Below are 57,671 nucleotides of genomic sequence, written 5' to 3'. Positions count from 1 at the left end.
GAAGATTTTCCTGATATAATAAGATCAAGTTCTTCACGCACGGCATCGTACGAAATGTTGAATTGCTGTAAGATTTGTGCAGCAATATTTTCATCGTCCCGTAATAGCGAGAGCAACAAATGTTCCGTGCCGATAGTATCACTTTTATAAAGTTTAGCCTCCAAATAGGTAATACGGAGTACTTTTTCAGCTTGTTTGGTAAGTGGAATATTACCCACTTTTACTGAACCACCTGTTCCGCGAACAGTATCTTCAACGGTCTTTTTTAGTTTGAAAAGATCACAGTTCAAATTCTTAAGTATTTTAACGGCAACACCTTCTCCAAGACGTACGATTCCGAGAATGAGGTGTTCTGTTCCGATATAGTCGTGCCCGAGACGCAATGCTTCTTCGCGACTAAATTGAATTACATCTCGAACTTTGCTAGAGAAATTACCCTCCATATAAAACGAACCTTCTTGTAGTTTTTGGGTTAGGTTTCAATCGGTAAAACGAGTGAGCGAATTATTTAGTTCATATTCTTTTAACGAAAGTAGTAGTGGCAGCATGCAAAAGCAAACTGAAACAATAAATACCATCAATAGAAAGTCAGATGATTTTTATCAGGAATTTGATAAATCATGTATAATGGTATCTTCCTATAAGCAAGGGATAAACCGATTTATATATGAACTTCCTTTTTCAATCCTCCTTTTTAAGATAGTAAAATTTCACCAAAAAAATAGGTGAAATCAGGTGAGGACTTTAACAAAAGATTGGTTTGGTAAAGCTGTACTCCAAAGAAATGAAGATTATGTGCTTATACTATTTTTCTCAAGTAGATAAAGAAGAATAGGAGTGTCCAACAGCTAAAGCCCACTATAGCTATATGGTAGTTGATTGGAGTCAATTAAATATACAGATTATACAATACTCAGGAAATACTTAGGACTTGACCTATTTTCTGTGGATACAGGAAATAGCTAAAAGAGAGGGGTGCCGGTCATCTCTACAGGTTGTTCAATGTTCAGAAATTTTAATAATGTAGGAGCTACATCAGCTAAAATCCCATCTTTCATCTCAGTAGCTCGCGGTTCATTTATGATAAGGGCAGGTACATTCGCCGAGGTATGTGCAGTATGGGGTGATCCATCTTCGTTAATCAAGCAGTCAGCATTTCCATGGTCTGCAATAACTAAGATTTTATAGTCATGGGCAGTGGCGGTTTTAACAACCTTTTCGAGCAGTTTATCTATAGTTTCAACGGCTTCTATTGTTGCTTCCATATCACCGGTGTGTCCCACCATATCAGGATTAGCATAGTTAAGGATGCATAAACCGTTATTTTCGGTTTGTAACTGCTCGCACAAAGCGTCGGTTACTTTGGGAGCACTCATTTCGGGTTGCAGGTCATATGTTGCTACCTGTGGGCTGGGAATCATTATGCGGTGTTCGCCTTCGACAGGGTCTTCCTCTCCGCCGTTAAAGAAGTATGTTACATGGGGATATTTTTCTGTTTCGGCAATACGGAGCTGCTGCAAGCCGTGCTTACTTACTACTTCTCCCAGTGTGTTTTTGAGTTGCAGGGGAGGGTAGGCTACTTCCACATGTTGGAAGGTATCATCATAAGAGGTGAACGTAGTATAATGGAGGTTGAGGCTGTCTTCTACGTCAAATTCATCAAAGTTGTCTTCAGTGAGGGCGCGAGTGATTTGTCGGGCCCGGTCCCCTCGGATGTTATAAAAGATGATCACATCTCCTTCTTGTATGCGAGAGTCTGGAGATTGATCAATAAGTTTGGGTTTTACAAACTCATCGGTAATATCTTCATCATAAGATGATTGCAGGGCTTCTTCAGGGTCGTCAAATTCTTGACCTTCACCATGTACAAGAAGATCGTAGGCTAATTTGGTTCGCTCCCACCGATTATCCCGATCCATAGCATAATATCGCCCGACAATAGAAGCAATTTTACCAGTCCCAATTTGCTCGGCCTGTTCATTAAATTCTTTTGTATATGCTAATCCACCATGGGGAGAAGTGTCACGACCATCAGTAAAGGCATGCACGTAGGTATTGTCAATACCTTGAGAATGGGCAAACCTAAGTAGGGCAAATAAATGGTCGTTATGGCTGTGAACACCGCCATCAGAGAATAATCCCATAATATGGATACGACCATTCTCTTTAGCTTTTTTAAAAGCAGATGAGAGCGCTTGATTCTCAAAAAAGCTCCCATCTTCAATAGCTTTATTGAGTCGAGTTAATTCCTGTGGCACAATACGGCCAGCACCTATATTAAGGTGTCCAACCTCGGAATTGCCAAACTGCCCATTAGGGAGCCCAACATCTCTGCCGCTGGCAGAGAGCTCAGAATGGGGATTATCCCGAAAAAGGGACTCAATGAATGGTTTTTGCGCTTTATCAATAGCGCTTACTTCGGGATTTTCGGCTAACCCGAAACCATCCAGTATAATAAGAAGTGCTTTTTCGTTCGGGTCAGCCAAAGTGCTTCAGTGCTTACAGGTTATTAACGTGCTTAGCAATTTTTGATTTCCTTCGTGCGGCAAAGTTCTCGTGAACGAGATCTTTGGCAGCCATTTTGTCGAGGTAAGAGCTAGCTTTTTTAAATGCTTTCTCTGCCTCTTCTTTTTCAGTCGTTTCTAACGCTTTTTTGATCAAGGTCTTCATCTTAGAAAGTTGACCTTGGTTACGTTGACGACGTTTTTCGTTTTGACGGACTCGCTTTACTGCAGACTTATGTTGTGGCATATTTTTATAAAATGTTCTTATCAGTTCTTCAAATTAATTCGTATCATCTTCCTCGCCATGATCAGAAAGACGTCAAAGTTAAAATTTCTGGTAATGTTATACAAGAAATCATTGAAAATTTAATAAAAGAAGGGTAATTTAGGAGACTTTCGGTTATGATCATAGTGATCGATGGGCCAGCAGGCTCAGGAAAAAGTTCTACAGCACGAGCCATAGCAAACAGGTTAAATATTGAATACCTGGATTCAGGGGCCTTATACCGAGCAGCAACGCTCATTTATTTAGAAGCGGACTGTGATAAGGAAGCGTTCTTTAATTTATTAGATAAGAAAGATATCTCATTTTATTATCGTAATCAGCTGTTTCACATAGCGATAGATGGTAAATCAGTTACCGATGATATACGAACAGAAGCTGTTGCTGAGAATGTGAGTGAAGTAGCAGCGATGCCTGATGTAAGGGCATTTGTTAATGAGCTAATGCGCGAAGTAGTAAAAGATGGTGCGTATATAGCAGAAGGACGAGACTTGGGAACAGCAGTTTTCCCAAATGCAGAATTGAAATTTTATATGTGGGCAGATCTGGATGAACGTGCTCGACGGCGTTTTGATGAGCGAAAAGATAAAAACCCTGATCTAACGTTTAGGCAGGTGAAAGAAAGTATTGCTCGGCGCGATCAGAAAGATGAAAAACGTGAGACTGATCCACTGAAAAAGGCGGAAGATGCCATTGAAATTGACACGACGGGTTTGACATTTGAACAACAGGTCGATCAAATTTGTTTGGAAGTGAAACAAAGGATTGAATTTTGAATACAACTGTAAATTATAATACTAACACTAATCCCATCCCGAATTATTCGGGCTGCGGTAATTTTAACTAAAACACATAATGACAGACGAACCTAAACAAGAACAAACTAACGAAGAAGAGCAGGCAACAGTAGCCGAAGAAGAGGTTACGGAAGAAACTGCTATAGACCCTACCACCGAAGAAGAAGTACGCGTGGAACCGGAATCAGAAGAAATTGCTTCATTCTCCGGCGATGTTGAAGAGGGCGAAAAAACCTATACTTATGATCAATTGCAGGCTGCATCGGAAGATTACAGCGATGAAGAGTTTCATCAGCTTGCAGACATGTATGAAGACACGCTCAATGAGATTGAAGAAAAAGAGATTGTTACGGGTCGTGTCGTTTCTGTAGATGAAGATTATGTAATTGTTGATATCGGATTTAAATCCGAAGGAATTGTACAGGCAAATGAATTTCCTGATGAACTGGTTGAAGAACTTGAACCAGGTGATGAAGTTGATGTATTCCTTGATAAGGTAGAAGATCAGGAAGGGCAACTCATCCTTTCTCGTCGTAAGGCTGATATTCTGCATGCTTGGGAAACAATTGAACGAGCTGCTGAGACCGGCGAAGTTATTGAAGGACACATTAAACGTCGTATTAAAGGCGGTATGGTTGCCGATATCATGGGTATCGATGCGTTCTTGCCCGGATCACAAATTGATGTACGTCCGGTAAGAGATTTTGATGCTTATGTGGGTAAAACGATGGAGTTCCAGGTTGTTAAACTCAACATGTCGGCAGAAAATGTTGTGGTATCTCACCGTGCACTTATCGAGTCTGATCTCGAAGAGCAGCGTGAAGAGATCCTTTCTACTATCGAAGAAGGTCAGGTACTCGAAGGTATCGTCAAAAATATTACCGATTTCGGTGTCTTTATCGATCTTGGTGGTGTCGACGGCCTCTTGCATATTACCGATCTTTCGTGGGGACGTGTTGAGCATCCCGAAGAAATTGTTTCTCTGGACCAACGACTTAATGTTGCTGTTATCGACTTTGATGAAGACTCTAAGCGAGTATCGCTTGGACTTAAGCAGTTGCAGCCGCATCCATGGAACGAGATTGATCTTAAGTACCCTGAAAACATTCAAGTACAGGGTCGTGTTGTTTCTATCGCTGATTACGGTGCGTTTATTGAGCTTGAGAAAGGTGTTGAGGGGCTTATCCACATTAGTGAAATGTCGTGGACACAGCATATTAAACATCCATCACAGCTGGTAAGCAAGGACGATATCATCGATTGTGTGGTACTTAATGTAAATGAGCCGGAGAAGAAAATTTCTCTTGGTGTTAAACAGCTCGAGAAAGATCCTTGGGAAGATATCGACAAGCGTTATCCTGTTGGATCCAAGCATACAGGAACTGTTCGAAACCTCACCAACTTTGGTGTGTTTGTTGAACTCGAACCAGGTATCGATGGACTTATCCATATTTCTGACTTGAGTTGGACTGAGAAGATCAACCATCCGAACGAGGTTATTGACAAGGATGAAGAGATCGAAGTTATTATTCTGGCGATAGACTTTGAAAATCGTCGAATTACGCTTGGTCACAAGCAGATTGAAGAGAACCCTTGGGAGCAGTTCGCAGAAGAATACAGCGGAACTAACAAGGTTGAAGGCGAAGTTGTTAAGACAACAGATAAAGGCGCCTTTGTTTCTCTACCTTACGGACTTGAAGGCTTCTTGCCCGCTAGCAAAACAGAAGAAGATGGGGAACCATCAGAAATCTTTGAAGATGGCGACAGCGTAGAAGCATTTGTAATTGAGTTGGATGAATCCAACAAGAATATTACGCTTAGTCAGCGAGAGCAAGATGTTGAGAAAGCTGACTCTTCCAAAGAGAAGAAAGAGCGTAGCAAGCCTGAAGGTAGCAGTCAAAAGAAATCCTCAACCGAGACAGGCACACCAACACTTGGTGAAATGTCTGGTCTTGCTGATCTTAAGCAGCAGATGGTTGATAAGCAGAAGGAAGAAGCTGCACGGAAGTTCCGTGAGCAAGCAAAAGCCGAAGAAGCTGAAAAAGAGGCTGATGACCAAGAGGAGTAATTCTGAAGTTACTCTTTGACATAAATTAAGAAAGGCCCAGCGTGCAATTACGCTGGGCCTTTTCTTTTACTGAAAGTTTTAAGACTACTTATCTTCTAAAAAGAAAAAAACCACTTTTTTGTCAGGGTGTTTACTGCTTTTAACGTTGTCATTTTGTTGTCTATTATGACTATAGATGACATTGCGCATTGAGCTTAGTTCTGCTTTTTCATCATAAGAAACCTGTATTGCTTTTCCCCCTGGTTCTAACTTCCTAATAGCATCAAGTAGAGGTTTATATTTGGAGGAACTCTTCTTGGAAATATTGATGTCTTTGCGAGAGACAAAATTGATATCCATAAAAAGTGGATTGAATTAACTAGTAATACTAAATAATAAAGCGATTGGAATACTAGCAAATTAAAAATAGAAAATCCGTAAGGCTTAGTTTTACACAACCATACACAGCAGATGTCTATGGTTATGTAATAAACCTTACGGACTTTAAATGCTAAAAGGAAGGAAATTACTATGGAACCTGTACCGAAGACATGATTTTATCTATAAGGTCTTCGGATGTGATGTTTTCTGCTTCGGCTTCGAAGGTTGGAATGATGCGGTGGCGAAGAACATCCATAGCTATGGTTCGTACATCTTCGGGCGTTACATAGGCACGATGTTCCATGAAGGCATGAGCACGGGCTGCCAAATTTAAGTTTATAGATGCACGGGGAGAAGCACCAAAGTTAATGAGGTCAGCTAGGTCATCCATATTATATTTCTCGGGATTTCTTGTTGAAAAAACCAGGTCTATAATATACTGTTCAACTTTCTCATCAATGTATATTTCATTAATAACTTCTCGGGCTTCCAAAACTTTATCGACCGTTATAACCGGTTTTAATTCTTCTTGAGCACCGGTTTTAGCCATCCGACGCATAATTTCAAGTTCTTCACTTTCATTAGGATAATCGATCTTAATTTTCATCATAAAACGATCAACCTGGGCTTCGGGAAGGGGATAGGTTCCCTCTTGCTCTACAGGGTTTTGGGTAGCTAAAGCCAAGAAGGGGTCATCAAGTTTAAACGTTTCTTCCCCAATTGTTACTTGTTGTTCCTGCATGGCCTCGAGGAGCGCGCTTTGCACTTTCGCGGGAGATCGGTTTATCTCATCCGCCAGAATAATATTTGCAAAAATAGGTCCTTTTTTTACCGTAAATTCGGCCTCTTTTTGGTTGTAAATAAGCGTACCTATAAGGTCGGCAGGTAACAGGTCGGGGGTGAATTGCAGTCGCTGAAATTTAGTGTTTATTACTTGTGCCAGCGATGATACAGTTAGAGTTTTGGCAAGGCCTGGTACCCCTTCGAGCAGCACGTGACCATCAGATAGTAACCCAATAAGCAGCCGGTCTATCATATAGCGCTGACCGACAATAACTTTATCTAATTCTCTGTAAATATTTTCAATGAAGGCACTGGACTTTTCTATTTTTTTACCCAGTTCTTGCATATCTACTGATGTTGAGGGGTTCTCCATAGCAGAAGTTCAATTGTTAATTTAGAATTCAAATGAGTTATAACTATTTTCTTTCGCTTTAATATAAATGGCTAAAGGTAATAAATGGAAATCATAGATTCTTTTTTATTAGGACTTATTCAGGGATTAACAGAATTTCTGCCTATCAGCAGTTCGGGACACCTGGTGTTAGGGGAGGCCTTACTTGGTGGAGAGCTGGATAAAAGTATTACATTTGAAGTTGTTGTACACTTTGGCACCTTGTGTAGTATTCTTATTTATTATCATGAAAAAATAGGAAATATACTTGGCTCAATATGGTCGTTACTGCTAAGTCCTTCAGAATTCTCTAATAAAGTATCTACTGATAGTAACATCAAACTTACAGGGTTTATTTTATTGAGTATGATTCCTGCATTAATTGTAGGGCTGACACTGAAAGATACTATTGAGAATGTGTTTTTAAATCCATTTATGGTTTCAATTATGCTCTTGGTAACAGGAGTGATTTTGTATGCTACCAAGTATCGCACAAAGTTTACGAACCATTTAAGTGCCGGTAGCGCTTTTGGGATTGGCCTCGCTCAGGCTTGTGCAATTTTACCGGGTATAAGTCGGTCGGGTTCAACGATTTCGTTGGGGCTCTACTTAGGGATACAAAGGGAAAAGGTAGCAAACTTTTCGTTCTTAATGGTTATCCCTGTTATTGCCGGTGCTATGCTCCTGGAACTCAAGACAATGATTGAGATGGGAATTCCAATGGCCGCTTTTTGGGATCTGATTATCGGTTTTGTCACCTCATTTGTATCAGGATATATTGCTTTAAAATATCTGATTATCTTACTACGCACTAAAGGAATCCATCCTTTTGCATGGTATTGTTGGATTGTGGGAATCTGCGGGCTTATTTATTTCTGGTAATGAGCAAGGGGGAGTGTTCTTTGGAAAGGTCTTATAAAGAATGGAAACAAATTCGCTTTTTTGTTGATGAGGTTTTTAATTTTATCTACCTTTGAAGCCACCAAAATAAATAGATAAATATGATTACGTATTTCTTCATTTTTCTGGCTGTCTTAGCCGTTGCTTCAGCGCTGATGATGGTAATCAGCAAAAATACCGTCAATAGCGCACTTTTCCTGGTACTGAATATGATTTCTCTGGCAGGATTATTTTTATTGCTACAGGCACAATTCCTAGCAATAATTCAGGTGCTGGTATATGCCGGTGCCATAATGGTACTGTTTTTATTCGTAATTATGCTCTTGAATGTTGATGAGGAAACGAGTCTCTTCAGCAAGTTACGGTTAAAGTATTTTGTGGCTTTCTTACTTGGAGTAGGTGTTTTTGCACAGATACTATTTAGCATAGGCAGTTTTTCTGATACATTGCCTACTGTTTCTTCTGAAATGGCCACTGCCGGAACGGTAGAAGCTATAGGGGATGTGCTCTTTTCAAAGTATATACTTCCTTTTCATATAATTGCTATGCTCCTTACAGCGGCCATGAATGGAGCGATAATGATAGCACAACACAAAGTTAGAACTGAGGGTAATAAATGATAGGTATTGATTGGTTTTTGGCGCTCAGTGCGCTACTGTTTTGCATTGGTGTTATTGGCGTCTTGATTCGTAAAAACGCCATCGTAATTTTTATGTGCGTAGAATTGATGTTAAATGCGGTAAACTTATCGTTGATTTCATTTAGCAGTCACTATGGAAATGTTGATGGGCAAATATTGGTGTTTTTTTCGCTTGCTATTGCAGCAGCAGAGGCCGTAGTGGGACTTGCAATAATCATTGCTATCTTTCGAAACAATCTTTCAGTGGATATCAGTAAGATTAATCTACTGCGTTGGTAATATGATTTTAAAATTTTTATTTAACGAAAAGACGGCCTTATTCAGGGTCGTCTTTTTTTATTTAGACAGGTCTTACTGGGGAATCCCGGGAAAGAGAATTCCTTGTTTATAAAATGGGTCTAAACAGCAATAAAACCCTTTACCTTCACTCACTTTTTTGTATCTTTGCCACTTGTGAATTTACCCTTGGGAAAATTTAGGGTATTGGCTACATTTGGGCCGAAAATTGTATGAGGATACAAATCTGAAAGATCATAGTTAATGGATTCTGCAACTACGCTTACAACGCTTATTATTCTCTTCCCGCTTTTGGGATTTCTGATCAATGGCCTTTTGGGGCTATATTCCGATTCTTTTCGTAATAAGAAGGGGCTTATAGGGGCCATTTCCAATCTCGCAGTCTTTATTCCTTTTGCCATAGCCGTTTATTTCTTCGTAAATATGGGGCAGGGGTCGGAACCGATATTCGCTGAACTTTTTACCTGGATTGAGGTTGGATCTTTTAGTGTAGATATCGCCTATCAATTGGATCAGCTTTCGGTCATGATGGCTTTGGTAGTAACGGGGGTAGGGTTTTTAATCCACCTTTATTCTATCGGTTATATGTGGCACGATGAGGGGTATTGGAAATTCTTTGCCTATTTGAATCTCTTTATTTTCGCCATGCTCAACCTCGTGCTGGCAGATAATATGCTGCTGCTTTTCTTAGGTTGGGAGGGGGTAGGTCTCTGTTCATACCTGTTGATCGGGTTCTGGTATACCGATATGGCAAACTCCGCAGCAGGAAGCAAAGCCTTTTGGTATAACAGGGTAGGAGATTTCGCTTTCCTCATTGCTATGTTTCTGACGTTCCAACATGTCGGGAGTCTCGATTTTGATGTAGTACTCGCAAATCTTGAGTCCATACCAGCAGATGATACGTTTTGGATTGGATTATTAATGCTCATAGGGGCTACCGGTAAAAGTGCACAGATACCTCTTTTTGTTTGGTTGCCTGATGCGATGGCAGGGCCGACCTCTGTTTCTGCTCTTATTCACGCAGCTACAATGGTGACTTCTGGAATATATCTGATCTCCAGAATGTCAGAGATGTTTGTAATGTCACCGGAAATAATGATGATTATTGCTGTTGTAGGAGCCTTGACCGCAATTGTTGCTGCTACTATTGCCATTACACAGAACGATATTAAAAGGGTACTGGCCTATTCTACTGTTTCTCAGCTGGGGTATATGTTCCTGGCATTGGGATCCGGTGCTTTTACTGCTGCTATGTTCCACGTTGTGACACATGCCTTTTTTAAAGCTTGTCTCTTTTTGGGTTCAGGTTCTGTTATTCATGCTATGGAACATGTAGAGCATGGTTTACATGATGAAGGTAAAGATGTGCATTTCGACCCGCAGGATATGCGCTTTATGGGTGGGCTTAAAGAGTATATGCCCTCTACGTATAAAACATTTTTGATTGCAACTATTGCGATTTCAGGTATACCGCCACTGGCTGGTTTTTTCTCAAAAGATGAAATTTTAGCATTCACTTTCAATGCTGGTTTCGGTGAATTTGCCGGTACATTGTACCTGCTTCTTTGGGGGGTAGGCATTGTGACCGCATTTTTGACCGCCTTCTACATGTTCCGTCTTACGTTTGGTACATTTAACGGATCGTTTAAATTGCCGGAGAAAATTAGTGAAGCAGCCGGGGCAGAGAAGTATCTGCATGAAAGTCCCAAGACCATGACGATACCGCTTTGGACACTTGGCGGACTATCAGTTTTCGGTGGGTTCCTAGGGGTACCGAACTTCTTGCTTGCTACATTTACGCACCAAGAAGAGCATATTAATCTTCTGCACAATTGGCTGTACAATGTAACGGCTGATTATGGACTTACCCTTTCACACTCAGCAGAATGGATACTGATGTTTATATCAATTGGTATTGCTGTTGCCGGTGTATTTATTGCTTATCGAATGTATGGGAGCGGAGATACTGAAGAATCGGATGCCAAGCTCGCAAATCGCTTTGGTACCCTGTATCAAACCTGGAAAGAAAAATACAGTATTGATGAGTTTTATGAAGGCGTTGTTGTTGATCCTGTTGTTCGAATGTCGGAGAAAGGTCTTGCAAAGTTTGATATGAAGATTGTTGATGGTATTGTGAATACGGTCGGGGGTGTTGTCCGACTTTTCGGAAGTGTCTTCCGATATATCCAAACCGGTGTTACCAGCAGTTATGCGCTGGCTCTTGTTCTTGGAGTTATTATTGTACTAAGTATGTTGATCCTGTAAAAAAGAATTGATAATGGAGTTACTCTTAAATATTTGTATTTATTTACCACTAGTAGGGATCGCCGCAATTTTGGCTGCCCGCAGTGACAAAGCTACTAAATGGATAAGCTTGATCGTCACAACGGCGACTTTTGCATTATCGCTGCCACTACTGTTTAACTTCGATATTGCAAATTCAGCTACGGCGCAATATTTAACAGAGGGTAATCCCTTATTGACTGGGCTCGATATAAAGTATCTGCTGGGGCTTGACGGATTGAGCCTGCTTTTGTTTATGTTAACTACCCTTATGGGGCCCATAGTAATTCTATCTTCTTGGGATTCTGTTAAAAAGCATTTGGCGGGTTATTATTCAATGTTACTGTTGCTGCAAACGGCCTCAATGGGAGTCTTCGCTTCGCTCGACCTGATTGTTTTTTATGTATTCTTCGAACTCTCACTGATACCAATGTATTTCCTGATCGGTATCTGGGGCGGCAAAAACCGAATTCATGCTACTGTTAAATTTTTCATTTATACCCTGGTAGGTTCACTGATCATGCTTGTAGGCTTGATTTATGTGGGCTACGATGCAGGTACCTTTATTGATGGATATCAATTTACTACTGACTGGAGATTCCTTTCCGGAGATACCTACCAAATTGGATTGGTCGAACAAACCTATCTCTTCTTAGCTTTTTCCTTAGCCTTTTGTATTAAGGTTCCGCTATTCCCCTTCCATACCTGGTTGCCATATGCGCATACAGAAGCGCCAACAGCCGGTTCGGTAGTGTTAGCAGCTATTATGTTGAAGATGGGAACATATGGACTGTTGCGCATTTGTTTGCCATTGTTCCCCAATGCGTTCGTAGAATTTGCTCCATATATGGCAACATTGGCAGTGATCGGAATTATTTATGGTGCCTTGGTTGCAATGGTACAGAAAGATGTAAAAAAACTGGTAGCCTATTCCTCAGTTAGTCACCTTGGGTTTGTAGTGTTGGGACTCTTTGCCTTTAATACTATTGCTGTTCAGGGAGCACTTATTCAAATGATTAATCACGGTCTTTCAACAGGAGCGTTATTCCTGATTGTAGGAATGATTTATGACCGCACCCATACACGGCAAATCAAAGACTACGGTGGCATAGCTAAGGTTGTTCCCGTCTTTGCGGTTATGTTTATGATCGCAACCCTTGCATCTATTGGGTTACCCGGATTAAACGGATTTATTGGTGAGTTCTTGATTCTTAATGGAACCTTTAGCTCTGAAGTACTTCCGCAAAATGCTTTTGTAGTATTCGCCGCTTTGGGAGTGATTTTAGCAGCGGTTTATATGCTTTGGATGTATCAACGCGTAATGTTTGGTCCGTTGAAGCATGAGAAAAATGAAAAACTGGTAGATCTGAATGCACGAGAAATCGGACTCTTGGTGCCATTAGTGATTTTTATGGTTTGGATTGGTATCAGGCCTCTTGATTTCACCCAGTACTCTGAAGCACAAGTTCAGGAGCTGCTTGAATCATCCAATGAAAAAAGAATGGCAATTAAACGTTCCGCAAACTCTCAGGAACTACCGCAATGGGCTTCAACATTGTATGATGTTACAGATGAATTAGCATCTAAAACTAAAAACAGATAGTACAATGGCTGAACCACTTTCTGACGACAAGATTGCAGATGAACTTGGAGGTCTCTCTGATTGGGAACATGCGAATGATAAGATCAGCAAGGAGTTTGGTTTTGATAATTTTCGTGATGCGATAGCTTTTATTAATCGTATCGCCTTTGAAGCTGAAGAACAGGTTCATCACCCAGAAATCTTTAATGTTTATAATACGGTTAACATCTCGCTGAGTACACATGATGCCGGCGGAAAAGTTACCGAAAAAGATATTACGCTCGCAAAAACCATCGAGTCACTGTATAACTAATTAGCTGCATGGATTACTTACACGATATAAACGCTTTTTTACCCGGCATCATTGTTGGTGTTGCCGGACTTATCGGAATTGTCATTGATTCTTATAAAGATGATCATGATGCCATTTACGGTCTTTCCGTAGTGTCATTATTGGCCGCACTGGTATTGTCAGTAATTGATATGTTCGAACCTGCTGGTATCGCTTTTTCCGGCATGATAACGTATGGCGGTGTTACTGCTTTTGGTAATGCTGTTATTCTTTTTGGTTCTCTGTTTTGTGTATTGATATCCAGAGAATACTTAAGTGCCATAGACCACGATTTTGGTGAAGTGTATGCGATGGTACTTTTTGCTACAACGGGAATGGTCGCTTTGGCCAGTGCCAACGATCTTGTCATGATCTTTATAGGGGTAGAAACAATGTCTATTTGCCTGTATGTGCTTGCAGGAATATTTAAGCAGCGAAAAACCGGAGCCGAGGCGTCACTAAAATATTTTCTACTGGGAGCATTTTCTACGGGTTTCTTACTTTATGGAATGGCTCTTTTGTATGGTGCTACAGGCTCACTATCGCTACCTGCTATCGCTGAAGCAGCCAGTACCGATCTTTTATTTGTAGCCGGGGCGGCGTTACTGCTAACTGGATTTTTCTTTAAGATTTCTGCTGTACCTTTCCATATGTGGACGCCCGATGTTTATCAGGGGACACCGACTACACTCACGGCTTATATGGCCACAGCTTCAAAGTCAGCCTCTTTTATTGCACTCATGATCATCCTTTCCAAGATGATTCCGGCAGAAACAGCAGAGTGGGGAGAAGTAATTGAAGTTATTGCTATTCTTACGATGATATTAGGCAATCTTATTGCCCTTGTCCAAGACAATATCAAAAGAATGCTCGCTTATTCCAGTATAGCTCATGCCGGTTACTTATTGGTAGGATTGGCTGCAGGTACTACCGCAGGTTATAGTGCGGTGCTCTTTTACTTGTTAGCTTATACCATCATGAACGTTGGTGCTTTTGGTGTAGTAGCATATTATGAACGTCAACAAGGACTCGACTTTACTGATGTAAACAACTATGCCGGACTTGGTTTTAAACGCCCGCTTATGGGAGTGTTGCTTTCCTTTTTCCTATTCTCATTAGCCGGCATACCGCCATTTGTAGGGTTTATTGGAAAATACATGGTTTTTGCTGCGGCTATTGACGCAGGATATATAGCACTGGCTATTATTGGTGTACTTGCAAGTGCTGCAAGTGTGTACTACTATCTGCGTCCTATGGTTTATATGTATTTCCGTGAGCCTCATAAAGATGTACCTCTTGTACAGTCAGGATTATTATTCCGTTCTACATTGATTGTGCTCGCCGTTTTAACGGTGTATTTTGGCATTGCATTTGGTGATTTGCATAATCTTATTACTTCCTATTATACCAACGATTGGGTTGCATTAATTGGTGGCTAAGTATTTTTATGATTAATAATCGGGTAGCTCAACCTTTTGATTTGCTTTCCCCATATTTATAGCTGGGAGGTAAACTCCAAAACGATAATTCATAAGTTAACCTGTGTGAAATAGGCAAATTTAACCTTCCCCATCAGGCGCTTTACTGTAAAGAAAATGCAGAGTCTTACGCCTGCCCAAGGGCTATCAATTGGGATTGAGCCTGTTGCGTTCTGGGGCTTTCCTCACCGAAGCAATCGCGAAATATAGTATAGGCTTTGCTAAAATGATTGCTTGCTTGTTTTTAGTGACCGCTTTCTAATTTTAATCTACCGTATCGCAAATGAAATTCACCCATGCGGTAGTGATTAGCTGCCACCTCTTTTTTCAGTATTGATTTAGCTTGGTCAAAATAATTTTCTGCCTGATCCTATTTATCCAGCTCCCGGTAAATGGCGGCTAATTTAATCATATCTACGGCTACAACCCGACTCTGATGATCCAAATACTTCTCATTCACGTTGATACTTTCCTCAAGCAAGGTAATCGCCTCATTTAAGCGATCGGTGTGCTGATAGACTAATGCTAAGTTCGGCTTAACTCCGGCTTTATGCATGGCTTGGTTACTCTGTTTGATGATATCCTTGTGTGACCGTTCGGCTGCGGAATAATTTCCGAGATGGTATTTTGCAGTTCCTATATAATTTTTGGCTTGCAAAATATATTGATTACCCGGCTCTAGGTTTTTCTGATATATTTGCAAGACTTGCTTGGCCAAACGTTCCGACTTTTCGTACTCTCCGGAGAGTGTATAGTTCCGAGCAAGGTGATACATCGGAATGGCGGTTTGTAGTGTTTCCTCACCAGTTAATTTTTGTTTTAATGCAATCGATTTCCTGAAATACCGGTTTGATTGTTCAAAATTACCTAACTTTCGATTTGTCCACCCCAAGAATTTGTAATTTTCCGCTACCGTGAGGGTGGGACGATCCAAGGTCTTTCGATGTATTCGATTTGACTTTAACAGTACTTGCTCTGACTTTGTGAAATTGAAGACATAGAGAAGTGTTCGGCCATAACCGGTGAGCATGTTCATATATTCATAGGATTGATCTAAACCTGCCTTTTTATAAATGCTATCCGCTTTTTCGAAATATAGATTACCTTTTTCGTAATCTTTCAATTCTGAAGAGATTACATGAGCCCGGAGACCTATAACGGAAGCTTTCAAAGCAGGCGGTGGGGATTCCATGTTTTTCAGTTGGTTATGAGCCCTTTGAGCAAATTCCACAGTCTCCTGCTGGCCTTTATTCCAATCTGTGTACAAATCCCCAAGGAGCACATTGGTTTTTACTTTATTTTCAATTGGATGAGTTGTTTCAGAACTCCACTCTAACGCTTTACGATAGTTAGATTCCGCTTCTTGGTATGCATCAATGCCTTTTAAAACTTCCCCTTTGGCTAAGAGTACTTTCACATAAACATCAGGTCGATCTTGAAGATCATCGGTGATGGTATTACTGGAATTAGTGAGCAGTTCTTTCGCCGACAAATTCTTGCCTTCATAATCAGTGGAACGAGGATTGGATGTCCTGAATATTTCGACCTAATACTTCCGTAACAGTTTGGGCTTTTTGCGCCTCCATTTCAGCAATCTGACGCTCTTCTTCAATTGTGTTGATATGATATATCCCCAATCCAACTATTGTAACAATAGCTAGCATTGAAGCTACAATAATACGACTGTTTCGACTAACAAATTTTTTGATCCTGTATTGAAATGTATCACGTTGAGCGATAAGAGGAATTGATTGTACCTGTTGAGGTCTTCAAGCAGTTGTTCAACCGAAGGATACCGATCCTTGAATTCTTTGCGCCATGCTTTCCATTACCAAGGCGTCAAGATCTCCTGTAAGCGTTTGAATCAAAGATAAAGGTGTCGTATCTCTGAGTGATGCAATCTCTGTTCGTTCATCTTTGCTTAGTTTTTGAATATTTTTTGATGGGGTTTCAGGAGATTTTCTGAGAATTAAATTCTCAATCCGCGATGGCTTTTTATCTTTGATATTGAAAGGATGCTTGTCGGTTAGCAGCTCATATAGAAGTATCCCCAGAGTATAAGTATCAGTTACTGTAGTAATTGCTTCATTACTAAACTGTTCCGGGGCACCATAACCCAGGGTAAGCATATGGTCACTAGTGCGCGTTCTTAATAAAAGTGCATCTCCGGAATCTTTGTACTAGAAGTTTAGCAATACCGAAATCAAGTATTTTTACGGTGCCGCTGTCGGTGACATAAATATTAGAGGGTTTTAAATCACGATGGATTATGGCATTTCTATGTGCATGTTTTACAGCCTGACATACTGTTTGAAACAACTGTAGCCGCTTGTCCAAAAGGGAGTTGATGCTTTTGGCAATACTCCAGGAGTGGAATACCTTCAATGTATTCCATGACGAGATAAGGTAGTCCGTTATCAGTAACGCCTCCGTCAAGAAGTTTTTACAATATTAGGATGGTTAAGGCTGGCTAGTATATTTCGTTCACGTTTAAATCGAGCAATATTAGACGGGGTGCTCATACCACGTTGTAGTAGTTTTAACGCTACTTTCTTATTGTAGGCTCCAACAACCCGTTCTGTCAAAAAAACTGATCCCATTCCCCCATGGTCGATCAGTTCGATAATCTTGTAATTTCCTATTATATCTCTAATTAAGGAAGGTTTTTGATCTTTTTTTATTGTGTTTTGAAAAATCAGCAGCTAAATGATTGGGAAAGGCTTGAGGTTCCTCTAAAAACTCTTCAGTGCCAGATTTATCAATTGATTCTAGAAGAGCGGTTACCTTTTTTTTTGAGTTTTGGTACTCCCTGGCATCGCTTTTGGATGTAGGTAAGTCTTTTATTTTTATCTAAGTCTAAGGCCGTGTCAAGAATCTCATAGATCTCTTTCCACTCTTATTTATTCATGGAAATGATTTTTGTTATAACCCCGATTTTAATTCTTTATATAACCATCCGCGTGCTTTAGCCCAGTCTCGTTTTACCGTCCATTCCGATATATCCAATGCTTTGGCTGTGGAATAGACCGTCATCTGTCCCAAAAAACGAAGTGTGACAATCTGGGCCATTCGTTCATCTATTTCCCCAAGTTCTTTGAGTTTTTTGTCCAACTCAACTATATGCTCAGATTCTTCTTGTACTTTTAACAGCTCATCGATGAACGTAATATCCCGGTTGTCGGCTCCCCTTTTTTCTGCCTGTTTTTACGGGCATGGTCAACAAGTATTTGTCGCATGCAACGCGCGGCGATAGCCAAAAAGTGATTTTTATTGGCTACTTTCAGCTCTCCTTGCTGTACTAGTTTTAGATATACTTCATTTCATGAACAAGAGCAGTCTTGGTATAAGTAATATCGTCTCTTTCATCTTGTAAGTTAGAATAAGCCAGCTGCTTGAGCTTCTGGTAGACTAGGGGAAAAAGTTCGTTATATGTTTCTTCAGAACCTTCTTCAATGTCATTTAAAAGCTGAGTTATTTGAGAGGAGTCTGCCATTGAAAATATTTTGTGTTTGGAAATTCTCTTATATCTATTTTTAAGGACGTAGATTTAACTTTGGTGAGACCTCCAATAATATCCAGCGAAAATAGAGTAGCACCCTGTTCAAACAGGGAATGGCTGCCCATGATACTTAAAAGTTTTTAAATCCCATTACAGGGATTGTAAAAATAGTTAGCCAACGTATTATTTATGATGCTTTGATCCTACCTGTGAATCAAAATAATCGGGGTATAAAGAGCAAGTTCTAGAAAAAAACTTTCAATAACATCATACTAATTAAACTGGAAATGAAGTTTAAAGTCAAAAAATGCTTTTTTCTAAAAAGTACCCTGCAGGCGATACTGACATTACGACCCTTAGAATAGCGATGGTTATTGAATTTTAGGGATTGGAATTAGCATTAAAAAAGCTTATTTTTGCGTGCCTGCTGACGAGTGAAAGTCACCACGTCGGCTGTTTCAATTAAGGAACAACCAAAGGAAAACATATCCTATGAGTAGAAACTATTACGAATTAACATATATAATAAGTCCCGTTCTAGAAGACGATGAGTATGAAGGTATCGTCGAAAAATTCACCAAGTTTATCAGAGATAATGATGGTGAGATTGATGAAGTTGATGAATGGGGAATCCGCAAGTTTGAGTTTGAAATGGATAATAAGTCCAGCGGCTATTACGTAAACGCTTATTTTACTGCGCCCGGAGAACTTATTGAGAAGTTAGAACGAGCACTTCGCATTGATGATCATATTATGCGTTATCTAACGTTGAAGTATGATGCTAAAATGTTGCGTCATCGTGAAATGCAGCGTAAAAATGAAGTACCTCCGGTCTTTGTCGAAGAGCAAGATGAAGAAGAAAACGACGAAGATTAATTTATCTCAATAAATACAACAATTTTCTATTATGATTAAGAATCCATCACACCCAAAGAAAGGGCATATTAAGACCCGTGAGTGCAAGTTTTCGAAAGCGGGCATTGAATATATCGACTATAAAAACACTGATTTGCTACAGCGTTTTATGAATGATCAGGGAAAGATTCTTCCCCGTCGTGTAACCGGAACGAGTGCTAAATATCAGCGCCAGTTGTCGCGAGCTATTAAGCGAGCACGATTCCTCGGTTTGATTCCATATGTAGCAGATAACCTTCGATAACAAAGATTTTCTATTCCCATGGCTAATAAATACATGAAGTTAATTTTAAGAGAAGATGTTAATAAGCTCGGTGATGCCGGCGACATCGTAGAAGTAAAAGCCGGATACGGCCGCAACTACTTGATACCCCAAGGAAAGGCAATTATGGCCACCGACGGTGCTCTCAAGCAGGTTGAAACAATGAAAGAACAAGCAGAACGTCGTGCTGAAGTTACAGTAGAAAATGCTCAGGAATTGGCAGAGCGTCTGGAAACTACTTCGGTAACAATTCCTGTTGCTGTAGGAGAAGATGAACGGATTCACGGTTCAGTAACCAATCAAGACGTTGCAGATGCACTGGAAGAACGAGATATTAACGTCGATAAGCGTAAGATTGAACTAGACCAAGACATCAAAACATTAGGTGAATACACCGCCACTGTTACTTTAATTAGTGAGATTAAAGCACAGATTAAAGTTTGGGTGGTTAAAAAATAAAGCGCTTTGCGTTCAATTTAACCTCTTGGTAATGAAAAATTCGATTAGTAAGATAATGGGGATCATCGTAATGGTGTTATCCCCATTTTTTGTTCAAGGACAGATGTTAGATCCTGTCTCATATTCGGTAACAGATGCTCCTGAAACAGTGAAGGCGGGGGAGGTGTTTGACCTGACCATTAAAGCTTCTATTGATGGAAAGTGGCACCTCTACTCTGTAGCCAATGACCCTGACGCAGGGCCCTATCCCACCCAGTTTTCTTCCGCCAACAAAAAGATGGCTGTAGCCGGGACTGTTACAGAATCGGAACCAGTAATAGAAATGGACCCGAACTTTAATACCGAGCTGGGATGGCACACAAGTAAGGCTACCTTTACTGTTCCAGTAGCATTTCGAGAAGATGTTTCCGGTTCGGCAATGATCGATCTTGAAGTTCTTTATCAGGTTTGTGATGATAAGGTCTGCCTGCCTCCTAAAACAAAATCTATTACCCATTCAATAACTATTGAAGGGGTTTCTGATAAACCATACCAGGATTTTGAACAAGCAGGAACGGAAGATCAAGGCGAAGAATCTTTAACAGCTACAGGTTCTTCCTCCAAAAGCGATGGATCAATAGGTAGTAGTACTGCTTCAAGCAGTGGGTTAGGAAGTAGTGGTGTGTTTTCATTTCTTTGGATCGCATTAACAGCCGGTTTTGCAGCACTTTTAACTCCTTGTGTGTTTCCAATGATCCCATTAACGGTTTCTTTCTTTTCGAAACAGAAAGAAGGAGAGGGGGGGAGTGGGAAGGCAGTATGGCAGGCTCTTGGCTTTGGACTAGCTATTGTTCTGACCTTTACTATTTTGGGGGCTTTATTAGCTTTGATTTTAGGGGCTTCAGGGGCTAACCAGTTTGCTGCAAACCCGTGGGTTAATCTCTTTATTGCATTCGTATTGGTAGTTTTTGCTGTCAGTTTGTTGGGAGCCTTTGAATTACGCCTTCCTCACCAATTGACCAATTGGCTAAACCAAAAAAGTAATGAAAGTTCAGGGCTTATTGGAATTCTCTTTATGGCATTAACTATTAGTGCCGTGTCATTTTCATGTACAGCACCTTTTGTAGGGGGAGTATTAGCTGCTACTACGGGAGGAGAGTGGTTTTATCCCATTATAGGTATGGCGGGCTTCTCGGCGGCATTTGCGAGTCCCTTCGTTATTTTTGCACTCTTTCCCCGATGGCTGGAATCGTTACCCCAGAGTGGATCGTGGATGAATATTGTAAAAGTTCTTTTAGGTTTCATAGAGTTAGCTGCAGCAATTAAGTTTTTATCCAATGCTGACTTAGTTTGGGAGTGGGGGTTGGTTTCACGACCATTTGCTATTGCAGCATGGATTGCTATTTTCCTATTAGCAGGATTATATGTTCTCGGAATGTATTCTATTAATCACGATACCAAACCGAAACAGATCGGAACCGGGCGCCTGATGTTGGCTATGCCTTTTATATTATTCAGCTTTTATTTGATCCCCGGATTGATGGGGGCATCCCTGGGTATCTGGGATGCTTGGTTACCTCCAAAACAAGCAACAGATGTGAGTGTAGTACGTTCTTTCGCACAGGTTGGAGGCGGTTCTGCCAATTCTTCGGAATCTGAAATGTGGTCGAGTAACTATGAAGAATCACGTGAAAAGGCAGTTAAAGAAAATAAACCTTTATTCATTGACTTTACAGGCTATACTTGCACCAATTGCCGGGCAATGGAAACCAATGTGTTTCCTCGAGAATCAATAAAAAAACGATTTGCAAAAATGCAGCAGGTGCGTTTATATACGGATGATGGATCTGAAGGACCAGCGAATCAACGATTTCAGTTTGAACTTACAGGTACAGTTGCATTACCTACGTATGTGGTTTTGGACCCAGAAAATGAAACAATTCTGGAACAGCTAATAGGTTATGCTGATAAAGATGAGTTTCAGCAATTTCTAGATGCTGGACTGCAACAGTACGGGAAAAGAAATAGTGGGTTTCAAACCGGAATTAATTAAGTTCTGAATACACCTAATTTGTTAAAGTTTTTAATACAAAAAGTTTATTTTAAAAAAGGATCTCCCTTCTTTGACATTTTAGCGAAAATGATCTATCATTTTGCATCTTTGTGAGCCCTTATTAACAGATAACTAATATAATTTAATCGGAGTAATCGTATGACAACGTCTATAACTCTCTTCTTCCTTCAAGCAGGAGTGGACCAAGGATTTTTTAATTTACTAGTTGAAAAATTTAATGAAGGTAATGAGGGTGGTTTTATGTGGCCGGTCCTTGTCGCCTTGATTTTAGGTTTGGCCATTTTCCTGGAGCGTATTATCACCTTAAATCTAGCTGATATTGATACACGAAAGTTTATTGTTGATGTGCAAGAAGCTCTCCAAGAAGGTGGAGTTTCTGCTGCAAAAGAACTTTGTGCTGAAACACGAGGGCCTGTTGCTTCTGTATTCCAAGCGGGGTTGATGCGTGTTGACGAAGGTATCGAAGCTGCTGAAAAAGCAATATCCGCTTATGGCTCTATCGAAATGAGTTTCCTTGAGCGAGGTCTTGTTTGGCTATCTCTCTTTATTGCCATTGCACCGCTGCTTGGATTCCTCGGTACTGTAGTAGGAATGATTCAGGCTTTTGATGCAATTGAAGAAGCTGGTGATATTTCACCTACTCTTGTTGCCGGTGGTATTAAGGTAGCACTTTTGACAACTGCAGGTGGACTTCTCGCAGGTATTATTCTCCAGATTGGTTATAATTACTGTGTTTCTAAAATTGATCGTCTGATTTCTGAGATGGAAGAAAGTTCTATCACGCTTATTGACTCTATTGTTATGCTCAAAGAAGGTGAGCAGATTGTAGATACTTCTGGAGAAGCAGAAGAATAAAATAAGTCTGACAATTACTACCTTTTTAACGAATTCTTACCTAATATTATGATTGTATCTATAGCACTAGGTTTAGGCTTGGGATTGATTGCGCTTGGCGTGATAGGAATGGTTGTTTCCGGGATCCAAAGCATGATTAAAGGCAAGCAGGACCGGAAAAAGATAATTTCTATGCTTGTTCCTTTTGTCGTTTTCGGTGCCGCTTTTGGAATCGCTGGAACCGTCACTGAAGCAGCAGTTGGTACCATGTTATTTATGATGGCTGTAATGTTTTTGTTTATGCTACTTACCGGCCTTCGCGGTACTTTTAATCTATAACCATTTAGGACTTAACCATGTTTGGAAGAGATAGAGAACGAGAAGACCCGGAAGTCGGTGGTGCGGGAATGGCAGATATTGCCTTCCTGTTACTTATCTTCTTCCTGCTTGTAACAACTATTGATGTTGATACGGGTATTGGTTTACAGTTACCTCCGGCTCCTGAAGAAGAACAGGAACCCCCACCAATTAAAAAGAGAAACATGATGAAAATCCTTGTGAACGAGCAAGGGCAAGTATTGATGGGGACAGAGGAAACAGAACCAACGCCTGTTACACAGGTCAAGCAGAAATTGAAGGATTTTGTAACCAACAGGGGACAAGATCCTAGTTTATCGGATTCACCCGATAAAGCAATTGTATCGATTAAAACACAACGGGCAACGCCCTACAATGTTTATATCAATATGCTTGATGAAGTGATGGGCGCTTATGCCGAGCTTCGAAACCAAGCTTCACAGTCTAATTATGGGGTTCCATATAAAAGGCTGGATGAAGGCAGTGAGAAGCAGAAAAAGATACAAGACATGTATCCTAAGAAAATTTCAATCGCAGAGCCCAATCAATAAGAGTATTTAATTATGGGACATTTTGAGAAAAAGTCTGCCAAAACAAGTCAGGATGTACCTACATCCGCAATGCCTGATGTAGTATTTATGTTGCTCATCTTCTTTATGGTGACAACGGTACTTCGTGAGGTTACATTACAGGTAAAGGTAGACTTTACTGAAGCAGAAAACATTGAAAAAATTGAACAGAAACGACTTGTTAGCTACATCTATGTAGGACCGCAGAAGTTATCTGGAAATAAACTGGGACCAGTTAAAATCCAGATCGATGATTCGATTATCGATGACGTTTCTGCTGTTCGTAACATAATGTACGATAAGTTGAAAGAAGAACCGAGACTTATTGTGTCGCTACGTGTACACGATGAGGCTGAATTCGGTAAAGTAACCGATATTCAGGAAGAGCTCCGTGAAGCAGGTACCCTTCGGGTAAATTATTCTACGAAGCAGGAACAACCTGGCGGTGGCTAATTTTTAATTTTTGTTCACTTAAATTTTTAAAAGGCAAGCACAGTTACTGTGCCTGCCTTTTTTATTATTAAAAAGTATTATGAAAGACGACTCATTTAGAACAATACAATCATTAGGACGAACCGAACTCATTGATGAACTGATGGAGTATGCTGACTTTGAACATCCGTCGGTAAAAATGGGATATGGCGATGATGCTGCCGTATTGCACGGGGAATCTGAATATAAACTTACTACTTCTGAGACTTTTTTGGAGGGCGTTAATTTTGACTTAACCTATGTGCCTCTTCATCACTTAGGGTATAAGATTGCTACAGCAGCAGTAAGTGATATCTATGCTATGAATGGTACTCCTGAAGTAGTTCTTGTAGATCTGGCTGTACCAAATAAGCTATCTGTTGATATGCTTAAAGAGATCTATCGAGGTATTGGTGCGGCATCAAAAGAATACGAATTTCAAATAGTGGGTGGAGACCTTACAGCATCACATAACATACTGTCTACAAGTGTTAGCTGTTATGGCTCTGTATCGAAAGAAAATATTATTTATCGCAAAGGCGCACAGGTAGGCGATGCGATCTGTGTTACCGGAGATCTTGGCGGTGCAATTGCCGGCCTGCGCATATTGATGCGGGAAAAAAAGTTTTGGCAAGAACAGGAAGAACAAACATCTTTTCAGCCTGATCTGGATGACTATGAATACGTTGTTAAACGACAGCTTGTACCGGCTGCCCGAAACGACTTCATAGAAAAGATTAATGAATTGGATATGAAACCTACTTCCATGATTGATATTACGCAAGGATTGGTGAATGAATTACAGCATCTTACTGCTGCTTCCGATATCGGTGCATATGTTTATCAGGCCGCTTTTCCTATTGCATTAGATACTAGAACTGTTGCCGATGAAATGCGAGAAGAGGTTGATCGTTATGCTTTGTATGGTGGAGAAGACTATGAGCTGATGTTTACCCTTCCTGAAGAAAAAGTAGAGGATTTAGCTGAGGAGTTTCAGGACTTTGTTGTTATTGGTAAAATTACTGAAAAAGAAGAAGGGCTGTGTATGCAACAGGCTGAAGGCGGCGTAGTAACATTTGGAGAAGAGAATGAGTCAGACTCATAACTCTTATACTATTAAATGATAGGAGATGGGAATGATTTTCTGTAAGCCGGTATGCCTATCAAATATTGATTTAGGAAAGTGGCAGATTGGCTACGCAGAATTATTAAATTTGCCGTATCTTTACTGAGATAAGATTTAATTGTTAATAAGTGACTCAATGTCGAACAAAAAAAAGCCATCAGATAACAACGATAGTGGGCAAAGGAAGTCTAAAGAAGACAATAACTTAATCCCTAAATTTCCTATATGGATTTATGTCATTCTTTTGCTGGTTTTGTTGGGAATACAATTTTATTTCTTCAATACAACTGATGGCAGCCGGATAAAATATAGCACCTTCCTGGAATATGTAGAAAAAGGCTATGTGGACAATATTGTTATTACCAACGGTTCAAGGATTACCGGTGAGTATAATAATAAAGCCGTAGAGGAAGGTATCGTGAAAGGTTCTAAAGAAAAGGAAGAACCACTTCCCTTAATAGGTGCAGAGGTACCCAATAGATTCAGTACCACTATGCTGGATGGAGATGAAATCCGGCCTGTTCTAGATAAAAATAATGTTACGTACGATGTCAAAATTGAAGAGGACTGGTTTAGTAGTCTCTTTGTTTGGATAATCTTTATTGCAATAGCGGTAGCCTTTTGGGTCTTTATTTTCCGCCGGATGAATCCAGGACAGCAGGTTTTGAATATTGGTAAAAATAAAGCCTCACTATATGACAAACAGAAAGAAAATAAGGTATCGTTTAAAGATGTGGCAGGATTGGAGGAAGCAAAAGCTGAGGTTGAAGAAATTGTGGAGTTCCTCAAGAATCCTAAAAAATTTACAAAACTGGGTGGTACACTCCCCAAAGGGGCTCTATTGGTAGGCCCTCCGGGTACCGGTAAAACGTTGATGGCTAAGGCGACTGCAGGTGAAGCCGATGTCCCTTTTTATAGTTTGAGCGGATCTGATTTCGTGGAAATGTTTGTTGGGGTAGGGGCTGCACGTGTTCGTGACCTGTTCAAAAAAGCCAAAGAAACGGCCCCATGTATAATTTTTATCGATGAAATTGATGCTATTGGGCGTACACGGGGTAAAGGGATGTCAATGGGCTCAAATGATGAGCGAGAGAATACCTTGAATCAGTTATTAAGTGAAATGGATGGTTTTAATAGTGACAACGGGGTCATTATTATGGCTGCAACCAATCGCCCTGATGTGTTGGACTCAGCATTATTACGCCCCGGTCGCTTCGATAGGCAGATTGTGATTGATAAACCGGATCTGAGGGGACGAGTTGAAGTGCTTAAAGTTCATACTCGAAATCTAATTTTGTCTGATGATATCGAGCTCAAGCTATTGGCTTCGCAAACTCCAGGTTTTGCCGGAGCGGAATTGGCCAACCTTTGTAATGAGGCAGCACTGATGGCTGCTCGACGTGGTAAAGAAGCGGTAGAGATGGAAGATTTCCAGGATTCTATCGAGCGCGTTATTGCCGGCCTTGAGAAAAAGAATAAGCTTATTAGTCCCAAAGAACGTGAAATTGTTGCTTACCATGAGGCCGGACACGCAATTGTGGGATGGTATCTGCAGCATACCGATCCGGTGTTGAAAGTAAGTATTGTTCCACGCGGACTGGCAGCTTTGGGGTATACCCTGCAAACACCGCTGGAAGATCGCTTCCTAATGACAACGGAAGAGCTTAATGATAAGATTTGTGCACTACTTGGGGGCCGGATAGCAGAAGAGATTATTTTTGATCGTATTTCAACCGGGGCGCAAAATGATCTGGAGCGCATTACCAATATGGCCTTTGCTATGGTTGCTGAATATGGAATGAGTGAAGAGCTGGGATATATCTCTTTAAAAGATTCTCAGAATCCGGATAACAGTTATGGATTCAATAAGAAATATTCTGAAAAGACATCTGAGAATATAGATAAAGCAGTAAAAGAGATTATTCGCCAAAATTATGAACGGACCAAAAAACTGCTTACCAAACATAAAAATCAACTTGAAAAAATGGCTGAGACATTGCTTGATAAAGAAGTTATTGATCACAATGACTTAAAGGCGTTGCTTGGTGACCATCCCGAAGGTAAATACCCAGAAGGAATTTTTGATTCCGAACTTAATAATGGGATCGCTGTAGCAGATGAAAGCGAAGAAGAGACTACAGATGAGGAGGAATAACAGGTAAAGCGTACTTATTTAGTTACTTTTTGTTAGTGCACAATACTTTAAAAGTGTTGTGCATTATTTTTTGGACCTGTCTTACAACACTGTTACTGCCCTTCTTAACATTGCCTTAAAGTTAGAATAATAGAGTCATAACCCCAACGTAATACTGATACAATCTGAGTGTGCTATCATAGGCATGTAATGCTAAGGAACAACTAGGCATGCAAAAAATAAGCACACTTAGAATGGAATGTACTGTTTATATAAGATCAACGGCATATTCTTTACCGTGGGTTCTTTTCCTCCCTTCTAAGTCGATTTCAAATCAGCATAATAATGATTTGGTAATACTGATTTAAATCGATGCTAATATTCAAACTATAAGTTTGCGATCTCAATCTAATCCACAAACTAATCCATAGATAATATATCATGAAGATACTAACTAATATTGTTGGCGTGCTACTCATGCTAGCACTCTTTGTTTCATGTGATAACGATTCAACCTCTTCCAATCCATCTGCACCTTCGGTAGATGCTCCGGGAAAACAAACTGCCTTGGTAGGTAGCTCAGTAGATCTTACTTTTAGTTTTTCTTCTGATGCTGGATACTCTTCGGCAACTGTTTCTGCATCTAATGGTGATGCCACCATTTCTTCAGAACCTAAAAAAGAAGCAACTAACGGAGATATTGTAGTTAGCTTTTCTGCTACTAATGCAGGGGCAGGTTCGGTTGATCTTTCTGTTTCTGATACAGAAGGACTGAGTAGTAAAGCAACAGCTGTAGTGGAAGTGAATGATGAAGAAAAAGAAATTATCGTAACAGATAACATTACGGATGATATCACTTGGGAAGACGGTAAAACGTATATACTGGCAGGACGTATTGCCGTAGAAGCCGGCGCTACACTTACTATTGAGGGCGGAGCTGTAGTAAAAGGAGAAGCTGGTTCTGGTACCAATTCGACTGCTCTTCTTGTTGCCCGTGATGCTACTTTAAATGCTAATGGTACTGCAAGTGCGCCCATTATTTTTACGTCTGTAGCAGATGAAATTACTCCCGAGATGGTAGACAAAGGTAACTTTGCCAGCCCAAATCTCAATTCTGAGCAACGAGGTCTCTGGGGCGGTGTTATAGTCCTTGGAAATGCTCCCATCTCAGCATCCAACGATCCTGCATCAATTGAAGGTATACCAAGCACCGATGATAATGGACTCTATGGCGGTGATGATGCCGGGGATAGTTCTGGTTCTATAAGCTACATTACAATTCGACACGGTGGAACAAACATCGGTTCAGGGAACGAAATTAATGGACTCTCACTCGGTGGCGTTGGTTCTGGAACTACCATCGAAAATGTTGAAATTGTTGCTAACCAGGATGACGGTGTTGAATTCTTCGGTGGTACAGTAAATGTTACGAATGTATTAGTCTGGAACAACGGCGATGATGCTATAGATACCGATCAGGCTTGGGCAGGCACAATCGACAATGTGGTTACTATCAGTCCTTCAGGCTCTACTATGGAGCTTGACGGTCCCGAAGGTTCATATACAGGCAGTGGGCATACTATTAAAAATGTAACAGCCTATGTTGAAACCAACGGTTCGGAGCTGATTGATGTGGATGCCAATACTGATTCTAACGTTCAGAATGTACTGTTCTTCGGTTTGGCTACGGATGATAATGGGGCCGCTGATAACATGTTCTCCAGTGATTACGATGACTATGCTGCTAACCAAAATGGTTATGCTATCACCTCTATTCAAGCGGTACTCCCTTCTAATACAACACTGAAAGGATACTTCCCCGATGCTCTAGTTGATAATAACGAAGTATCAGAAGTTGCAGATCTTAATAGTGCAACGGTTGGAGCCGATGTTAGCAAGTTTGGATTTACTTGGGCCAGCCAGTCTGGTACGCTCAGTGATCTCGGACTTGAATAAAACCATCTATTAAGTAAGCTATTCTATGAGTTTGCCTTTAGCGAACCTAAAGGCAAACTCCTTTTAAAAGTCAGCACACATTTTTAAACAGCACACAATTTTATTTTTAGGCTTAGTGATCAGTCCAATGAATAATCTATTTAAACTTACATTACTCATTTTCTTTTTTGGGATTATCAATGTCTCTTATGCCCAGGAAGAAGGTACCATTAGAGGTACAGTTATCGAGAACACCAATGGAGAACCGGTATATGGAGTAACAGTAGTAGTAAAAGGTACATCGAAAGGTGCAGCAACTGATTTTGATGGAGAATTTGATATTAAGCTGCCCGCCGGAATGTATGATGTTCGTATTTCATATGTTTCTTATAAGCCTATTACCATAGAGTCAGTAAAAGTATCACCGGGTGACGTTACCTTGCTTGATAATATTCGAATTCAGAAATCGGTGGAAGAGATGGAAGAGGTGGTAGTAACAGCAGAGTCTATTAATATCTCTGAAGCGGCCTTAATGACAAAAAAGAAAACTTCTGCTCACGTTCTTGACGGTATATCTGCAGAAAAAATCACCCGAACAGGTGCTTCCGATGCAGCCTCGGCACTAAAAAAAGTAACAGGAGTTTCTATACAAGAGGGCAAGTATGTTTACGTGCGTGGGTTGGGGGATCGATATACAAATACGATGTTAAATTCAGTTGAAATTCCCAGTCTCGATCCTACGCGGAATAGTTTGCAGATAGATATTTTCCCAACCAATCTTATCGAGAATATGGTAATCAATAAAACAGCTATTGCAGAACTTCCGGCTGATTTCACGGGGGGGATCGTGAATATTGAAACTATAGATTTCCCGGAAAAGCCCATTTTTGATATATCTATAAGTACTTCGTTTAAGCCGCAGATGCATTTTAATAATCAATTCTTGAACTACCAAGGCAGTAATTCCGATTATCTTGGTTTTGACGGAGGAGCACGTGACCTGCCAGAAGGGGCGGGAAAAGGTGACATTCCAACTCCTTTTAACGGTAGTGAAAATGAAGTTTATAATTTTGTAAATAAGTTTAGCTCAACCCTTGGTCCCCAAAAAGAATCAAATTTGATGGACTATAGTTTCAGTGTATCACTGGGGGATCAGTTTGGTGTAGGAACGGGAAATAAGTTGGGGTACATCTTTTCCGGTACTTATAAAAACGCTACGACTCATTTTAATAACAGAGAGTATGGAGAGTATCAAATTTCTGCTGACCCTGCTACTTATGAACTGGTACGTGCCAATACGCAGTCAGGTGTTGTTTCAGAACGAAATATCCTGGCAGGGGGGCTGGCAGGACTATCATTTAAAACGAGCCGCTCTAAATTCAAGTTAACGGCAATGCATTTGCAGAATGGAGTAAATAAAGCAGCGGTAATGGATGTTGATAACAGTCAAACAGCCCCCGGGCAATCAGGTTATCTGGGCGAATCTTATAATTTGGAATACAGTGAACGAAGTATTTCGAATGCGTTACTCAATGGGACACATTATTTTAGTAATAGCAACTGGACTTTAGATTGGCGACTCTCACCAACCTTTTCAAAAATGTCGGCTCCTGACATTAGAAAAACCACCTATACCATGCGTGGTGATAACCATATTTTTAATGCCGGAGCCGGAGGATTTCCAAGTCGATTATGGCGAGATATGGATGAGGTTAACTTGGTTGGACGGTTTAATATTACCAAAGATTATGAACTCTTTGGGGAGCCTGCAAAACTTAAATTCGGAGGAAGCCAGATCTATAAACAACGCGACTATGAAATTTTATCATTTGATATGCAGTTTTTTGGTGCCCAGCCTGATTGGACAGGTGACCCTGCAGAAATTTTAAGAGATGATAATATATATGGCCGTGAAAATGGAGTCATCTACTATCAAAGCGGTAACTCTGATCCGAATCCCAATGCGTATAGTTCTAATGTACATAAAACATCATTTTTCGTGTCCAATGAGTTTAGTTTGTTTCCCGGTTTAAAAACAACCTTTGGATTACGGATTGAAAACTATATACAACGCCACACTGGACGTTCTGTTCGTTTTGCGCAAGGGGATAACAGTGCCCAGAATCTGGCAGATGAAAAAGTGTTGGATGCACTTGATTTCTTTCCTTCAGCAAATATTACGTACCAGTTAGCTGAGGACATGAATTTGCGATTCTCATACTCGAAGACAATTGCTCGCCCATCTTTTCGGGAGTTATCTTTTGCCCAGATATTGGATCCTGTTTCAAGTCGAAGGTTCAATGGTGGGTTATTTCCTTTTGGGTGCGACAAGGATGGAGGTAACTGCAGTTGGGATGGTAACTTAGGGGAAACACGAATCCATAATTTTGACTTAAGGTGGGAGAAATTTTATAAACGTGATCAATTGTTATCACTCAGTTTGTTCTATAAGTCTTTTGATGATCCAATTGAGTTAGTGCGCCTTCGAAACTCTACCACAACCAGTGAATACCAGCCACGAAACGTAGGAAAAGGACAAGTGTTGGGGGCTGAGTTAGAAATTCGAAAATCACTCAATTTTATATCGTCATCCTTAAGCAATGTCGGATTTAGCAGTAATGTGACCATCGTTGAATCGATCATCGATATGACCCCAAATGAATATGAGGCTCGTAAAAACTATAAAAGAGAGGGGCAGAATATTAATGACCAGCGACAAATGGCAGGACAAGCACCATATATCATTAATGCCGGATTCACTTATAAAAATCCCAATATCAGTTTAGATGCAGGGCTATTCTATAATGTGAAGGGCAAGACCTTGGTGTTGGTTGGTGGAGGTATATTCCTGGATGTATACTCTGATCCCTTTCACAGCCTTAAATTCAATTTAAATAAGTCATTCGGGCAAAACGATCGGTATTCTTTAAGCCTGAATGTATCTAATATTCTAAATGAAGCGCGACAAGAGTTATATCAAGGTTATCAATCAATAGATCAAATCTACAGTCGGTATGAACCTCATCGCTCGGTAAGCCTTAGCTTAAAATATTCTTTTTAGCCTTAACCACTCTTTTTGATTATCTCACATGTAATGTGTGAGGTGTGCTGATCACAAGGGGGTTCCGTTGATCCGGGACCTCCTTCTTTATTTTGGGTTTTATTTGATATAGATGCCCTTTAGTGATAATTTTATCTGATAATTATAAAAAAAGCGGGAACCCTATATTTTAGAGAATCGTTGTAAGTGTTTGATATTTTAAATTCAGAAAAATAGATACAGCTTTGGTTTTTGTTACAAGAAAGGCACATTTTAATGCCGCTCATCGATTACATAACCCTGAAAAATCTAAAAAGTGGAATAAAGAAACATTTGGGAAATGTAATCATGAAAATTGGCATGGACATAATTATACCATACGGGTAACCGTTGCAGGAACACCAGATGATGAAACAGGATATGTAATTGATCTCTCAGTCTTGAAATCAATAATTGAGAAAACGATTGTTGAAAAGTGTGATCACAAAAATTTAAATATTGATGTAGACTTTTTAGATGGTGTATTACCATCTACAGAAAATTTGGTAAAAGTTTTTTATCATCAACTAGAAGATCCTATAAAAGAAGGAACTAACGGAAACGGCTTTCTGTATGAAGTTGAACTGGAAGAAACCGAACGAAATTCAGCAAAATATTGTCCATACCTTTTGAATAAAGAGGTTCCTGTTCTTTGATTAACAACTATAGAATTGCAGTATAAACGAATGATTTCTACAAAATTGAAACGTTACTACGATCCAACTTTTACAGTATCTGACGACTATAAAAAAAGCTTGCCCGATTTACAGAACGGACCGGCCTCACTTATTGAAGGTGCCGATGTTCCCATTCAGCAGGTCGGTATTTCGGATTTTAAGCTACCGCTAAAGTATCCAAGACCCGATGGTGAGCTTATTACTCTTGAAACCTCTGTAGATGGCTATGTGGGGTTAGAGGCCGGCAAAAAGGGCATAAATATGAGTCGCATCATACGCTCATTTTATGAGTTTAAAGATGATGTTTTTCATCCCGACAAATTAGAGGAGGTACTGGAAAAGTATCGCGAAGATCTTGATTCTCAGTCGGCCTACTTGCGGTTATCCTTTAACTATCCTGTTTCGCAGGAAAGTTTACGTTCCGGCTTAGAAGGGTACCAGTATTATACTGTGGCTATTGAAGGAACAATGAATACGAATGGTGATTTTCGCAGTTTTATCCATCTTGATTTTGAATATAGCAGTGCTTGCCCCTGCTCATACGAGCTTTCTGAACATGCTCGTGAAGAGCGTGAAGTGGTGAGTATTCCACACAGTCAACGTAGTGTAGCCAACCTCACGGTGGAACTTAATGAAGAGATATTTATTGAAAATTTGGTACAGCATTGCCAGGATGCCCTGATGACGGAAACACAGGTTATGGTAAAACGAGAAGATGAGCAAGCTTTTGCTGAGATGAATGGAGCGTACCAAAAATTTGTGGAAGATGCTGCACGCCTTCTCTACGAAGAGCTAAATGAGGAGCAGCAGATTAAGGATTTCGTAATTCGTTGTGTGCATATGGAAAGTCTACATAGCCATGATGCAGTAAGCCGTATCTGTAAAGGAGTTAAGAACGGCTTGCGTTAAAAGTACTTAGTTATACTCCTACTTTTTTAAGTAAAGGAAATTTTCTGAAACTCCGATGTTGTTATAAATGGTCTAAAGGGACACAATATATAGTGTCCCTTTTTTTGTTATAACCTATTTATTTAGAAATAAAAAAGGCATCGTAGCAAGACTACGATGCCAATTCTATATTTTAAGAAAAGAACCAATCAACCATAGCAAATTTTGGAAACTTGCTATGGTTATATGATCACATATTTAATGTAGAGCTTCGCTGACCAGTTTTTCTTGTTCAGCTTTATGGACTTTCTTATGTCCTGCTGCCGGGGATGCCGAAGCTTGTCGACCAGCGTAACGCAGGTTCTGGCCCTTTTGCAACTCTTGTGAAATACGCGGAGCTACAAAGGTCCAAGCCCCCATATTCTTGGGTTCTTCCTGGCACCAGACAATATCATCAACATGATCATACTCAGAGAGAATATCATTAATATCTGCATCAGGGAATGGATAATATTGCTCTAAGCGTACAATAGCGACATTATCGATCTCATCCTCTTGACGCTGTTTATAGAGGTCGTAATAGACTTTACCAGAGCAGATGACCAAGCGATCAATGTCGTTTTTATCTTCTACTTCCTGATCAGCGATAAAAGGTTGAAATACACCTTCCGCAAGATCAGAAGCCTTAGAGGTTGCCAATGGATGACGTAATAAGCTTTTTGGTGACATGATAATAAGAGGTTTCTTATCATCTTGCTTTGCTTGTTTACGCAGTATGTGGAAATACTGAGCCGGAGTAGTAAGGTTGGCAACCTGCATATTATCTTCAGCACAAAGCTGCAGGTACCGTTCTAATCGGGCCGAAGAGTGTTCCGGGCCCTGACCCTCGTAACCATGGGGAAGCGTCATTACCAGCGCTGATTTTTGTCCCCATTTGGCTTCACTTGCAGAAATGAATTGATCAATTTGTACTTGGGCTCCGTTGGCAAAATCACCAAACTGTGCTTCCCAGATAACCAGGGCATCTAGTTTGGCAGCACTGTATCCAAATTCAAAACCTACACAGGCAAATTCACTGAGCAGACTGTTATAGGGGAAGAAGGGTGCTTGATCTTCTTCAAGATTATTAAGCGGAATAAATTCTTGGTCGGTTTCAGTACCATGTAAAATGGCATGGCGGTGAGAGAAAGTACCGCGTTCAGCATCCTGTCCGGTTAAACGAACAGTGGTTCCTTTCTTTAGCAGAGAGCCAAATGCCAGGGCTTCTGCAAATCCCCAGTCAATTTTCTTTTCATTTTTATCAACAATTTCAGCCCGCTTAGCCAGCTGCTTTAACAGCTTGGGATTCGCGTCAAAGTCTTTTGGTACTGTATTTAACTTAACGGCAATATCTTTAAGCTCTTCTTCAGGGAAGGTAGTATCAGGATATTCCGGCCGCTCCTCTTGTTCCGTCTCGTGACGATCAATCATATCCTCAGTGACTTTAAGGGGAGAAGCATTTTTTGCATCTTCAAATGCATCACGCAGAAGTTCATCAAACTCATCAAAGATCTCCTGCATCTCATCTTCGGTAAATTCGCCTTTTTCAAGCAGTCGCTCGGTATAGATATCGCGAACCGTTGGATGATTTTCTATTTCTTTATACATACCGGGTTGTGTAAAGGCGGGTTCATCACCTTCATTATGTCCGTGCTTACGGAAGCCGATAAGATCAATAACAACATCTTTACCAAACTTCTGGCGATATTCAAAAGCCATCTGTATAGCATGTACCGCTTCTTCCGGGTTATCACCGTTGACATGAAAGATGGGTGCCAGAATCATTTTTGCCAAGTCAGAGGCATATTCCGTAGAACGGCCATCTTTAGGTAAGGTAGTAAAGCCAATTTGGTTGTTAATAATAATATGAACAGTACCGCCCGTTTTGTAGGCATCTAACTGCGACATATTCAGCGTTTCAGCTACTACACCTTGTCCGGCAAAAGCAGCATCACCGTGAATGAGCACCGGTACATTTTTCTTCTCGGCCTCTTCTCCATCATGATCCTGAGTAGCACGAGTTGCTCCTTCTACTACGGGATTTACCGATTCCAGGTGACTGGGATTAGGCATAAGTTCAATTTCAACCTCTTCGCCCGTTGTTGTCTCATACGTTCCTTTCGAACCAAGGTGATATTTTACATCTCCCGATCCTTGTATACTGTCGGGATCAAGGTTGCCTTCAAAATCCGCAAAAACCTTTCGGTATGGTTTGTTCATAATATTTACGAGGATATTCAATCGTCCCCGGTGAGCCATGCCCATAAATATTTTTTCAACCTTATCTTCACCCGCTTTTTCCAACATGTGATGCATCATCGGAATTAGGGTATCGGCCCCTTCTAGAGAGAAACGCTTATGGCCAATATATTTTTTATGCAGAAACTGCTCAAAGGCCATCGCCTGATTGAGCTTGTGTAGAATATCTTCTTTCTGATCTTTGTTGAGCTCTGGTGTATTAGTGGTAGACTCCATACGCTCACGTAACCACTTTCGCTCTTCCAGGTCAAGAAGGTGCATATATTCTGCTCCCATCTTTCCACAGTAGGTTTGGCGAAGCAAGTTGATGATCTCGCGGAGCGTTGCTTTCTCATTACCGCCCAAGCCGCCGCAATAAAACTCTCGGTCCAGGTCCCAAAGGGTAAGATCATAGTATTCCAGATCCAGCTCGGGATTGTGCCCGGGCTCATCACTAAGTGGATCCAGATCAGCAAGTACATGACCGCGTGTTCGATACATATTAATTAAACGCATTACAGCAATAGCACGCTTGTTTTGTTCAAGCGTAGCTCCTTGTCCATCAAGTTGGCCTACGTAGTTATCTTCACCATAGGGGAGGGGATCATATGGAATTTCCAGATCCTCAAAGATATTACTGTAAAAATCTTCTTCTCCATTTAATAGACTGTGCACTTTCTTTAGGAAAGATCCGGATTCGGCTCCCTGTATAACCCGGTGGTCATAAGTAGAAGTAATGTTCATCACCTTGCTAATGCCCAGCTTGTTCAGTACTTCCTGAGACATAGACTGGTACTCGGCAGGGTAGTCAATAGCACCGGTCGCAATAATTGTTCCCTGAGTTTTCATCAGTCGGGGTACCGATTGAACAGTCCCGATCATCCCGGGATTGGTAAGCGTAAGCGTAGTACCCTGAAAATCAGAGATCTCAAGGTTTCCATTTCGCGCCTTATCAACAAGGTCAGCATAGGCGTAGAGAAACTCTTTAAAGTTCATCTTGTCTACGCCCTTGATGTTGGGAACCAGCAAGTTACGTGATCCGTCCTTATTTTGGACATCAATTGCAAGCCCCAAATTAACTTGGTCGGGAATTACTTTATAAGGTTCCCCATCTTTATACATAAAAGAGTTGTTCATGTTGGGGAATTCTTCCAGGGCTTTTATAATAGCCCAAGCAATATAGTGGGTAAATGACGACTTCGGTTCATTGCGTTGCTTCAGATGCCGGTTAATAATAGCACGGTCTTCGATAAGCATCTTCATGGGGAGGGCACGAACAGAAGTAGCTGTAGGCACTTCCAGACTCTCATCCATATTTTCTACAATCTTACTGGAAACCCCTTTAATCTTTTCTAGCTTTGCACCGGAAGGGAGCTGTTTATCCTCCTTCTTTTTTTTCTTAGTGTCTTTTTTAGTAGTAGGTTTTTCCTTAACAGGAGCCGAGGGTGATGCAGGTGCACCATTACCAGCCTGTTGAGGCTCAGATTTTATCTCCTCAGCACTTTCAACCCCTTCAATTTCATCAAAATATTGTCTCCAGTGATTTGGTACCGAAGAGGGATCAGATTTGTATTGGTTAAACAGTTCTTCAACGAGTGCGGAATTGGGTCCGAATATAGATTCGAGCGACTTCAAAATGTGGTCTTATTGACTAATTTAAATTTTTGGCTAACAAAAGCCTATACGAGTTATATTTGCTTATTTTGTAGGGCTTCAAAATCCCTAAAACAATTAAGCCTAAAGTTAAGTATTGTAATATTAAATTGGAACTTTTCATTTTTTAAATATCATACCAAATAAACCCAAGGGTATAGTTATTTTCGGGTGATAATTTCCGACAATATTCCATAGATATTTTAAGAGAGTTTCGAAGGAAGCCATCGTACTGCCAAAGGAAGGCGATAACTATGTCTTCGACGGGAATCGAGAAAGAAATACTCCATTATAGCATTCTAATGTAATAGAAGGGGGTTTGGGTACTCTTGTTAATAAGATAAATGGTTATCGTAATAATAACAGTTGCTTTTTGAGCTTTGTATGTTCAGCTCTGTTATACTATAATTATCGTACTAAATTATAACTTCATCATAGACTATTGCTACTAAAACGTCCGATAGCAGCATTCATGCTAATATTAGCGACGTTTATTTTTGGGACGATCGCACTCACCGAACTCTCTGTTAACCTGCTGCCTGAGGTTGATTCGCCTACTTTATTAGTACAGACCGATTGGAGCGGAGCTGCTCCCCGGGAAATAGAACAGCAGATTAATGAACCGATGGAAGAAGTATTGAGCACGGTCCAAGGGCTTGATAGCATCCTCGGATTTGCCCGACAGGGGCAAAGTATTATTTCCCTGAGGTTTAAATGGGGACAAAATATGGATCTTTCTTTTCTTAATGTGCGAGAAAAACTTGATCAGATTCGTTTTGCTTTGTCCGAGCAAGCCAAACGCCCACAGCTGGTCCAGAATACCGCTTCTGATAAACCCATAGCCATACTGGGGATCACAAGTGCAGATAACTCGAATCCCGATTTTAACACACGCCTTAATCTGAAACGGTGGGCCGAACAGGTACTATCCAGAAGATTAGAGCAAGCCGAGGGTATTGCCCAAACTGTGTTAGTGGGTGAAGTAAAACCTGAGGTTAAAATACGATACCGGCCCAAAGCCTTAAATCGATATGATATTTCTCTTGGTAAAGTTGAAAGCCTGGTGTCTGGGGCAAACCTGTTTACGTCTACCGGTGAAATGCGAGATGGCTGGTATCGATACTCATTAAAATACAGAGTCGTATTCAGTCTATTGAAGATGTCAAGGAGGTACCGCTTAAAACCTTGGGCACGGGGCGGGTGTTTAGGCTCAGTGATGTTGCGGATATAACCCTGGGAGAAGCAGATCCCACCTCATTTTCATTGGTTGATGGCAAAGAAGTACTCAGTATACTGGTAAAAAAAGAGTACGGGGCCAACACCGTTGAGGCCTACGATACCATGCTGCCCCTGCTCGACGAATTAAGAGCCAAAAACAAAGATATTGGTATTACTGTTCTTCAGGAAAATGCGACTTTTATTCGCAATGCCATAAATAACATATTACAGACCTTGTTGTATGGAGCCTTGTTAGCATTCATTATACTATTCCTGTTTCTGGATAATTGGCGGACTCCTTTTACTATAGGGATAGCTATTCCCGTAAGTATTTTCCTCACCTTTTTTGTGATGTTCATTTCCGATATCCAATTGAATATCGTATCACTCAGTGGTCTGACCCTTGCCATCGGGCTCTTGGTAGATAATGCCATTATTGTGCTCGAGAATATCAACAGGCACCGGGCCACAACTGGTTCCATTATGGAAGCAGCCTACAAAGGAACAAGCGAAATTTCACTGGCCGTAACTGCATCTACCTTTACCACTATTTCGGTATTTCTGCCACTTGTTTTTATAGGGGGATTTGAAGGAGCCTTTTTCCAGGATCAGGCCTGGACTCTCTCTATTAGCCTATTGGCCTCACTGGGAGTAGCCCTGCTTATTTTACCGGTGTTGGTCACACAATTCCGAAAAAAAGAAGGGGATTACTCAACGGTATTAGGCTTTAACCAATTTTTTAACCGGTTGCGGAACCGATATGAAGATAGCCTACAGTGGGCATTGCGCCGTAAAGGGTTGTTTTTTAGTGGAATGATGCTACTTCTGATAGGAGCCGGATTTTTGTTTACATCTGTAACCAAGCGAGTGTTGCCCGAGACCGAGCCCCGGGAAGTACGCTACCAAGTACGGCTGCCGGGGAATACTTCGTTGCACACAACCCGCGAAGTTGCAGAAAGTCTGATTAGAAAAGTAGCAGCTAAAAAAGCAGAGGGCAGATCTACACGGATCTTAGGGGGATATACCGATCAGACGAATCTCTCAAACCTTTCCGAGGAGGGACCCAATAAATTTACTATCAGTATTCCCGTACAAGGCTATGATATGGCTGATGAAATCGATAAGGAAGTAACACAATTTCTGGCTGATCAGCCTGGGTGGACCGGCCAGCAGCTGGCAGCCCAAAATGCATTAAACGTATTACCTTCGGCTAATGAGCCGCCTATTCTATTTCGGCTGGTGAATGAGGACCGGCATAAAAGTGAGCAGTTAGCGGCCAGACTGGAGAAAGACCTACAAGAGCTGGGGAGTAACATTACAAAAGATACGTCAAATGTAAATGCTTCAGTGGTATCACTGGTCGGTACACAAAAAGTATTTGCAGGTCCATGTTCACGAAGAGGTTGTAGTGGTTCTAGTGGGGATTGCGGGGAATCTCATACTGTCTATGATCAATAAACTCTATTGACGTAATTCGTAACAGGAGGGATGCCATGTTCTCTTTGTAAATAGAGAGGCAATGATTTTAAAGAATCAGGAGGTCGATCATGCAGCCTAATCAATATAAGCAGGTCAAAAATAAGTTACAGGCATTCCAAGAAAAATTGCTTAAAAAGCCATACGTCCCACAATCTGTTGTCATTGAAAATAATTTATGCTCATGGATTAGAAAATGGCCAGCTGCCGGCAATTGTTGAACGATCACTGATATGTATTTATCGGAATGTATTTAACCATCACCTAACAGTGGCATTTGTAAAAAAGAAGTGTGATATAAATGGCAACAACTGGGCCGGAAAGTTTAAGTTTTATTGGGGGTACCGCCAAAGAAGTTTATCAATTTATTACGGGCTGAGGCCTCTGTAAAACTATTACAAGATAGTGATTTGGAAGGACTGACGATTCAATGTATTGCCATGCATGTAGGGTATAGAAGCCCTTCAACGGTAGCACCCGGACGGAGCTGCTGAACACTTACATATTTGAAATGCTGGGTGAAGTGGGCCAGAGAGTTACCTAATGGAAATACGACTATAACCATAACTAGCCCCACAAATCACTGGGGTACAGAATATCAATGGAACTGTTAACTCAATAACGTCAGACTCTCTACTTTTGGCTGGTACATAAATGGGGAGGGGCTCAAGATCATGTTTATTCTAATGGGACAATCAAATGTAGGCCTTGAATATTATATCGGAATGTAATGAAATTTATTTTTTTTATTTCTTTTTTTAGCTTTTTGTTGCAACAAACCCTTTCGGAGAGGTTCTAATATGTAAAGAGTAAGATAAAAAATACTATGAAAGAGAAGGTAAGGCAAAATGGTGAATAGCGATTATGCGCAGGCATTACTGCAATTAACTAAATGGTATTTGTGGGCAGGTACGTTTTGAGGATGATTGTGACAACTGCTTTGAAAGCGGTATTTCTGTGTGGGTGGGCAAGGAAGGAGAAGTTATACCACTACCAGCAGATATTGATGAAATAAAACCTCTCATTCCGTGTGTGGAGTAGCAGAAAAAATTATTCTTCTTAGTGTTCTTTCTTGTGCTTTTGTGGTCGTCATACCAGTAGAGGATCTTCAGTGCCCAATGGCCCACGAGGTGAGTTGATTACTACATTGGGGGGGGTAATAACGATTTTTATAATGATTTGCTGCTTATGTAGTTCAATAGGTTATTGCTTATTCATTAACAACTTCTAATGTAACAAACCCCTTCCATACTACTCTTGTAATATTACGTGAGTCTTTTAAAAGAGTAAGATCGTACTTGGCCCTGGCTATTTATCCATTGCAAAGAGAGTAATAAAAACGATTTGTTTAACGACCATATTGACATATCGTTGTAGCTATTTAAATAGCATGTTTGTCTCACCAAAGACATAACATATACCTATTAGAACATGCTTTCGGGATTTTCCGAAAGCTTTAGAGAAGTTATTTCAGGTGGTAACTAAGGTATTACCTGAATAACCTTTTTTAATGTGGGGTGAAATGATTTCGGGAAGGTTGGATGGAAGTAATTTGACTTTAGAAATAATATAAATGTGTACTAACTTGGGTTGGTCGCCTTTAATCTGTTTTTTGATATTTTGATACAGCCCAATTTTTTACTGACATGGTATCAAGACTATTCCATAGACGTTACTTTATTTCTCTTAGCTATTTATTGGTAGTAGTAATAGGCATAATCGCTTGGCAGAATATTGCCTTGGAGATGTCGCCTGACTTAAGCTTGCCTTCAATTACCGTTAACTATAGCTGGGGCAGCACTTCCCCTGAAGTAATGGAGAAGGAGGTTTCCAGGCCGGTAGAGCAAGCTGCAAACAGGTTGCGTGATGTAAAGCGGATAGAATCAATTTCTCGGGAAGGGCGTGCTAATATAACAATAACATTTAACCGTAATGCCCCCATTAAGTATCGCAAAGTAGAGCTGCAGGAATACCTGTTTGCCTTGCAAGAAAAACTCCCCCCAATGTGCGGCAGCCATCTATTAGTCGACGGGTACCCGAAGAGTTGCAAGATATGCAGACTTTTGTTGTGTATTCGCTGAGTGGAGATCGCCCGGTGCGTCAACTCCTTGACTTCGTTCGGAAAAAAATACGTCTCCCGTTACTCGGGATCGAAGGTATCGCAGATATCGAGATTAACGGTGCTCGTGACCCGGCACTGATGGTGGAGTTTGATACCGACTTGCTCGAACGATACAACATCAATACGAGTCAAGTTATGAGGAGTATTCGCAAGAAAATGAAGTGGCGTTCTTCTGGATATATTGAATCTTCTGGTCGTCGGATTAGTATGTTGATAGAACCACAGTTCGATAAAATTGAGGATGTACGAAGCCTTCGGTTGAGTCTACCGAAGACAGAGCGCACAGTAACGTTGTCATCTATAGCTGATGTAAATATCAGGGACTATCCTGCCAAAAGATTGAAAAGAATTAACGGGAGTCCGGCGCTGAGCATGAGTTTTGTTAAGGAAAGTGGCGCTGATGCCATAGGGGTGGCAGAAGAGATTCGTAGTCGAATGGATCGTATTTCTCAGGAGATCGCTTCTGACATGACGATTCAGCTGGAGGAGGATGCAACCGAACGGCTGCGTGATCAGTTTGTAAATCTTCAATACCAGGCTCTTATCAGCTTATTGTTGGTATTCTGTATTCTGCTGGTGTTTATTCGGCGATTGCGTGCTCCTTTTGTGATCCTGGGAAGTATTGTTTTTTCACTATTGATGAGTGTAGGGATGCTCTACTTTATAGGATATACGCTCAATATTATTACGCTGGCGGGACTTACGGTTTCGTTGGGGATGATTATCGACAATGCCGTGGTGGTCTTTGAGCAGGTCAACCCCGGCTTACCTGATGCTCGTGAGGAGCGCTTGAGTCATATCCAAAAGCAGCTGCCTCGTGCCCTCGTACCTATATTGGGCAGTACCTTTACTACGGTAGGCATTTTTATCCCCCTTTTCTTTGCAATGGAAGAGCTGCAGCTATTCCTGGTACCGCTGGCGGTAGCACTTTCGTTAACACTGATCTCATCTGTTCTTATCGCCTTAAGCTGGATTCCCTATGCCCTGATTTGGATTATTCCCGCTCAGCCAGAACAGAAAACAACCGGATGGTATCGCCTGAAAAACGGCTTGTTTGGTAAAGTAAGACGCTTTTTACTGGGGCTTTTTGTGTGGCGTCACCGCTTGCGATGGTTCTTTTATGCAGCATTGATATTTGCAATTGGAATTCCACTTTTTGCCATCGAAACCCCGGACTGGGAAAAGGAGACAGCCTGGCCAGAATTTACGCAGGCCTATTTTGATAACCGTGATGACATCGATCCCTGGATAGGGGGTATTAGTTACCAGTTTTTTAATGAGACCTATTTTGGAAGCCCGTGGGGCGGACGCGACCGGCAACAGCGTATCTATGTAAGCATTCGAACTCCGCAGGGAACACCGTTGGAAGAGATTGATAAGATGGCACGTAATTATGAAAAAATAGTCAAACCCTACGAAGAAGCTTTTTCATTCTATGAAACATCCATTTCTGAATATAGCGGGGCACCCCTGTTATTTTATATCAAAGATGAATACCTCAGACGTACCGAACCGTATATATTTTATGCCGAGGCAATGTTTTTGGCAGCAAAAACAGGCAATTCAGCTATTTCAGTAAGTGGGTTGGGGGATGGTATCAGTACCGGTTTTGGGAGGCTCTTCTATGCACAGAATTTCACTTACCGGCTATTCCTATGATGAACTTCTTCAGCTGGCCAAAGATCTACGCAGTCGTCTTGAACGTAACCGGCGGGTCAAAGAAGTGGATATCCATGGCACGGGAAGCTGGTGAAGTCGCGATGACCTGTATCAGTACTATTTACAGTTAAATGATCAACAATTGGCACTGCATGGATTAAACAGACGTGAGGTCTTATCCGCAATTGCTTTGGATGTATGGAGATAATATATATAAAGCAACGATATCCAGTTGCAGGCCTATCAGGATTCTGTAGGTATTTTGTTTGAGCATGATCTGGTACCGACAACTCCCGTCAAATTGTATTTCGATGATGAGGGAGAAATTCAGTCGATGGACCATATGGGAAGTGGGGGGAATATAGAGCACTTTGTTGAACAAATCGTCTTGTAATGATTTCCTGTTGTAATCTTCAACCGTTTTTTACGCCAAACAAAAATCTGCTCATTAGAAAGCTTGCCCCTTTTGGTTGTTTACTTTCGAAATTATATGGATTTTTCTAATCCAATAGTTTTGTGGAATATTTAGAAGGCAAAATTCCACACAAGTTAATTCCTTTCACTGGTATGAGTCTTATCGAATCATTCTTATATTAGATCACGATTATAAAGTAGAGACTACAGTTACAACTCTACTTATTATTGAGCAGTAATAGTGATTTAATAACGTGATTTAGAAAGTATTTATGACCAACAAGGTGAACGAACAAACAGGGGCTGAGGAGATCCGGTGGGACCTTTCTGATCTCTATGAATCTATTGATGACCCCGCACTACAGGATGATAAAGAAAAAGTAATAGAGCTGGCCGATGCCTTTATTGATGATTATAAAGGGAGTATAGCCGATCTCGAAGCCAATGAGCTTAAAAAGGCCTTGGAAAAGTACGAACAGTTGCTGGAAATAATAAGCAAGATTGGCTCTTATGCTCATCTTATCTGGTCTACCGATACCAATAATCCGGAATACGGAAAGTTGATGCAGGAAGCGAAAGAGCTTTCCTCAGAGGTTCAGCAGAAACTGGTATTCTTTGATGTCGAATGGCTGGATGTGGATGATGAACGGGCACAGGCGCTCATTGATAGCGAAGAACTGGAACACTACCAGCATTACCTGGAAACATCAAGGCGATACAAGCCTCACATCCTCAGTGAAAAAGAGGAGCAGGTGCTCTCTGCAAAGAAGGTGACGGGTAGCAGTGCCTGGAATCGTTATTTTGACGAGACTATGGGGGCGGCGCGATTTGAACTGGACGGTGAAACACTGACCCAGCAAGAGGTGCTAAGTAAACTGCATGAGCCGGATCGTGAGCTGCGCAAAAAGGCCCATGCTTCGCTCACCAACACTTTTAAGGAGCACAGCCGTACGCTTACCTTTATTTTTAATACCCTGCTGGCCGACAAACATACCGATGACAAGCTGCGCAATTACGACAGCTGGATATCGTCACGCAATCTTTCCAATGAGATCGATGACGAAACCGTTGATATCTTGGTCAGCTCGGTGACGGATAACTACGATATCGTTCACCGTTTCTATGATTTGAAGCGAGAGCTGCTGGGCTATGATGAGCTCTATGATTACGATCGGTATGCACCGCTGCTAAAAAATGAAAAAGAAGTACAATGGGATGAAGCCCGTGATATGGTATTGGATTCCTATTCCGACTTCCATCCCCATATGGGAACAGTGGCCGGAGAATTCTTTGAACACAACTGGATTGATGCGGCCATGAAACCGGGCAAACGCGGCGGGGCCTATTCTGCCAGTACCGTTCCATCTGTGCATCCTTATGTGTTTATGAACTATGACGGAAAGGTTAGAGATGTACAAACATTGGCCCATGAGCTGGGGCATGGAGTCCACCAGTTCTTGTCTCGAGAACAGGGCATGTTACAAGCCAGTACGCCACTAACGACTGCGGAAACCGCTTCTGTATTTGGAGAGATGTTGGTTTTTCAGCGATTGATGAGTAAGCTTGACGACCCCAAAGAAAAACTGGCACTGCTCATCGGCAAGATTGATGATAGTATTGCCACTGTTTTCCGGCAGGTTTCCATGAACCGATTTGAGCATGCCATGCATACCCATCGGCGAGAACAAGGCGAGCTCACAACGGATGACTTTTCACGGCTTTGGCGCGAAACGCAAGAAGATATTTATGGAGATGCGGTAACTTTAACCGAAGGCTATGATATCTGGTGGAGTTATATACCCCACTTTCTGCATACCCCCGGTTATGTATATGCCTATGCCTTTGGAGAGTTATTGGTACTGGCTCTTTACGATGAGTACACGCGCTCACAAGACGGTTTTGCCGAAAACTATATGGATATGCTCCGTACCGGAGGCTCAGACTGGCCTGAGAATATCGTAGGGAAAATGGGACTCGATATCACGAAGCCGGATTTTTGGACTAAAGGTCTGAATGCGATAGCACGGATGGTAGAAGAAGCAGAAGAATTGGCTAATAAGATAAATAACTAGGAATGGAAAATTACGCTACGGCACGTGAAAAAGATCGGTCGAATGCAGAAATTATGGGGCAAAAACGCCAAGAAAAAGCACTGCGAGAGTTTAAACAGGTACTCGAAGATTTAATGTTTCTGTTGCGAAGCGCCTCTGATATGGAAACAGCCTATATGTATTGGGTAAACCGGTCGCGCGAGCAGTTTGTGATGGAAACAAAATCTACCGTGCTAGATAATGTGATGTTTAAAGATCGTATTGGCTTTGAAAATCATTTTTTAAAGGATTTTAAAGATCTGGACGAGCCTACAGCTATTGAAATAGGTGGTGATTTGCCCGCTTCTCAGTTTTCACACTATTACAGTGAGGTACCAGTACGTTATGTGACACTGCTTCCATTTGTTAATAATGGAGAGACAGTGGCTATTACCGTTCTTGAGTCTAAGGATCACATTTTCACGGAAGATAAAAGTGATGTAATCTATTCCTATATCAATGCACTGCGGAATGTATTGAATACCTACCTGGAAATTAGTGATTTGTATGAGCAGCAGGATGAATGGATTGATTATGAAGAATTACTGGCAAATATTGAAGTCCGTTGTCATCGTTCAGAAATGGTAAAGCGGTTACTAAATACAATCCAAACGTTTTTACATGACGGTGGAGTCTCGTTTATCACGCGGGGTATGGATAGTTGGTGCAATGTTATGAATGCTGATGAAGCTAAGTATGCGCCTCCTATCGGTATGCAGGTGGAAGAGCGGTCTCTTGCTTATGAGGCTGCCGAACAAGGCGAAGCTGAATTTGCCATACATTTCAATAACAATCCCAAGCGACTTTCCCCCCGTGAACTACATTCCGAGGGTGCATCAATGGCTATTCCATTGATGATGAAAGATCGTCGACAGGGGGTGGTACTGGTGTATGATAAGAATCCACTGATCTTTAAAGAATCTACCAAGCATAAACTTATTAATTTAGTTCGTGTTGCAGCCTTGCAAATGCAGGCCAATAATCCTAAAATGGATCTTGATGCTTCTGTTTTTACCAACAACTATAATGCATTTCTGCCTGATTTATGGGAGAAAACCGTGAATTCGGAATTACATCGATTGACCAATGGTTCGCATAAGTATCATTCATGGTTTGGGTTGGTTACGATCTCTAATGTGCCAGAACTTCGAACAAAATTGCGACTAGAGCAGCTTAACCAGATGCAATGTGATCTTATTTCTGCTTTTAACCCCAGTCAATTCGGGTATCCGGGGATTCTGGGTTATCATTCTGATTACGTTTATACTTTTTTCCTGCAAAATAAGGATGAGCAAACAGTCAAAGATTGGACATCTGCCCTCAAGAGGAAGTTTTCGGAATCATTTGAGCTTAAAAATGGTATACATATTGAAACAGGTATTAAAGTAGGATATGTTCGTATCGACGAAAGCTATGATGATTCCTACCAATTGTTGTCTAACGCAAAAACAGCGCTTTCACAAGCATTGAAATCCAATAAAAATGAGGCGATTTAATTTATGGGAAATTGCTATGTGGTTGTTATTGATGGATTAGGCGTAGGAGCTCAAGAAGATGCCGATGAGTATGGCGACGAAAATGAAAATACACTCGGCCATCTTTGTGAAGAGACGGGTTGTAAATTACCCAACTTACAGCGGATGGGGCTGGGAAATATAATACCCCTTAAGTCAGTGCCTATGGAATCGGAACCGCTTTGTGCTTACGGAAAAATGCGAGAAGTTTCGGCAGGGAAAGACTCAACGACGGGGCACTGGGAACTGGCAGGTGTACAGCTTAATCGTGCCTTCCCTACCTATCCCGACGGGTTCCCTGATGAAGTTATTCAACAATTCTGTGAAGGTATTGGTGAGGATAAGGTGTTGGTTAATAAACCATATTCCGGTACTGAAGTGATAGACGATTATGGAGAGGAACACCTTGAAACAGGATATCCCATCGTTTATACTTCTGCCGACAGTGTTTTTCAGGTAGCTGCACATATAGATGTTACCCCGGTAAAAACATTATATGAATGGTGTGAATTTGCTCGGAAAGAGGTATTGCAGGATGAGCATGGGGTTGGGCGTGTTATTGCACGACCGTTTGAAGGCGAACCGGGTAATTTCAAAAGACTCTCTAATCAGCGTCATGATTATTCGATGAGCCCGCCTGATTATAATATTGTAAATAGGCTGAAGCAGGAAGGCATTAAAACTTACTCTATTGGTAAAGTCGTCGATCTTTTTGGAGGTAACGGATTTACTCAATTTCGGCGTACCAAGAGTAATGCTGAAGGAATTTCTCAGCTTTTAAGTTTGATGTCGGCGGCTTCTGATAGCTTTGTATTTGTAAATCTGATTGATACCGATCAAAAATATGGACATCGCCTTGACCCTGCGGGATATGCCGAGTGTTTGCAAGAGATTGATAGGGCTATACCTGCTATAGTAAGTAAACTTAATGAAGATGATATTTTGATCATTACTGGCGACCATGGTAATGACCCGACCTCCGAAAGTACTGATCACAGCAGGGAATTTGTGCCCGTACTATTGTTTCCCGCTAAAAAAGGAAAGGCAGTAAATCTTGGAACGCGCGACACCTTTAGTGATGTTGCTACAACGGCAGCTGACTTCTTTGAGGTAGATGCTGAATATCCGGGAACTTCGTTATTATAATATTCTTTAAACAGAAATAGAATAATAGCTAGAATGTTACGTTTATAACCCTTATATTGTAGAGATTGATAAGTGGATTTAATCCAGTGCAAAAATATTATCTCATCCCAGTATAGTTTGATCATTTTTGAAAGAAAAATTTGGTATGATCAAATAATGCTTCTTACACAATAAACCCTAATTTAATCCCTCAAACCCAGTGGCTAGAAGTTCAGGTATTTCTACTCGAGAATCGGAATCGCTCGATCGCTACCTACAAGAGATTGGAAAAGAAAAGCTGATTACCCCCGAAGACGAGGTTAGATTGGCAAAAGAGATTCAAAAAGGTAGCCAAAAAGCTCTTGAGGATCTTACAAAAGCTAATCTCCGCTTTGTTGTTTCGGTGGCAAAACAATATCAAAACCAGGGGCTTTCTCTCGGTGACCTTATCAATGAAGGGAACCTCGGTTTGATTAAAGCAGCTAAGCGATTTGATGAAACTCGTGGTTTTAAATTTATTTCATACGCCGTTTGGTGGATTCGTCAGTCTATTTTGCAGGCTTTAGCCGAGCAAAGTAGAATTGTACGTCTACCACTGAACCGTGTTGGAGCACTGAATAAGATCGGCAAAGAGCTCTCAAAACTAGAACAAGAGTACGAACGTGTTCCGTCGGCAGCAGAATTGGCCGAGAGTTTGGACATGACGGTTTCTGAAGTTGCTGATACGCTTAAAATATCAGGGCGCCACCTTTCAGTGGATGCTCCCTTTGCACAGGGCGAAGATAACCGACTATTAGATGTACTCGAAAACGAGGAAACACCCGATCCGGATACGGATTTGATGGGTGAGTCGCTCAAAGTAGAAATTGAACGTGCACTCTCAAAGCTTACCAATAGAGAAGCAGAAGTAATTCGTCTCTATTTTGGTATTGGGCGTGAACATTCTCTTACACTCGAAGAAATTGGTGAACGTTTTGATCTTACACGCGAACGTGTACGGCAAATTAAGGAAAAAGCGTTACGTAAATTGCGCCATCACAACCGCAGTGCAGCGCTGAGAGCATATCTCGGATAGTATATTCTACGTGTTTATTTCAAAAGCCCCGTTTTTACGGGGCTTTTTTTATTTCCGACACTTTTTGATAGACTGCATTGCTATAAGACTAATATATAGATCTCACTCGTTGATATATCTATGAAACGCTTAGTATTAATAATAATATTTATTGCAGGGGTATCTATCGAGATATCAGCACAAACCTTGCCTTTCCGCACCTATTCAATTGAACGAGGGCTTAGTGAATCGGTTGTGAATGATATGATACAAGATGATGATGGCCACTTGTGGATAGGAACAAGCTATGGTCTTAATCGCTTTGATGGGATCTCTTTTGACAATTTCTACAGTGAGGATGGATTGTCAAGTAATAAAATATTTTCTCTATATGAGGCTAATAATGGACTGGTATGGGTAGGTACTAGCAAGGGGGTAAATATAATTAGAAAGGATAGTATTTATACTCCTCCCTATTTAAAGTCTCTGAATGCAAGTACTATTCTTTCAATATATCAAGATGATATAGGTGATTTTTGGTTTGCAACAGATGGGGAGGGAGTTTGGCATTTAGATAGTGAAAAGAAAGTTAGTCAATATCGTCAGATTCATGGAATGGGGTCAGACCGTATTCGTGATATTATCCAAGATGCTAATGGCGTTCTTTGGTTTGCTACTCGAGATGGATTGACAAAGTTGGAAAATGGGAATTTCCGAACATTTACGAGGCGCCATGGGTTGGCTGATGATCGGTTAAGAGATGTAGAAATTTCAAAAGATACCTTGTGGGTAGCCAGCAGGGGTGGATTGTGTCATTTTACCAATAATGCCTTTCGCTGTTTTACAGAACAAGATGGATTGGTAAACAATCGAATCCAGTCAATATCCAAAGATAATGATGGGAACTTATGGTTAGGTACCGAAGATGGGGCTAGCCTTTTTGAAAACGGAAATTTTACAAACTATTCGGTTGAGGAAGGGTTGGCGAATAATATTATTTATGCAACCCATTACGATCATGAAGGGAATATTTGGTTTGGAACGTTCGGTGGTGGTATTACCATATTCCTGGGGAACCAATTTAGAAGCTATACGGTAGAGCATGGGTTGCCCAATAATGTGGTTACTTCAATTACCCAAGATCAAGATGGTCAGTACTGGGTGAGTACGTATGGGGGAGGGGTTGTCAGAATTAGAGATAATGAACTTTCAGTTTTGGATGTTGATAATGGGTTGGTCGATAACAAAGTGTATACTCTTAGTATAGATCAAGAGAATCGGCTTTTAATTGGAACACGCTGGGGCTTTAGTATTTATGAAAATGGCGAGTTTTACAACTATGATGAAGTAAAACTGCCCTATAGGAAAATAAGAACGGTAATTGCTGCTAAAGGGAGTGATGGAATATGGTTAGGCACATATGGAGAAGGAATTATTCACTATGTAGATGGTAAATTTAAACAGTATACTGAGGATGATGGGTTAGCAAATAATACAGTACTGGCGCTTGAAGAAACCCCTGACGGAACGCTTTGGGTAGCTACATATGGCGGCATTAGCAAGCTGAAAAATGATACATTTACTAACTATTCAATTGCAGATGGCTTACCCAATAATGGCGTTTTAGACCTATACACAGATAGTTCTGAGGCAGTATGGATTGCTACATTTGGAGGACTTGCACGGCTTAAAGATGGGCGTATTGAGACTATTACCACAGCTAATGGTCTGCCAAACGAGGTTTGCTATTTCATTGAACGGGATGATCGAGGATTCTTTTGGATCGGTACAAATAAAGGGGTCATACGTTTTGATTATGAGGAGTATTCGTCTAACGTAGAAAATACTACACAGAGCTTTAAATTGTTTACCCAGGACCAAGGATTGGTAGCAAATGAAATGAATGCAGGGGCCGTGTTTAAGGATCGTGATGGGCATCTTTGGTTTGGAACGGTAGGAGGGGTGACTGAATTTAACCCCAACTTTGAAAAGAATGATGATACCCCGCCTCATGTGCATATTGAAAACATAGAGGTTTCTGGTAAAGCGATTCCTTTGGAGCAGAATTTAGAGATAGGGAGTGACAATCATAATATCACCTTTGAGTTTATAGGTATTAGCTTTTCGGCTCCTGAGCAAGTCATGTATGAATATCGCCTTAAAAATTCAGGTGAGGGATGGCAAAAAACGAAACAACCTTCGGTACGCTATTCTGCATTAATGGCGGGAGACTATACTTTTGAGGTGAAAGCACAAAATTATAATGGAAAGTGGAGTAGAGAAACTGCAAAGATACGGTTTACGGTATTAGCCCCATTCTGGCAACAATGGTGGTTTATCGGTATTGTGATTCTCACTATACTGGCAATAGTCGCGTTTATCTATAATTATTATCGTGTTCGGAAAATGGTTGATATTGAACGAATGCGTGTACGAATTGCTAGTGATTTGCACGACGATGTGGGATCTTCTCTTACCGAAATAGCATTACAGTCTGACTTTTTACAGACCATGGATGTTTCTGATGGATTAGAAGAATCACTTCAACAGATTGGTGCGCAGAGTCGTAAAATTGTTTCTAGTCTTGATGATATTGTCTGGTCAATTGACGCCCGTAATGACACTATGGGAGACCTTACTGATAGAATGCAGGATTATGTAAATAATGTACTTTCGAAACTAAATGTTCATTATCATTTTGATGGAGATATGCAGGCAAAATTAGAAGTATCTCACAAAGAAAATCTATATCTTATTTTTAAAGAGGCTATTAATAATATTGCTAAGCATTCTAATGCCGATACCGTTAGTATTTCCCTTGCAATGGAAGATCAAGGTTTTATGTTAAGTGTAAAGGATAACGGTACAAGCAGTACCAATGATCGTAAAAGCGGACAGGGACTTCGTAACATGGAAATGCGAGCGAACCGTATTGATGCAGATATTATATTTGAATCTGAAAATGGATTTGAAGTACGAGTAGAGAAATTCGATTAGGTGAAAAATGTTATTGATTGTAGTTAAATAGGTAGTTATATGAGTTCAGTTATAGGAATTGTAGAAGACAATAAAAAAATCCGAGGATTAATACAGCGTTATTTGGATATGCAGGATGAACTCTCATGTCCAGTTGCTGTAGATTCGGTAGAAGAGATGATGGAGTATCTGGAAGACCATCCTGCTCCGGATGTATTGCTTATGGATATCCAGTTGCCGGGGATGTCGGGTATTAAAGGGATGGGAATCATTAAAGAAAAATACTCGGATATAGATATCATTATGCTTACTGTATACCATGACTCTCATAAAATTTTTAATGCACTACGAGCAGGGGCTTCCGGCTATTTATTAAAACATACTTCTTTACCGGAAATAAAAGAGTCTATTCTAAAATTATTGGATGGTGGTGCCCCAATGTCGCCGCAGATAGCTCGTAAAGTGATTAACCATTTCCAGGAAAATGCGCCAAAGAAAAATACCGATTCCGATCTTACCCCCCGTGAACATGATATTGTAAATGGTCTTGTTGATGGATTGAGTTATAAAATGATTGCAGATCGTTATGACATTTCTATTGATACGGTACGGGCTCATATCCGAAATATTTATAAGAAATTGCATGTTAATTCTAAAGCAGAAGTTATTGCTAAATCCCTAAAGGGAGAGATTTAGCACTTTTCTTATATAACATGGACATGTGATTGTCGACTTGCTTTAACTCCGTTAATATTAAAGTGGATTTTAAAAAATGTCAGTCAGGTAGAACGTTTCTGATGTGAACCTCAAGCTTATAGCGGGGCTTATTATGAAGTTAGTAAAAACTTTAGTACTCCTATTCTTTTCGCTTTTTGTAACGGGTTGTTATACCCAGCTACAGTATGGACAAACGGTGAAGAAGGTTACGGATCGGAGTCAACAGTCTACACGGACTAGCGATGTTGAGCAAAATACTCATATCGAAAATCAGTCCGCAGAAGAGCAATACGAGGAGGGAAAGGAATATATTCCCGTTTACTATAAAGATTACGAGTACGCTGAAAAATATCTCGACTGCCTGTGTAGCCCCTATACAAAGTATTATGCATTTGATAGTTATCCTGGTTATTTACCATGGTTTGATTATTATAGCTTTAATCGGCGTCATAGTTTTTGGATGAGTCCACATTTAGCTTGGCATATGCGGCACTATCATAGGGCTCCATTTTATGGGAGTCGGTTTGGATTCCGCTTGACGCTCTCTTGGGGTTCATTTTACCATCCTTCTATTTTTTATAGTCCCTATTTTTATGACTTTTATTGGCATCGATACCATTCATATGCTTATTACAACCGATATTTTTACCAAGGTGCTAGCCGTTCTTATTATTATGGAAACAGAGGAAATAATACCGGCATAAATCGTCGTTATCGAACTAGGGATATGAATGGCAACTGGGTAAGAGAAAGAAAGGTTCGTAGCCGTTCAAGATCTGATATACGATCAAGAGGTAACAGTTCTCGTAGTAGAACATTAGATAGATCTTCATCAAATAGTACGGTAACTCGTAGCCGAAATGGAGTTAGAACTAGAGTGAGAGATAGGAGTAGTAATACAAGGAGCCGAGGTAATAATGATGGCAGCAGTAGCAGGGTAGTTAGAAAACGTACCGATGACAATAAGGAGTCTGTACGTACCAATAAAGACGGTCGTCTGCCAAGGGTAAGGGTTCAAAGCCTAGATAATGGTCGCACCTTTCGTAGTTCGAAGAGAGCACAAGAAATACAAAGACAACTGAAAGCAGTGAAGGTGCAGCGTTCTAATAATCGTAATAGTAGAACCCAAACTACATTCTTTAACAGGCTCAAAAACTTTTTTGAACAAGGGGTAAGTAATCGTAAGGCTTTAAGGGATAATAACTGGCCACGAAGGATTCGAAATAAAAGCCGTTCAAGTCATTCTGTTTTCGATCGTAATACTAGTAGTAATCGTTCATCAGTAGGTAGGCGCGGATCATCTACTACCACTACTAAATCAAGATCCCGATCTGGTAGTCGAAGCAGAAGTAGGGGATCATCTGGTGGAGATTCTGATAACGGACGAAGTCGAAACAACTAACATCTTTTAGTAAAAGACTTTTATCTTTCTAAATACCAATATGCAGTACCGAAAGTATGTCAAAAAAAATAGTCATCCTTGTATTATTTATAGTTTATCCTTCATTATTACAAGCACAGAATTTAGATCAAATTTTACAATATAGTCTCGAGTATCCCTCATATGATGCTGTAAGCCTTGTTGTACCTGCGGTAAGTCAATCATCAGGGTTCGGGGGATACCAGGATAACCCGGCATCGATGGCGCTTGTTGATAAAAGTTACTTCTCAGTGGGTCTTAGTAACCGTTATATCGATGATACTAGTACATATCTCGATAATAAAAGTACTTTTTCAAGTAGCGAAACAAATATCGGAGATCTGGGCTTTATTTATAAAGTACCAACCGTACGGGGTAGTATGGTCGTTGGGGGCGGATATAGTCAATCAACGGATTTTAACAAGGTTTTTAGAAATAGCGGCTATAATAGTAGTTCTACTATTACAGACTTATATGCGAAGTTTCCCAAGAGTGTTAGTTTAAATGAAGCCGCTTATAATACTTTTGCTATTGAAGATGTAAATAACGACAGTTCCGTATCCATTCTTAGATTCGGTGATAGCTTTTCCAATTATCCTGGAATAAATCAACATATTGAGCTTGTTGAAAAAGGAGTTCAGGGAGAGTATTCCCTCTTTCTTGCAACAGAAGTATTAAAAGATATGTTTTTGGGAGGGGCTATAGGGTATTCGCGAGGTACCTATACTTCGGAAAGAGAATTTCTGGAATCCGACCAGCGAAATAACTACGATGGCCAATTTATAGATGTAGATGGTGATGGGCAGTTTGAAACGGATATTGATAACATACTGAGTATTCAGACCATTGAAACGGAGTTGCAAGCATTTCAGGCACGTGTGGGCATAGTTTATAAACCAATTGAAAGCATAAATGTGGGAATAAGTTATAAGTTTCCATCGGTTGTATATATTGATGAACGTTTTACTACATCAATTACGACCTCTTTTGATGATGGGACAAAGTCTGAAACGGTAAAAGCAAGCGGGAACTATTATTATGATACCCCTTCTGAGGTAAAGGAAGCTGCAAGTCTGAGTAAAATATATAAGCCTGCAAAAGTAAAAGGGGGAATGATGGTAGCAGCTATGGATAATTTTAGCATCTCCATTGCTGCAGAATATACTAGGTATTCTAAAACAGAAATAGATTTTGAAGAACCAGATCAAAGCATAACGGAGACTAGAATTAATAGACTTATTAGTTCTAGCTTTGAAAATATTATTAATCTGCGTATGGGGTTAGAATATGCCATTAATGAGCAATTGACTCCCCGTTTAGGTTATGCTTATATGTCGGGTCCAAGGAGTGGGATAGGAAAGGAAAAACAGTTTATAAATGGAGGTTTTACAGCGGAATTAACAGAAGGACTGTTATTTGACTTAGGAGTACAGTTTAGCTTTTGGGAAGAAGAGAATGTACTCTATAAAACGTCTCGGGTTCAAGCGAGGATAGCAGAAAACGTTTCACGATTACATGTTATGGCAAGTATTAGAATGACCTTATAAAATATGTATCCTAACCATGGCAATACCCCTCGAAAGGGAGATCGTTGATAACGATCTCCCTTTTCTATATAGTTTAATTCCTAGTTAAGGTCTTGGAAGTACCTACATTAAATTTAGCCCAAACGGGATAGTGATCACTGGTTGCGGTGCCGTAGTTGGTAATAAAAGAATCGTCAAACTGGAAAACATTCGTGCTTTTATCGATATAAAAACTATATAGCTCATCACTCATACTAATATGATCAATCATATCATCATAGCGAACAGTTGATGACTTTCCTGCCTGTGTTAATGTATTTGTGATAACCTGAAAAGTTGTGTTCGCGACAAATGGTTCGTATGGAGTTTCGGCATAATCTCCTTCGCTATAATAGAAAATAGATTCATCAACATCATCATTATAGTCACCTAACAGGATAATATTAGCATCCGGTTTTTCATTTTGCAAATAATC

47 protein-coding genes and 3 pseudogenes (2 of these 50 cut by a window edge) are annotated in these 57,671 nt (G+C 40.6%); 35 read left to right on the top strand and 15 right to left on the bottom strand.

Going from position 1 to position 57,671, the window contains the following annotated elements:
- The 3 genes from FCN14_RS05815 to rpsT form a co-directional block, all read right to left on the bottom strand.
- A protein-coding gene (locus FCN14_RS05815; RefSeq protein WP_138430223.1) for an ATP-dependent Clp protease ATP-binding subunit crosses the window boundary here: on the bottom strand, nt 1-443 show its 5' end (the start). Its footprint begins 2,170 nt before the window's first position; the window shows 443 of its 2,613 coding nt (coding positions 1-443); its start codon is at nt 441-443; its stop codon lies beyond the left edge, outside the window.
- 519 nt (nt 444-962) lie between these two features.
- Nucleotides 963-2,486 (bottom strand): 2,3-bisphosphoglycerate-independent phosphoglycerate mutase, encoded by a 1,524-nt coding sequence (gene gpmI, locus FCN14_RS05810; RefSeq protein ID WP_138430222.1) that lies wholly within the window; start codon nt 2,484-2,486, stop codon nt 963-965.
- 13 nt (nt 2,487-2,499) lie between these two features.
- Nucleotides 2,500-2,751 carry a 30S ribosomal protein S20 gene (rpsT, locus tag FCN14_RS05805; protein ID WP_138430220.1) on the bottom strand — a complete coding sequence of 84 codons (252 nt, stop codon included), beginning with the start codon at nt 2,749-2,751 and terminating at the stop codon, nt 2,500-2,502.
- 155 nt (nt 2,752-2,906) lie between these two features.
- Between rpsT and cmk the strand changes: the two genes are divergently transcribed.
- A complete protein-coding gene (gene cmk / locus FCN14_RS05800; protein ID WP_138430218.1) occupies nt 2,907-3,563 on the top strand; it encodes a (d)CMP kinase in 657 nt (218 codons plus the stop codon).
- A 79-nt stretch (nt 3,564-3,642) separates the two neighbouring features.
- Nucleotides 3,643-5,652 carry a 30S ribosomal protein S1 gene (gene rpsA / locus FCN14_RS05795; RefSeq protein ID WP_138430216.1) on the top strand — a complete coding sequence of 670 codons (2,010 nt, stop codon included), beginning with the start codon at nt 3,643-3,645 and terminating at the stop codon, nt 5,650-5,652.
- Nucleotides 5,653-5,736: 84 nt separating this feature from the next.
- Here rpsA and FCN14_RS05790 read toward each other — a convergent pair whose 3' ends face one another.
- On the bottom strand, nt 5,737-5,991 hold the full coding sequence (locus FCN14_RS05790; protein WP_138430214.1) for a hypothetical protein: 255 nt from the start codon (nt 5,989-5,991) through the stop codon (nt 5,737-5,739).
- Between the two features lie 169 nt (nt 5,992-6,160).
- Nucleotides 6,161-7,168, bottom strand: coding sequence for an AAA family ATPase (locus FCN14_RS05785; protein ID WP_138430212.1), 1,008 nt, complete (start codon nt 7,166-7,168; stop codon nt 6,161-6,163).
- 84 nt (nt 7,169-7,252) lie between these two features.
- Between FCN14_RS05785 and FCN14_RS05780 the strand changes: the two genes are divergently transcribed.
- The 7 genes from FCN14_RS05780 (at nt 7,253) to FCN14_RS05750 (ending at nt 14,658) form a co-directional block, all read left to right on the top strand.
- Entirely contained in the window at nt 7,253-8,068 is an 816-nt protein-coding gene (locus FCN14_RS05780; RefSeq protein ID WP_138430211.1) for an undecaprenyl-diphosphate phosphatase, read from the top strand.
- A 119-nt stretch (nt 8,069-8,187) separates the two neighbouring features.
- A complete protein-coding gene (locus FCN14_RS05775) occupies nt 8,188-8,706 on the top strand; it encodes an NADH-quinone oxidoreductase subunit J family protein (RefSeq protein ID WP_138430209.1) in 519 nt (172 codons plus the stop codon).
- Nucleotides 8,703-9,005, top strand: a complete 303-nt coding sequence (gene nuoK / locus FCN14_RS05770; RefSeq protein ID WP_138430207.1) for an NADH-quinone oxidoreductase subunit NuoK — start codon at nt 8,703-8,705, stop codon at nt 9,003-9,005. Before FCN14_RS05775 ends, nuoK begins: the two co-directional genes overlap by 4 nt.
- A 261-nt stretch (nt 9,006-9,266) precedes the next feature.
- The gene (gene nuoL / locus FCN14_RS05765) at nt 9,267-11,288 is read left to right on the top strand and encodes an NADH-quinone oxidoreductase subunit L (protein WP_138430204.1); all 2,022 of its coding nucleotides are present in this window, start codon (nt 9,267-9,269) and stop codon (nt 11,286-11,288) included.
- Nucleotides 11,289-11,301: 13 nt separating this feature from the next.
- Nucleotides 11,302-12,909 (top strand): complex I subunit 4 family protein, encoded by a 1,608-nt coding sequence (locus tag FCN14_RS05760; RefSeq protein WP_138430201.1) that lies wholly within the window; start codon nt 11,302-11,304, stop codon nt 12,907-12,909.
- Nucleotides 12,910-12,913: 4 nt separating this feature from the next.
- Nucleotides 12,914-13,201, top strand: a complete 288-nt coding sequence (locus tag FCN14_RS05755) for a 4a-hydroxytetrahydrobiopterin dehydratase (RefSeq protein ID WP_138430199.1) — start codon at nt 12,914-12,916, stop codon at nt 13,199-13,201.
- An 8-nt stretch (nt 13,202-13,209) separates the two neighbouring features.
- Nucleotides 13,210-14,658, top strand: coding sequence for an NADH-quinone oxidoreductase subunit N (locus tag FCN14_RS05750; protein WP_138430196.1), 1,449 nt, complete (start codon nt 13,210-13,212; stop codon nt 14,656-14,658).
- 409 nt (nt 14,659-15,067) lie between these two features.
- Here the strand turns inward: FCN14_RS05750 and FCN14_RS05745 are convergent, their stop codons facing one another.
- The 8 genes and pseudogenes from FCN14_RS05745 to FCN14_RS15995 all read right to left on the bottom strand — a co-directional run bounded on the left by FCN14_RS05745 (nt 15,068) and on the right by FCN14_RS15995 (nt 18,190).
- Nucleotides 15,068-16,189, bottom strand: a complete 1,122-nt coding sequence (locus tag FCN14_RS05745; protein ID WP_138430194.1) for a tetratricopeptide repeat protein — start codon at nt 16,187-16,189, stop codon at nt 15,068-15,070.
- A 16-nt stretch (nt 16,190-16,205) separates the two neighbouring features.
- Nucleotides 16,206-16,361, bottom strand: coding sequence for a hypothetical protein (locus tag FCN14_RS15715; protein WP_171032827.1), 156 nt, complete (start codon nt 16,359-16,361; stop codon nt 16,206-16,208).
- A 117-nt stretch (nt 16,362-16,478) separates the two neighbouring features.
- Entirely contained in the window at nt 16,479-16,826 is a 348-nt protein-coding gene (locus FCN14_RS16005) for a protein kinase domain-containing protein (protein WP_138430192.1), read from the bottom strand.
- 7 nt (nt 16,827-16,833) lie between these two features.
- The gene (locus FCN14_RS16075; RefSeq protein WP_350354172.1) at nt 16,834-17,034 is read right to left on the bottom strand and encodes a protein kinase domain-containing protein; all 201 of its coding nucleotides are present in this window, start codon (nt 17,032-17,034) and stop codon (nt 16,834-16,836) included.
- Nucleotides 17,035-17,129: 95 nt separating this feature from the next.
- Nucleotides 17,130-17,297 (bottom strand): hypothetical protein, encoded by a 168-nt coding sequence (locus FCN14_RS05730; protein ID WP_138430187.1) that lies wholly within the window; start codon nt 17,295-17,297, stop codon nt 17,130-17,132.
- Nucleotides 17,298-17,619: 322 nt separating this feature from the next.
- A pseudogene (locus FCN14_RS16000) lies at nt 17,620-17,886 on the bottom strand (ECF-type sigma factor); the annotation flags it as partial.
- Entirely contained in the window at nt 17,841-17,981 is a 141-nt protein-coding gene (locus tag FCN14_RS16070; protein ID WP_138430723.1) for an ECF-type sigma factor, read from the bottom strand. The gene FCN14_RS16070 and the pseudogene FCN14_RS16000, both read right to left, overlap by 46 nt.
- 20 nt (nt 17,982-18,001) lie before the next feature.
- Nucleotides 18,002-18,190, bottom strand: a complete 189-nt coding sequence (locus FCN14_RS15995) for an ECF-type sigma factor (RefSeq protein ID WP_138430183.1) — start codon at nt 18,188-18,190, stop codon at nt 18,002-18,004.
- 498 nt (nt 18,191-18,688) lie between these two features.
- On the opposite strand from FCN14_RS15995, the gene rpsF reads away from it, so the two are divergent.
- The 14 genes from rpsF to folE2 all read left to right on the top strand — a co-directional run bounded on the left by rpsF (nt 18,689) and on the right by folE2 (nt 33,976).
- On the top strand, nt 18,689-19,072 hold the full coding sequence (gene rpsF, locus FCN14_RS05710) for a 30S ribosomal protein S6 (protein WP_138430181.1): 384 nt from the start codon (nt 18,689-18,691) through the stop codon (nt 19,070-19,072).
- A 31-nt stretch (nt 19,073-19,103) separates the two neighbouring features.
- The gene (gene rpsR, locus FCN14_RS05705; protein ID WP_138430180.1) at nt 19,104-19,355 is read left to right on the top strand and encodes a 30S ribosomal protein S18; all 252 of its coding nucleotides are present in this window, start codon (nt 19,104-19,106) and stop codon (nt 19,353-19,355) included.
- A 33-nt stretch (nt 19,356-19,388) separates the two neighbouring features.
- Entirely contained in the window at nt 19,389-19,832 is a 444-nt protein-coding gene (rplI, locus tag FCN14_RS05700; protein ID WP_138430722.1) for a 50S ribosomal protein L9, read from the top strand.
- 31 nt (nt 19,833-19,863) lie between these two features.
- Entirely contained in the window at nt 19,864-21,864 is a 2,001-nt protein-coding gene (locus FCN14_RS05695; protein WP_138430178.1) for a protein-disulfide reductase DsbD family protein, read from the top strand.
- 159 nt (nt 21,865-22,023) lie between these two features.
- Nucleotides 22,024-22,740 (top strand): MotA/TolQ/ExbB proton channel family protein, encoded by a 717-nt coding sequence (locus FCN14_RS05690; protein WP_138430175.1) that lies wholly within the window; start codon nt 22,024-22,026, stop codon nt 22,738-22,740.
- Between the two features lie 48 nt (nt 22,741-22,788).
- A complete protein-coding gene (locus tag FCN14_RS05685) occupies nt 22,789-23,058 on the top strand; it encodes a hypothetical protein (protein ID WP_246043105.1) in 270 nt (89 codons plus the stop codon).
- 17 nt (nt 23,059-23,075) lie between these two features.
- The gene (locus FCN14_RS05680) at nt 23,076-23,627 is read left to right on the top strand and encodes a biopolymer transporter ExbD (protein WP_138430171.1); all 552 of its coding nucleotides are present in this window, start codon (nt 23,076-23,078) and stop codon (nt 23,625-23,627) included.
- Between the two features lie 12 nt (nt 23,628-23,639).
- On the top strand, nt 23,640-24,098 hold the full coding sequence (locus FCN14_RS05675) for an ExbD/TolR family protein (RefSeq protein ID WP_138430169.1): 459 nt from the start codon (nt 23,640-23,642) through the stop codon (nt 24,096-24,098).
- A gap of 79 nt (nt 24,099-24,177) precedes the next feature.
- On the top strand, nt 24,178-25,221 hold the full coding sequence (gene thiL / locus FCN14_RS05670) for a thiamine-phosphate kinase (RefSeq protein WP_138430167.1): 1,044 nt from the start codon (nt 24,178-24,180) through the stop codon (nt 25,219-25,221).
- Between the two features lie 157 nt (nt 25,222-25,378).
- Nucleotides 25,379-27,397, top strand: a complete 2,019-nt coding sequence (gene ftsH / locus FCN14_RS05665) for an ATP-dependent zinc metalloprotease FtsH (protein WP_138430165.1) — start codon at nt 25,379-25,381, stop codon at nt 27,395-27,397.
- 420 nt (nt 27,398-27,817) lie between these two features.
- Nucleotides 27,818-29,332 carry a beta-helix domain-containing protein gene (locus FCN14_RS05660; RefSeq protein WP_138430163.1) on the top strand — a complete coding sequence of 505 codons (1,515 nt, stop codon included), beginning with the start codon at nt 27,818-27,820 and terminating at the stop codon, nt 29,330-29,332.
- Between the two features lie 127 nt (nt 29,333-29,459).
- Nucleotides 29,460-32,372, top strand: a complete 2,913-nt coding sequence (locus tag FCN14_RS05655) for a TonB-dependent receptor (protein WP_138430161.1) — start codon at nt 29,460-29,462, stop codon at nt 32,370-32,372.
- 224 nt (nt 32,373-32,596) lie between these two features.
- Nucleotides 32,597-33,046: a 6-pyruvoyl trahydropterin synthase family protein gene (locus tag FCN14_RS05650; RefSeq protein WP_138430160.1), complete on the top strand. Its 450-nt coding sequence runs from the start codon at nt 32,597-32,599 to the stop codon at nt 33,044-33,046.
- A gap of 30 nt (nt 33,047-33,076) precedes the next feature.
- Nucleotides 33,077-33,976: a GTP cyclohydrolase FolE2 gene (folE2, locus tag FCN14_RS05645; protein WP_138430159.1), complete on the top strand. Its 900-nt coding sequence runs from the start codon at nt 33,077-33,079 to the stop codon at nt 33,974-33,976.
- A 237-nt stretch (nt 33,977-34,213) separates the two neighbouring features.
- Here the strand turns inward: folE2 and FCN14_RS05640 are convergent, their stop codons facing one another.
- Nucleotides 34,214-37,867, bottom strand: coding sequence for a multifunctional oxoglutarate decarboxylase/oxoglutarate dehydrogenase thiamine pyrophosphate-binding subunit/dihydrolipoyllysine-residue succinyltransferase subunit (locus FCN14_RS05640; protein ID WP_138430157.1), 3,654 nt, complete (start codon nt 37,865-37,867; stop codon nt 34,214-34,216).
- 490 nt (nt 37,868-38,357) lie between these two features.
- On the opposite strand from FCN14_RS05640, the pseudogene FCN14_RS05630 reads away from it, so the two are divergent.
- From FCN14_RS05630 to FCN14_RS05580, 12 genes and pseudogenes are all read left to right on the top strand, one after another.
- A pseudogene (locus tag FCN14_RS05630) lies at nt 38,358-40,561 on the top strand (efflux RND transporter permease subunit).
- A gap of 1,664 nt (nt 40,562-42,225) precedes the next feature.
- Nucleotides 42,226-44,360 (top strand): annotated as a pseudogene (locus tag FCN14_RS05620) (efflux RND transporter permease subunit).
- The gene (locus FCN14_RS15990) at nt 44,326-44,454 is read left to right on the top strand and encodes a hypothetical protein (RefSeq protein WP_281280588.1); all 129 of its coding nucleotides are present in this window, start codon (nt 44,326-44,328) and stop codon (nt 44,452-44,454) included. Before FCN14_RS05620 ends, FCN14_RS15990 begins: the two are co-directional and overlap by 35 nt.
- Nucleotides 44,455-44,592: 138 nt before the next feature.
- Nucleotides 44,593-44,754 carry a hypothetical protein gene (locus FCN14_RS15710; RefSeq protein ID WP_171032823.1) on the top strand — a complete coding sequence of 54 codons (162 nt, stop codon included), beginning with the start codon at nt 44,593-44,595 and terminating at the stop codon, nt 44,752-44,754.
- 292 nt (nt 44,755-45,046) lie between these two features.
- Nucleotides 45,047-46,846 (top strand): M3 family oligoendopeptidase, encoded by a 1,800-nt coding sequence (locus FCN14_RS05615; protein ID WP_138430148.1) that lies wholly within the window; start codon nt 45,047-45,049, stop codon nt 46,844-46,846.
- A 2-nt stretch (nt 46,847-46,848) separates the two neighbouring features.
- Nucleotides 46,849-48,360: a GAF domain-containing protein gene (locus FCN14_RS05610; RefSeq protein ID WP_138430146.1), complete on the top strand. Its 1,512-nt coding sequence runs from the start codon at nt 46,849-46,851 to the stop codon at nt 48,358-48,360.
- Between the two features lie 3 nt (nt 48,361-48,363).
- Complete coding sequence (locus tag FCN14_RS05605; RefSeq protein ID WP_138430144.1) at nt 48,364-49,524, top strand: phosphopentomutase; 1,161 nt, start codon at nt 48,364-48,366, stop codon at nt 49,522-49,524.
- 199 nt (nt 49,525-49,723) lie between these two features.
- Nucleotides 49,724-50,578 carry a sigma-70 family RNA polymerase sigma factor gene (locus tag FCN14_RS05600; protein WP_095607284.1) on the top strand — a complete coding sequence of 285 codons (855 nt, stop codon included), beginning with the start codon at nt 49,724-49,726 and terminating at the stop codon, nt 50,576-50,578.
- A gap of 120 nt (nt 50,579-50,698) precedes the next feature.
- Complete coding sequence (locus FCN14_RS05595) at nt 50,699-53,554, top strand: ligand-binding sensor domain-containing protein (RefSeq protein WP_138430142.1); 2,856 nt, start codon at nt 50,699-50,701, stop codon at nt 53,552-53,554.
- 39 nt (nt 53,555-53,593) lie between these two features.
- Nucleotides 53,594-54,229: a response regulator gene (locus tag FCN14_RS05590; protein ID WP_138430141.1), complete on the top strand. Its 636-nt coding sequence runs from the start codon at nt 53,594-53,596 to the stop codon at nt 54,227-54,229.
- Nucleotides 54,230-54,362: 133 nt separating this feature from the next.
- On the top strand, nt 54,363-55,652 hold the full coding sequence (locus FCN14_RS05585) for a hypothetical protein (protein WP_138430139.1): 1,290 nt from the start codon (nt 54,363-54,365) through the stop codon (nt 55,650-55,652).
- A 56-nt stretch (nt 55,653-55,708) separates the two neighbouring features.
- Nucleotides 55,709-57,217: an outer membrane protein transport protein gene (locus FCN14_RS05580; protein ID WP_138430136.1), complete on the top strand. Its 1,509-nt coding sequence runs from the start codon at nt 55,709-55,711 to the stop codon at nt 57,215-57,217.
- A gap of 73 nt (nt 57,218-57,290) precedes the next feature.
- Here FCN14_RS05580 and FCN14_RS05575 read toward each other — a convergent pair whose 3' ends face one another.
- Nucleotides 57,291-57,671, bottom strand: partial view of an endonuclease/exonuclease/phosphatase family protein gene (locus FCN14_RS05575; RefSeq protein ID WP_171032822.1) — the final stretch only. It continues 615 nt past the right edge of the window; 381 of the gene's 996 nt are visible here — the last part of the coding sequence; its start codon lies off the right edge, out of view — the gene reads right to left on this strand; it ends in the stop codon at nt 57,291-57,293.

Source organism: Fodinibius saliphilus, from assembly GCF_005869845.1.
Taxonomy (GTDB): Bacteria; Bacteroidota; Rhodothermia; order Balneolales; family Balneolaceae; genus Fodinibius; species Fodinibius saliphilus.
The sequence above is the reverse complement of the archived record's forward strand: the minus strand, read 5'-3'. Positions and strand labels throughout refer to the sequence as shown.

Excerpts from the sequence above, each read along its gene's own strand:
- FCN14_RS05730 (WP_138430187.1), bottom strand. The coding sequence starts at position 17,297 with ATGGGATCAGTTTTTTTGACAGAACGGGTTGTTGGAGCCTACAATAAG.
- thiL (WP_138430167.1), top strand. The coding sequence starts at position 24,178 with ATGAAAGACGACTCATTTAGAACAATACAATCATTAGGACGAACCGAA.
- FCN14_RS15995 (WP_138430183.1), bottom strand. The coding sequence starts at position 18,190 with ATGGCAGACTCCTCTCAAATAACTCAGCTTTTAAATGACATTGAAGAA.
- FCN14_RS15715 (WP_171032827.1), bottom strand. The coding sequence starts at position 16,361 with ATGCTAGCTATTGTTACAATAGTTGGATTGGGGATATATCATATCAAC.
- nuoK (WP_138430207.1), top strand. The coding sequence starts at position 8,703 with ATGATAGGTATTGATTGGTTTTTGGCGCTCAGTGCGCTACTGTTTTGC.
- cmk (WP_138430218.1), top strand. The coding sequence starts at position 2,907 with ATGATCATAGTGATCGATGGGCCAGCAGGCTCAGGAAAAAGTTCTACA.
- FCN14_RS05615 (WP_138430148.1), top strand. The coding sequence starts at position 45,047 with ATGACCAACAAGGTGAACGAACAAACAGGGGCTGAGGAGATCCGGTGG.
- rpsR (WP_138430180.1), top strand. The coding sequence starts at position 19,104 with ATGATTAAGAATCCATCACACCCAAAGAAAGGGCATATTAAGACCCGT.
- rpsT (WP_138430220.1), bottom strand. The coding sequence starts at position 2,751 with ATGCCACAACATAAGTCTGCAGTAAAGCGAGTCCGTCAAAACGAAAAA.
- rpsF (WP_138430181.1), top strand. The coding sequence starts at position 18,689 with ATGAGTAGAAACTATTACGAATTAACATATATAATAAGTCCCGTTCTA.
- folE2 (WP_138430159.1), top strand. The coding sequence starts at position 33,077 with ATGATTTCTACAAAATTGAAACGTTACTACGATCCAACTTTTACAGTA.
- FCN14_RS05595 (WP_138430142.1), top strand. The coding sequence starts at position 50,699 with ATGAAACGCTTAGTATTAATAATAATATTTATTGCAGGGGTATCTATC.
- nuoL (WP_138430204.1), top strand. The coding sequence starts at position 9,267 with ATGGATTCTGCAACTACGCTTACAACGCTTATTATTCTCTTCCCGCTT.
- FCN14_RS16005 (WP_138430192.1), bottom strand. The coding sequence starts at position 16,826 with ATGCTTACCCTGGGTTATGGTGCCCCGGAACAGTTTAGTAATGAAGCA.
- FCN14_RS05610 (WP_138430146.1), top strand. The coding sequence starts at position 46,849 with ATGGAAAATTACGCTACGGCACGTGAAAAAGATCGGTCGAATGCAGAA.
- FCN14_RS05660 (WP_138430163.1), top strand. The coding sequence starts at position 27,818 with ATGAAGATACTAACTAATATTGTTGGCGTGCTACTCATGCTAGCACTC.
- FCN14_RS05585 (WP_138430139.1), top strand. The coding sequence starts at position 54,363 with ATGAAGTTAGTAAAAACTTTAGTACTCCTATTCTTTTCGCTTTTTGTA.
- FCN14_RS05605 (WP_138430144.1), top strand. The coding sequence starts at position 48,364 with ATGGGAAATTGCTATGTGGTTGTTATTGATGGATTAGGCGTAGGAGCT.
- rpsA (WP_138430216.1), top strand. The coding sequence starts at position 3,643 with ATGACAGACGAACCTAAACAAGAACAAACTAACGAAGAAGAGCAGGCA.
- FCN14_RS05675 (WP_138430169.1), top strand. The coding sequence starts at position 23,640 with ATGGGACATTTTGAGAAAAAGTCTGCCAAAACAAGTCAGGATGTACCT.
- FCN14_RS05760 (WP_138430201.1), top strand. The coding sequence starts at position 11,302 with ATGGAGTTACTCTTAAATATTTGTATTTATTTACCACTAGTAGGGATC.
- FCN14_RS05580 (WP_138430136.1), top strand. The coding sequence starts at position 55,709 with ATGTCAAAAAAAATAGTCATCCTTGTATTATTTATAGTTTATCCTTCA.
- FCN14_RS05780 (WP_138430211.1), top strand. The coding sequence starts at position 7,253 with ATGGAAATCATAGATTCTTTTTTATTAGGACTTATTCAGGGATTAACA.
- FCN14_RS05685 (WP_246043105.1), top strand. The coding sequence starts at position 22,789 with ATGATTGTATCTATAGCACTAGGTTTAGGCTTGGGATTGATTGCGCTT.
- rplI (WP_138430722.1), top strand. The coding sequence starts at position 19,389 with ATGAAGTTAATTTTAAGAGAAGATGTTAATAAGCTCGGTGATGCCGGC.
- FCN14_RS05755 (WP_138430199.1), top strand. The coding sequence starts at position 12,914 with ATGGCTGAACCACTTTCTGACGACAAGATTGCAGATGAACTTGGAGGT.
- FCN14_RS05590 (WP_138430141.1), top strand. The coding sequence starts at position 53,594 with ATGAGTTCAGTTATAGGAATTGTAGAAGACAATAAAAAAATCCGAGGA.
- FCN14_RS05680 (WP_138430171.1), top strand. The coding sequence starts at position 23,076 with ATGTTTGGAAGAGATAGAGAACGAGAAGACCCGGAAGTCGGTGGTGCG.
- FCN14_RS15990 (WP_281280588.1), top strand. The coding sequence starts at position 44,326 with ATGCACAGAATTTCACTTACCGGCTATTCCTATGATGAACTTCTTCAG.
- FCN14_RS05690 (WP_138430175.1), top strand. The coding sequence starts at position 22,024 with ATGACAACGTCTATAACTCTCTTCTTCCTTCAAGCAGGAGTGGACCAA.
- FCN14_RS05775 (WP_138430209.1), top strand. The coding sequence starts at position 8,188 with ATGATTACGTATTTCTTCATTTTTCTGGCTGTCTTAGCCGTTGCTTCA.
- FCN14_RS05750 (WP_138430196.1), top strand. The coding sequence starts at position 13,210 with ATGGATTACTTACACGATATAAACGCTTTTTTACCCGGCATCATTGTT.
- FCN14_RS05695 (WP_138430178.1), top strand. The coding sequence starts at position 19,864 with ATGAAAAATTCGATTAGTAAGATAATGGGGATCATCGTAATGGTGTTA.
- FCN14_RS05655 (WP_138430161.1), top strand. The coding sequence starts at position 29,460 with ATGAATAATCTATTTAAACTTACATTACTCATTTTCTTTTTTGGGATT.
- FCN14_RS05785 (WP_138430212.1), bottom strand. The coding sequence starts at position 7,168 with ATGGAGAACCCCTCAACATCAGTAGATATGCAAGAACTGGGTAAAAAA.
- FCN14_RS05790 (WP_138430214.1), bottom strand. The coding sequence starts at position 5,991 with ATGGATATCAATTTTGTCTCTCGCAAAGACATCAATATTTCCAAGAAG.
- ftsH (WP_138430165.1), top strand. The coding sequence starts at position 25,379 with ATGTCGAACAAAAAAAAGCCATCAGATAACAACGATAGTGGGCAAAGG.